Genomic DNA, 57671 nt, shown 5'->3' on the forward strand with positions numbered 1-57671 from the left:
CGCCGAGGAAGGCGGGCTTCGCCGCCAGGGCGTCGTCGAACAGCAGCGGGGCGCCGTTGGCGCTGCGCCAGCTGCGGCCGTCCGTGAGGCCCCAGACCGTCACGGAGAACAGGTCCTCGGCGTGCTCGCGGAAGACCCGGAACACGTCGCGGTAGTAGTAGCCCTGCTCGACGAGCAGCGCCCGTGTCACCGGCGTGCCCGTCGTGACGTCGAGCTCGCTGACGACCTGCGTCACGGGCAGGTCCTGGAAGGCGACGATCGCGTCCTCCAGCGCGGAGACCGGCATCGCCAGGCTGACGTGGAACTGGTGCCCGACGGCGTCCACGGGCACGCCGCGCGCCAGCAGGCGCTCGACGAGGTCGTGCAGGCGGCCCTGCTTGCCCACCTGCTCGGTGTTGTAGTCGTTGATGGTCAGCGTCACGGGGCGGTCGGCGCCGGGGGCGGCGTACGTCCCGTTGAACGCCTCGTCGGCGTAGCGGAAGGCGAGGTCGATGAACTCCTCGCCCAGGACCCGGTACCACTCGGAGCGGCGCAGCCCGTCGGCCTCCCCGCGGCCGTCGGAGACGACCTCGTTGACGACGTCGAAGGCGACGACGGGGTTCTCCGGCGAGCCGAACAGGCCGTACCCGCCGCCGGTGCTGAGGGCCTCGGCGACGGACGTGATGTGCGTGCGCATGCGCTCGCGCAGCAGCGCCTTGTCGGCCTCGCCCGTGGTGAGCGGGGTGCCGTCCTCGTGCTGGAAGAACCACGCCGGCGTCTGGCTGTGCCACACGAGGGTGTGGCCGTAGACGCGCAGGTCCTCCTCCTGGGCGAAGGCCATGAGGGCCTGCGCCTCGGGGTGCGTGCGGAACGCGCGCTCCTCGTCGTACCAGGCCTCGGGCTTCATGTGGTTCTCGCCCGTGATCTGGTCGACGTGCCGCAGCAGCAGCTCGGAGGCCGCCCCGTTCGTCTCGCGCGAGTCGATGGCCACGCCGACGGGGAAGTCGACGGTGCTCTTCAGGGGGGTGCGCTCCTCGACGACCGGGGCACCCTGCGGCGCGATGGTGACGTCGTCGACGAGGAAGGGGTCGGACCCGCCGCCGTTGTACGACGTCTCGAGGTAGAGGAACGCGCTCTCGACGCCTTCCGGCACGGTGTACGTGGCGGTGAGCTCGGACCAGGCCCCGGCGGTCACGTCGGGCAGCTGGGCCACCGTGTCGTAGGACGTGGTGCCGCCCGCCGTGCGCGCCAGGCTCAGCCAGACGTCGTCCGCGGCGGACCCGTCGGCCATCCGCACCCAGGCGCTGATCTCGTAGGTCGTGCCCGCGGACACCAGGCCCGTGAGGTCGACGCCGATGCCGTCGCCCTGCGTGGTGCGGCCGGACACGAGCGCCGACTGCGCCCCGCCGTGCGCCTGCGTGGTGGTCACGGCCACGACCGGGTCGCCGTCGGCGTCGCCGCGGGGCACCCAGGGGCCGAGGCCGTCCTCGAAGTCGCTGACGAGCACCGGGCCCGTGGTGGTGGTGACGCCGCCCGCCGGCAGGCCGAAGGTCCAGCCCTCCGCCAGGCGCTCACCGACGACGGTCTCCACCGCCGCGACGCTCGCGGTGCGGTCACCGCCGCCGTCGTGCACGAGGACGAGCTCCCCGGGCTTCAGCGCCGCGCGCAGGTTCGTCGTGAGGGTCGCCTCGTCCTGGGTCTCCCAGTCGTTGATGACGTTGACGACGCCGAGCGGCTGCATCCCCAGGGCGACCGCGACGCCGGGGGTCCTGCCCCAGCTGCCGTTCGGGGCGCGGAAGTACGGGACCGGGTAGGCCGGGTCGCCGAGCGCCTCGCGGATCACCGCCAGGTTGGCCTTGAGGTCGGCCTCGATCTCGGCCTCGCCCCAGGCGCCCATGTCCGCGTAGGACGTGGTGTGGTTGCACAGGGTGTGGCCCTCGTCGACCATCCGGCGCAGCAGCGCCGCACCGCCCTCGGCCTGGATGTTCTGGCCGATGACGCAGAAGGTCGCCGTGAGCTCGTTCGCCGCGAGGAAGTCCAGCAGGCGGTCGGTCTCGCCGGGGTTGGGGCCGTCGTCGAACGTGAGGGCCGCGACGTCGCCGGTCCCGCGCGCGGCGGTGACGGGCGTGGCGACCGGGTTCGTCGCCCCGCCGGGGACGAAGGACGGGTCAGGCGTGGGCGTCCAGGGGCCGTCGGTGGCGGTGCCCGTGATGGCGATGTCGTCGACGAGGTAGGAGTAGGCCTCCGGGCCGGTCGAGAGGGCGTCCGTGCCCAGGTAGACGCGGGCGGTGGCCGGGTCGGCGTCCGCCGGGACCGTGTAGGTGCCCGTGACCGTGGTCCAGGCGTCGGCGGTCATCGTGGTCGGGCCGATCCAGGTGTAGCTGGGCTCGGCGACGAACCGCACGCCCGCGCTGCCGGCCGTGCCCTCGGCGAGCCGGACGTCCATGGTGAACGTGTACTGCCCGCCGGGTGCGAGCAGCCCGGGGGGCGTCTTGATGCCGTCGTAGTCGGCGGCGCGCCCGGCGACGAGCAGGGCCGGGTCGCCCTCGACGTCGACGACCGACAGGGTCGCGTCCCCGTTCTGGGTCCAGGGGGCCCAGGTGCCGTCCGAGAAGTCCGTGGTCAGGACGGGGACGGGGTCGGCCGCCGGGGCGACGAGGCCCGTGGCGGGCACGGTGCCGGCCGCCAGGGCGAGCGCGACGACGCCCGCTCCCAGGGTCCGGCGTGGTGGTCGTGCAGAGGTCATCCGCTTCGCTCCCTCGCGAGCACCGCGCGTGGGGCGTCGCTGCCCCTGTGACCGTGCGGTGGACCCTCTGAGTGAAAACGATGTCGAAACCGTTGTCCAGCGAAAGTTGCAACCGACTTCTCGTCGGCTTCGGTGGGCAGCGCTTACCGCTCGAGGCGTGCTGACGCGGTAGCGGGGCGGCTCGTCGGCGCCCAGCGGGACGCACCGACAGGCCGGGTGGGCGACGACGTCAGAGCGGTCCGACCGCGACGACCTGCAGCCGGACCTCGCCGGCGGCATCGGTGGCCGCGAGGTCGACCACGGCGTCGATGCGCCAGTCGTGGTCGCCGGCGGGGTCGTCGAGCACCTGGCGGACCCGCCAGCGCACCTCGGCGCCGCCCGGACCCCGCTCGGGCGTCACCTGGAACAGGGCCGGGCCGCGGGCGGCGGGGCCGGTGAGGACCTCGTCGTGCTCGTCGTAGAAGGGGTCGAGGGCGGCCGCCCAGCGGTCGGCGTCCCACGGCGCGCCGTCCTCGTCGAGGTCGCCCAGGGCCGCCAGGGCCGCGTACCGCTCCTGCGCGAGGAGCTCCACGCGACGGAACAGGGCCCCGCGCACGAGCGCGCGCAGCACGCGGGGGTTCGCCGTCAGCGGCTCCGGCTCGTCGTCGTCCGTGCCGCCCGGGGCGTCCGCGCCCGGCTCGTCCAGGGGGTTGGCCAGGCGCTCCCACTCGTCGAGCAGGCTCGAGTCGGTGCGCCGGACGACGTCGCCCAGCCACTCCACCAGCTCGTGCAGGTCCTCGGTGCGGCGCTCGGCCGGGACGGTCTGGCGCAGCGCGCGCAGGGCGTCGGCCAGGTAGCGCAGCAGGACGCCCTCCGTGCGGTCCAGCGTGTAGGCCGACACGTACTCGGGGAACGTCATGGCCCGCTCGTGCATCTCGCGGACCACCGACTTGGGGGACAGCGCGAGGTCCGCCACCCACGGGTTCGTGCGGCGGTAGGTGGCGAAGGCCGTCTCGAGGAGCTCGGCCAGGGGCTTGGGCCAGGTGACGCCCTCGAGCAGGGCCATGCGCTCCTCGTACTCGATGCCCTCGGCCTTCATGGCGGCCACCGCCTCGCCGCGGGCCCGGTTCTCCTGCGCCATGAGCACCTGGCGCGGGTCGTCGAGCGTGGCCTCGATGACGGAGACCACGTCGTGCGCGTAGCCGGGGTCCTCGGGGTCCAGCAGGTCCAGCGCCGCGTAGGCGAACGGCGACAGGGCCTGGTTCAGCGCGAAGGTCGCCGGCACCTCCCGGGTCAGCCGCACCGTCCTGCGGCGGCCCTTCGGCGCGTCCGGGTCCTCGACCCAGACGCGCTCGACGACGCCCGCCGCGCGGAGGGACCGGTAGACGTCGACGGCCCGCCGCACGTGCCGCATGCGCGCCGACGGCGGCTCGTGGTTGTCCAGCAGGAGGTGGGCCATGGCGGCCACCGGGTCGCCCGGGCGCGAGAGCACGTTGAGCACCATCGCGTGGGTGACGTGGAAGCTGGAGGTGAGGGGCTCGGGCGGCGCGTCGCGCAGGCGCTCGAACGTCTTGTCGGTCCAGTTGACGTGGCCCTCGGGGGCCTTCTTGCGGACGATCTTCTTGAGCTTCTTCGGCTCGTCGCCCGCCTTGGCCAGGAGCTTGCGGTTCTCGATGACGTGGTCCGGCGCCATGACCACCACCTCGCCCAGCACGTCGTAGCCCGCCCGGCCGGCGCGGCCCGCGATCTGGTGGAACTCCCGCGCGGACAGGTGCCGCATGCGCACGCCGTCGTACTTGACGAGGGAGGTCAGCACGACCGTCCGGATCGGCACGTTGATGCCGACGCCCAGGGTGTCCGTGCCGCAGACGACCGGCAGCAGGCCGCGCTGCGTCAGCCGCTCGACGACGCGGCGGTAGCGCGGCAGCATCCCGGCGTGGTGCACGCCGACGCCGTGGCGGAGCAGCTTGGACAGCGTCCGCCCGAACCCGGGCCCGAACCGGAAGCTGCCCAGCTCGTCGGCGATGCGGTCGCGCTGCTCGCGTGACGCCAGCGGGGTCGACAGCAGCGCCTGCGCGCGCTCCACCGCCTCCTTCTGGGTGAAGTGCACGACGTAGGCGGGGGAGCGGTGGGTGGTGACGAGCTCGTCGAGCAGCTCGGTCAGCGGCTCGACGGCGTAGGCGAACGACAGGGGGACCGGGCGCTCGGCGTCGGCGACCACCGCGACGTCGCGCCCGGTGCGCGCCCGCAGGTCGTCGACGAAGAACGACACGTCCCCGAGCGTGGCCGAGAGCAGGACGTGCTGGGTGCGCGTCAGCTCGACGAGCGGGACCTGCCAGGCCCAGCCGCGCTGCGGGTCGGCGTAGAAGTGGAACTCGTCCATGACGACCTGCCCGACGCTGCTGGCGGCCCCCTCGCGCAGCGCGACGTTGGCGAGGATCTCGGCCGTGCAGCACAGGATGGGGGCGTCGGCGTTGACGGCGGAGTCGCCCGTCATCATCCCGACGTTCGCGGCGCCGAAGGCGTGCACGAGGTCGAAGAACTTCTCGGAGACGAGGGCCTTGAGCGGGGCGGTGTAGACCGTGCGCCGGCCCTGCGCGAAGGCCGTGAAGTGCGCGGCCGCGGCGATGAGGGACTTGCCCGAGCCCGTGGGCGTGCTGACGACGACGTGCGCGCCCGTGACCAGCGCCAGGAGCGCCTCCTCCTGGTGCGGGTACAGGGTCAGGCCGCGGTCCAGCGCCCAGCCCGTGAACGCCTCGTACAGGGCGTCGGGGTCGTGCGGGTCGGCGGGGACGCGGTCGGCCAGCGTGCGGGTGGCGGCGGCGGGGCGCGGCGCGGCGGCGTCGAGGGCGGTCACGGGGCCAGTCTCCCAGGCGGCACCGACACGGCGGCGCGGGCCGGCGGCGAGGCCGACGGAGGAGCGTGCGCAGGTGCCGGCGCTGTGCCGGTGCTGAGACGGCCCGTCGAGGGCGTCGCCGGGACCCGCGCCCCCGGCGAGGATGTCCCCGATGAGCACCGACACGAGGTGGCCGAGCCCCGCCGAGCTGCGCCGGCGCGCCGGCACGGCCCTCTTCGTGCGCGTCGCCGGCCCGGACGGGGCGGAGAACCGGCACCGCATCCACGCGACCCCGGGACCGCGCTGGTTCGAGCCGGGCTCGCCGATCCAGCGCGTGCACGGCGACGCGTCGATGTTCGTCGGGGGGCTGCGCGCGCTGCTGCTGCAGTCGCTGCACCCGGCCGCCATGGCGGCCGTCGCCGACCACTCGGGCTACCGCGGCGACCCCTGGGGACGGCTGGCGCGCACGAGCACCTTCCTGGCCGTCACGACCTTCGGCACCGCGGACGACGCGCAGGCGGCGGTGGACCAGGTGCGGCGCATCCACACCCGCATCGCCGGCCGCACGCCCGACGGCACGCGCTACCGCGCCGACGACCCCGACCTCCTGCGCTGGGTCCACGTGGCCGAGGTGGACAGCTTCCTGCGCACCCACCAGCAGTACGGCGTCGCCCCGCTCGACGACGACGAGGCCGACGCCTACGTCTTCCAGGCGGCGCGCGTCGCCCGCGCGCTCGGGGCCTCGCGCGTGCCGGAGACGGTGGCGGGCGTGGCGGAGGCGATCGCGGCGTTCCGGCCCGTGCTGGGGCCGTCCGTCGCGGCCCGGGAGGCGGCGCAGTTCATGCTGCACGAGCCACCGATCCCGCGGGTCGTGCGGCCCGGCTACGGCCTGCTCGTGCGGGCCGCGCTCGGCTCGCTGCCGGCGTGGGCGCTCGCGGACCTGGACGTCGCGGCGCCGGGTCGCCTCTCCACGACCGCCGCGACGGCCGCGGGGCACGTCGGCACGCGGGCGATCCGCTGGCTGCTGGCCGCGCAGGGGGACGTGCCGGGCGAGCTCGTCGCCGAGCGCGAGCGGCGGGCCGCGGCCGCCTGACGGCTGGGTGCACCTAGAGCGCGGCGCACACGTCCAGCAGCCGCCGCCGCAGCTCGGCCGACCGCTGCGCGAACCCGCGCTGGCGCCGCACGTACTCGACCTTGCCCTCGGGCGTCTCGATCGCGACGGGCGGGAGCCCGAGGCCGCTGACGTCGTAGGGCGAGGCCTGCATGTCGAGCACCCGGATCTCCCGCGCGAGGTCGAACGCGTCCAGGAGCAGCTCCCCGGGCACGGCCGGGCCGAGCTTCGTCGCCCAGCGGTAGACGTCCATGCCCGCGTGCAGGCAGCCCGGCTGCTCGAGGGCGACCTGGCGCTCGCGGGTCGGCTGCAGCTCGTTGCGCGGGACCGCCGCCGGCGTGAAGAAGCGGAAGGCGTCGGCGTGCGAGCAGCGGACCCGGTGGCCCTCGACCACCGCGTCCGTGCCCGCCGGGCCGAGCCGCAGCGGCAGCGGGTGCCGGGTGCGGCCGCCGTCGCGGTACACCATCGCCCACTCGTGCAGGCCGAAGCACCCCGTGAAGGCCGGCCGCGCGGCCGTGGCGGCGAGCAGTCCGGCGACGAAGCGCACGCCCTCGCCGCGGTCGGCGAGGAACGCCGCGCGGTCGAGCCGGACGGACCCGTCGGCGTCCGTCGTGTACCAGCGCCAGGCGCCCTGCGGTGCCGGGCCGTCGGCGCCCGGGGCGAGGGCGGTCCCGGTGCCGGGGTGCCAGCGTCGTAGCTGGGCCGGGCGCGTCGGGTAGTACTCGTAGAGGAAGTCCTCGACCGGGTGCCGCTCCCCGCCGGCGGCGCGACGGGCGCGGTGGCCGGCGGTCGCGGCGTCGGCCCGGGTCGCGTGCGCGTCGGTCCGCGCCGCCCACTCCTCGGGGGCCAGCACGACCTCCGTCCGGACGGGTGCGGCGCTCACCGCCCCAGGGTAGGCGGCCGTGCGGGGGCCTCGGACCGGGGGCGCACGTCTGCGGCACGCACCGACACCCGGTGCAGGACGGTCTCGAGCGGGCCGCGCCCCAGGGTCGCCCACCATGCCCAGCACGCGGCGACCACCCCGAGGGACAGGGCGAGCCAGGTGCCCGTCGTCGGCTCCCAGACCGCGTCCGGACCGAGCGCCGCGATGACGACGAGGTGCCCGCTGTAGGCGGTGAGCGACAGCGCCCCGGTGGCGACCACGGGGGCGACGAGCCGCGGCGCCCGTGCGGCGACCACGAGGCAGCCCGCCAGCACGAGCAGGGCCGCGCCGGTGTTCCCGACGACCTCCGCGGTCGTCGAGGAGTGCGGCTCGGTCGTCACCAGCGCCGTCGGCAGACCGAGCACCCGCTCCGCGACCCAGGACCCGCCGTGCCCGACGACGACGAGCACCAGCCCGGCCACGGCGAGCCGCCGCCGCGCTCCCGGCGCGCGCAGGTCCGTCCGACCCAGCGCGAGCCCGACGAGCAGGTACGCCGCCCACGTCACCGCCGGGTAGTAGGGGCCGACGAGGACGTCCCACAGCGTGGCCGGCGACGCGCCGCCGGTCGACAGGGGGGAGAACGCCTCGCGCAGCAGGGGTCCCACGAGCGCGGTCCCCGCGGCCGCGGCGAGCAGGGCGGGCGGCGGCAGCCGGAGCGCGGCGGCCCCGAGGACGAACAGCGCCCCGTACGTGCCGAGGATGACGACGACGGGCGTGCCGAGCAGCACCAGGAGCTGCCCGAGGCCGACGAGGAGCACCGCCCGCACGAGGACCCGGACCCGGGCCCGGACCAGGTCGACGCCGTCGGGCAGCCGGTCGCCGCCGGACAGCAGCGCCAGCCCCAGGCCGGCGAGCACCACGAACAGGGCGGCGGACCGGCCGTCGGCGAGCTGCAGGAGGTCCCCCCACGGCAGCAGGCCGTCGCCGTCGGGACCGACGTGCGCGGTCACCATGCCGAGCACGGCCACGCCGCGGGCGAGGTCGACGCCCACGAGGCGGGGACGGGACGGGGGCGCGGTGGGCACGTCGCACTGTAGGCACCGGCGGCTGTGCGTCGTGGTGGTCGGTCACCGCCGTCGTCGGCAGCCGTCGGCGGAACCGGGTCAGCTCGGTTCCGGTCCCGGCATGCGGGATGCCATGTCCCGATTCTTGAAACGTCCCCCCTGCCCGCGCCTACCCTGCCGCGTGACCACCGTCGTGCCGAGCCCCGTGCCGAGCCCCTCGTCGACCCCCGTGCCGTCCCACGCACCCCTGCCCTCGCGCTCGGACGTGTACACGCACGGGCACCACGAGAGCGTGCTGCGCTCGCACCGCTGGCGGACGGCCGAGAACTCCGCGGCGTACCTCCTGCCCTCGCTCTCCCCGGGGCTCCGCCTCCTCGACGTCGGCTGCGGGCCGGGCTCGGTGAGCATCGACCTGGCCGGGCGGGTCGCGGAGGTCGTGGGGGTGGACGCGGCCGAGGCCGTCGTCGCCGCCGCGCGCGAGGCCGCCCGGGACGCGGGGCGCGAGAACGTCCGCTTCGAGGTCGCCGACGCCTACGCCCTGCCGTTCCCGGACGCGTCCTTCGACGTCGTCCACGCCCACCAGCTGCTGCAGCACCTCACGGACCCCGTCGCGGCTCTGCGCGAGATGCGCCGGGTCGCCCGGCCCGGCGGCCTCGTCGCCGTTCGGGACGCGGACTACGCGGGCATGACGTGGTACCCGCCGTCGCCCGGGCTCGACGAGTGGATGGCGCTGTACCACGAGGTCACGGAGGCCAACAAGGCCGACGCCGACGCCGGCCGCAAGCTCCTGTCCTGGGTGCTCGACGCGGGCTTCGACCCGGCCGGCGTGCTGCCCAGCGCCGGCGTCTGGTGCTACGCGACGCCGCAGGAACGCGCCTGGTGGGCCGACCTGTGGGCGGACCGCTGCGTGGCGTCCGACTTCGCGGCGCAGGCCCTGGAGTACCGCCTCGCCGACGAGGTGGGCCTGGAGCTGCTCGCCGACGGGTGGCGGCAGTGGGGGCAGGAGCGCGACGGCTGGTTCGCGGTGCTGCACGGCGAGGTGCTGGCGCGCGTCTGAGGCGGCGCCGCGCCGTGCGGGCCGCCGCGGGTGCGTGTCGGTGGGGCTCGTTAGCCTGCGTCCCATGCCGCTCATCGGTGCCCACGTCCGTGACGACGACCCCGTCTCCGCCGCCGCGGAGGTCGGGGCCGCCGCCGTCCAGGTCTTCCTCGCCGACCCGCAGGGCTGGAAGAAGCCCGTGCCGCGGCCGGGCGACGACGCCCTGCGGGCCTCGGGCCTCGGCGTGTACGCGCACGCCCCGTACCTGGTCAACGTCGCCTCGACGAACAACCGCGTCCGGATCCCCAGCCGGACGATGATCGCGCAGCACGCCGCCGTGGCGGCCGCCCTCGGCGCGCGCGGGCTCGTCGTGCACGGCGGGCACGTGGGGGAGGGCGACGACATCGCCGTCGGCGTCGACAACTGGCGCAAGACCGTCGAGCGGGGGGTGGCGTCGTGGGGCGTGCCCGTGCTGGTGGAGAACACCGCGGGCGGGGAGAACGCGTGCGCGCGGGGCCTCGACCGGCTCGCCATGCTCTGGGACGCGATCGGCGGCTCCGGCGTGGGGTTCTGCCTCGACACGTGCCACGCGTGGGCGGCGGGGGAGGACCTGGAGACGCTCGTCGAGCGGGTCGTGGCCATCACCGGGCGCATCGACCTCGTGCACGCCAACAGCTCGCGCGACCCGCACGGGTCCAGCCGGGACCGGCACGCCAACTTCGCCACGGGGACCATCCCGGCCGAGCTCATCGCCCACGTCGCCCGCGAGGCCGGGTGCGACGTCGTCGTCGAGACGCCGGCCGAGCGGCAGGCGGAGGACATCGCGTTCCTCACCGCGGCGCTCGCGGCGTGAGCGCCTGCGGGCAGGGACGCACCGCGGACGTCCTAGGCTGACGGCCGTGCGCATCGCCAGGTTCACCACCGGGGGGGACCCCCGCTACGCGGTCGTCGACGGGGACGTGGAGGCCGGCACGGCCGACCTCGTCGTGCTGTCGGGCGACCCCATCTACACGCCGATCCAGGAGACCGGGGAGCGGGTGCGGCTGGACGACGACGCCGTCCGCCTGCTGGCCCCGGTGATCCCGCGCTCGAAGATCGTCGCGGTCGGCCGCAACTACGCCGACCACGCCCGCGAGATGGGCAACGAGGTGCCGACGACGCCGATGCTGTTCTTCAAGCCGAACACCTCCGTGGTCGGCCCCGACGACCCCGTCGTCCTGCCGCCGTGGAGCCGGGAGGTCTCCTACGAGGCCGAGCTCGCGGTCGTCATCGGCAAGGTCACCAAGGACGTCAGCCCCGAGCGTGCGCTCGACCACGTCTTCGGCTTCACCGTCGCCAACGACGTGACGGCCCGCGACGTGCAGAAGGCCGAGTCGCAGTGGTCCCGCGCCAAGGGGTTCGACTCCGCGTGCCCGCTGGGTCCCTGGGTCGTGCCCGGTCTCGACGTCGAGGACCTCGCCGTGCGCAGCCGCGTCAACGGGGAGACGCGCCAGGACGGCCGCACCTCGGACATGGTGTTCGACACGGCGTTCCTCATCTCGTACATCTCGGAGGCGTTCACGCTCCTGCCGGGTGACGTCGTCCTCACCGGCACCCCGGCCGGCGTGGGGGAGATCGTCGATCGCGACGTCGTCGAGTGCGAGGTCGAGGGCATCGGCGTCCTGCGCAACCCGGTGCTGCGGCGTGACTGAGGCACCCGGCGCCCGCGCGCCCGAGGTGGCGGTGGCCGCCACCGGCGTCGTCGCGCCCGACGCGGCCGTCGTGGAGATGTGGACCGACGGTGCCTGCAAGGGCAACCCCGGCGTGGGCGGGTGGGGCGCGCTGCTGCGGTCCGGCGGCCACGAGCGCGAGCTGTACGGCGGTGAGGCGGTCACGACGAACAACCGCATGGAGCTCACCGCGGTCATCGAGGGCCTGCGGGCCCTGACGCGGCCCTGCGCGGTGACGCTGCACGTGGACTCCACCTACGTCATGAACGGCGTGCAGAAGTGGATGCCGGGCTGGAAGCGCAACTCCTGGCGCACCGCCGACAAGAAGCCGGTGAAGAACCAGGACCTGTGGCAGGCGCTCGACGCGGAGACGGCGCGGCACCGCATCACGTGGCGCTGGGTGAAGGGCCACGCGGGTGACCCGGGCAACGAGGCGGCGGACGCCCTGGCCAACCGCGGCGTCGACGAGGTGCGCGCGAAGCCCGCACTACGCTGACGCGGGTGTCCAGCACCTCTCCCGCACCCGCCGCACCCGTGCGTGTCCGCTTCTGCCCCTCGCCCACGGGGACGCCGCACGTCGGCCTCATCCGCACGGCGCTGTTCAACTGGGCCTTCGCCCGGCACGTCGGCGGCACCTTCGTCTTCCGCGTGGAGGACACCGACGCCGCGCGCGACTCGGAGGAGAGCTACCACCAGCTCCTCGACGCGCTGCGGTGGCTCGGCCTGGACTGGGACGAGGGCGTGGAGGTGGGCGGCCCGCACGAGCCGTACCGCCAGTCGCAGCGCATGGACCTGTACGCCGACGTCGCGCGGCGCCTGCTCGAGGGCGGCTACGCCTACGAGTCCTGGTCCACGCCGGAGGAGATCGAGGCCCGTCACCGGGCCGCCGGCCGCGACCCGAAGCTGGGCTACGACGGCTACGACCGCACCCTGACCGAGGACCAGGTCGCAGCCTTCCGCGCCGAGGGGCGCGCCCCGGTGCTGCGCCTGCGGATGCCCGACGCCGACGTGAGCTTCACCGACGTCGTCCGCGGCGAGATCACCTTCAAGGCGGGGTCGGTCCCCGACTACGTCATCGTCCGGGCCGGCGGTCAGCCGCTGTACACATTGGTCAACCCCGTCGACGACGCGCTCATGGGCATCACGCACGTGCTGCGCGGCGAGGACCTGCTGTCCTCCACGCCACGCCAGGTCGCGCTGTACCGGGCGCTGCTGGACCTCGGCATCGCCGAGGTGATGCCGGTGTTCGGGCACCTGCCCTACGTCATGGGCGAGGGCAACCGGAAGCTGTCCAAGCGCGACCCCGAGTCGAACCTCTTCCTGCACCGGGAGCGGGGCTTCACCCCCGAGGGCCTGCTCAACTACCTGGCGCTGCTCGGGTGGTCCATCGGCCCCGACCGCGACGTGTTCTCCTTGGAGGAGATGGTCGCGGCCTTCGACGTGGCGGACGTCAACCCCAACCCGGCCCGGTTCGACCTCAAGAAGGCCGAGGCGATCAACGCCGCGCACGTGCGGCTGCTGCCGGCGGAGACGTTCCGCGACCGGCTGGTGCCGTACCTGCACGCGGCGGGCCTGGTACCGGCTGCGTCGTTCGCGGACCTGGCCGCCGAGCACCGCGACCTGCTGACCGCGGCGGCGCCGCTGGTCCAGGAGCGCATGACCCTGCTCGGCGAGGCCGTGGGCATGCTGGGCTTCCTCTTCGTGGCCGACGACGCCGTGGAGGTGGCCGAGGACGCGCGCGGCGCCCTGCGCGACGAGGCGCCGCAGGTGCTCGACGCCGCGCTGTCCGCCCTGCGCGCCCTGCCCGAGGACGGGTTCACGACGGCCGCCACCCAGGAGGCGCTGCAGGCCGCGCTCGTCGACGGGCTCGGGGTGAAGCCGCGGTTCGCGTACACGCCGCTGCGGGTCGCCGTCACCGGGCGCCGCGTCTCCCCGCCGCTGTTCGAGTCGATGGAGCTGCTCGGCCGCGCCTCGACGCTCGCGCGCCTGGAGCGCCTGCGCGCGACGTTGTGACGGCTGCGGGCACGGGCAGGGGCACGGGCGCGGGCGCGGGCGTGCCGGCCGGCGCCCTCGTCGGGCAGGTGGACGGGGTGCTGCTCGACGTCGACGACACGCTCGTCGACACACGGTCGGCCTTCGCCGCCGCCGTCGACGCGGTCTGCCGGCAATGGCTGCCGCACCTGGACGCCGACGGGCGGGCCGCCGCGCTCGCCCTGTGGCGCGCCGACCCCGAGGGGCACTACCGGGCGTACACGCGCGGCGAGACCGACGCCGACACCCAGCGGCGGCGTCGCGCCGAGGGCCTGCAGGCCGCGTTCGGGGGAGCGCGACTCGGGGACACCGGGTACGCCGCCTGGGTGGAGGTCTTCTGGTCCACCTTCGAGGACGCGTGGTCGGCGCACGCCGACGCCGTGCCGCTGCTGGCGACCCTCCGGGCGGCGGGTCTGCCCTCCGGCGCCGTCACCAACGCGGACGCCGCGCTGCAGACCCGCAAGCTCGCGCGGTGCGGCCTGGGGGAGGTGGACGTCCTCGTCACGCTGGACACCCTCGGCGTCGGCAAGCCGGACCCGCGCGTCTTCCACGAGGGGTGCCGACGCCTGGGCACGGCGCCCGCGCGCACGCTCTACGTGGGCGACGAGGCGGACGTCGACGCGCTGGCCGCGGTGGCGGCCGGCCTCGTCGGGGTGTGGCTCGACCGGCCCGGCGAGCGGCGGGGCGGGCCCGCGCACGAGGACCCCGACGCCGTGCGGGAGCAGGGCGCGCACGTGGTCCGGTCGCTGACGGAGCTGGGCGCGCTGCTGGGCGGTGGGTGACGCGGGCCGGTCCCTGCGCGTCCGCTGCCGCGCCCTGGGGTGGCTCCCATGGCGGCGCGAGGCACGGGGTCGAGCACGGGGTTGGGCACGGGGTCGGGCACGGGGTTGGGCACGGGGTCGGGCACGGGGTCGGGCACGGCGAGAGGCACGGGCGGGCACGGTTTGGAGCACCCCTGCTGCTCCGGTAATGTTCTCGGCCGGCGCGCCAGCCGGTGCGGCCAGCAGGGGGAGACCCCAGGTGGTCGGACCAGGGCTTGACGTTCCTTGGGGTATGGTGTAATTGGCAGCACGAGTGATTCTGGTTCACTTAGTCTAGGTTCGAGTCCTGGTACCCCAGCTGCCGACGGGTCCGCCCGTCGGTGCCGGCGCGAGTACGGCCGGCCGGTTCGGAGCACTGCTCCGGATCGGGTACAGTTCTCACTCGGCAACGCGGTCCGGAGACGGACAGCAACGCCTAGGCCCCCGTTGTGTAGCGGCCTAGCACGCCGCCCTCTCACGGCGGTAGCGCCGGTTCGAATCCGGTCGGGGGTACGTCAGAGGCCCGGTCACCACAGGTGACCGGGCCTCTTGCGTATGTCTCCGGGCAGCACCCACGGCCCCGACAGCCGGGTTGGAGCAGCCGGCGGCGGCGCCCTGGCCGCCGCCCGCACCTCCCCCGCCGAGATGCCGCTTCGAGACGCCCGTGACGAGGCCTGCGCGTCCGGAACGGGCCCCTCGGCGAAGGGGCGGGGGTGGCCGGTCGGCCCCGAGCCGTGGCACGCAAGGTGCAGGCCCGGCGAGGGGCGGCGTCCCGGCGGGGCGGCGGCGGCTCGGGTCAGTCGCCCGAGCGGCGGAGGACCTCCGTGAGGCGGTTGGCGGCCGAGACGACGGCCGCCGCGTGGAGGCGACCCGGCTGGCGGGACAGGCGCTCCAGCGGGCCCGAGACCGAGACGGCGGCGACGACGCGCCCGGACGGGCCGCGGACCGGCGCCGAGACCGACGCCACCCCGACCTCGCGCTCGGACACCGACTGCGCCCACCCGCGGCGGCGCACCCCGGACAGGATCGTCGCCGTGAACTTCGCGCCCTGCAGGCCGCGGTGGAGCCGGTCCGGCTCCTCCCAGGCCAGGAGGATCTGGGCCGCGGAGCCGGCGTGCATCGTCAGCGTCGCGCCCACCGGGATGGAGTCGCGCAGCCCGACGGGACGCTCGGCGGCCGCGACGCAGATGCGCAGGTCGCCCTGGCGGCGGTAGAGCTGGGCGCTCTCGCCGGTGTGGTCGCGCAGCGCCGTCAGCACCGGACCCGCGGCGGCCAGGAGCCGGTCCTCGCCGGCGGCCGTCGCGAGCTCCGAGAGCCGGGGCCCGAGGACGAAGCGGCCCTGCATGTCGCGGGCGACGAGGCGGTGGTGCTCCAGCGCGACGGCGAGCCGGTGGGCGGTGGGACGTGCCAGATGGGTGGCCGTCACGAGCTGTGCCAGGGTGGCCGGGCCGGCCTCGAGGGCGCTGAGGACGGACGCGGCCTTGTCCAGCACGCCGACTCCGCTAGAGTTGTCCATAGGGCGATATTGGCGTCTCGGATGACGAGACGCAAGTTCCGGCCCCGGAGGAGTGAGCGCGACGCCGTCGCAGGTGGCGCGCCCAACGACGATCGTCGAGAGAACAGGACGCAGCACATGGGCCGCACGCTCGCGGAGAAGGTCTGGGACGCGCACGTCGTGCGCCGTGGCACCGACGGGGCCCCCGACCTCCTCTACATCGACCTGCACCTGGTGCACGAGGTGACCAGCCCGCAGGCGTTCGAGGGCCTGCGCCTGGCCGGCCGGCCGGTCCGCCGTCCCGACCTCACGATCGCGACGGAGGACCACAACACCCCGACGCTCGACATCGACCGGCCCATCGCGGACGCCACCAGCCGGACCCAGATCGAGACGCTGCGCGCCAACGCGCGCGAGTTCGGCGTGCGCATCCACTCCCTCGGCGACGCCGACCAGGGCATCGTCCACCAGGTGGGTCCGCAGCTGGGCCTCACCATGCCCGGCCTGACGGTCGTGTGCGGCGACTCCCACACCTCCACGCACGGCGCCTTCGGGGCGCTCGCGTTCGGCATCGGCACGTCCGAGGTGGAGCACGTGCTCGCCACGCAGACGCTCCCGCTGGCGCCGTTCAAGACCATGGCGATCACCGTCGACGGCGCCCTGCCCCCGGGCACCACGAGCAAGGACATCATCCTGGCGATCATCGCCAAGATCGGGACCGGCGGCGGCCAGGGCTACGTCCTGGAGTACCGCGGCGAGGCCATCCGCGCGCTGTCCATGGAGGCGCGCATGACGATCTGCAACATGTCGATCGAGGCCGGTGCCCGCGCCGGGATGATCGCGCCGGACCGGACGACCTTCGACTACCTCCAGGGCCGCCCGCACGCCCCCGAGGGCGCCGACTGGGACGCCGCGGTGGAGTACTGGCAGACGCTGCACACGGACGAGGACGCGGTCTTCGACGCCGAGGTCGTGCTCCGAGCCTCCGACCTCGAGCCCTTCGTCACCTGGGGCACGAACCCCGGCCAGGGCCTGCCGCTGTCCGGCGCCGTTCCCGTCCCCGAGGAGATCGCCGACGAGAACGAGCGGGTCGCCGCCGAGCGGGCCATCGAGTACATGGGCCTGACGCCCGGCCAGCCGCTGCGCGAGATCGGCGTCGACACCGTCTTCATCGGCTCGTGCACGAACGGCCGCATCGAGGACCTGCGCTCCGTGGCCAAGGTGCTGCGGGGCCGCGAGAAGGCCGAGGGCGTGCGGGTGCTCGTCGTGCCCGCGTCCGCCCGGGTGCGGCTCCAGGCCGAGGCCGAGGGCCTGGACGTCGTGTTCAAGGAGTTCGGGGCGGAGTGGCGCAACGCCGGCTGCTCCATGTGCCTGGGCATGAACCCGGACCAGCTCACGCCGGGGGAGCGGGCGGCCTCGACGTCCAACCGCAACTTCGAGGGCCGGCAGGGCAAGGGCGGACGCACGCACCTCGTCTCGCCGCTCGTGGCGGCCGCGACCGCCATCCGCGGGACGCTGTCGTCGGTGGCGGACCTCGGCCTGGCCGACGCGGACCCCGCCGACTACGACGGCTCCCCGCTGCGCCCGCTCGACCCCGCCGTCCCGGTCCAGGTCTGAGCGCCGGCCGCGCCCGGCAGACCCCCTCGTCGCCCCCCTCGTCGTCCAGGAGCACCGTCATGGAGAAGTTCACCACCCACACCGGGGTCGGCGTCCCGCTGCGCCGCAGCAACGTCGACACCGACCAGATCATCCCGGCCGTCTACCTCAAGCGGGTGACGCGCACCGGGTTCGAGGACGCGCTGTTCTCGGCGTGGCGGTCCGACCCGGCCTTCGTCCTCAACCAGCCGGCCTACACGGCCGGGTCGGTGCTCGTCGCCGGGCCCGACTTCGGCACGGGCTCCTCCCGCGAGCACGCCGTGTGGGCGCTCAAGGACTACGGCTTCCGCGTCGTCCTGTCCTCCCGCTTCGCCGACATCTTCCGCGGCAACTCCGGCAAGCAGGGCCTGCTCGCCGGCCAGGTCGCGCAGGAGGACGTCGAGCTGCTGTGGAAGGTGCTCGAGGCGAACCCGGGCACCGAGGTGACCGTCGACCTCGCGGCCAAGCAGGTGCACTGCGACGACGTCACGGTCCCGTTCGGCGTCGACGACTACACGCGCTGGCGCCTGATGGAGGGCCTGGACGACATCGGCCTGACCCTCCAGCACGAGGCGGAGATCACCGCGTTCGAGGCGACCCGCGAGGCGTGGCGGCCGCTGACGCTGCCCGCCAAGCACCTGCCGAAGGTCGAGATCGAGGCGGCGCGCCCCGTCGTCGTCGGCCTGGGCGCCACGCGCACCCTCTGACTCGCGGCCGCGCTCGTCCCGGGCGGACGGGCGTTCCGCAGCATCTCCTCGCACCCCGTGCACGCCCCGGTCGGACCGGGCCGTGCGCGGGGTGTGAAGGTTCTGGGCGGGCGCGACGCGCCGGAGGGGCGGACGGCGGTCGCGACCGCTCCGGTGGGGGACCATGGGTGCCATGACCGACCTGCTGTACGTCGCCGGGGGCAACCCGCTGTCGGGCGAGATCACCGTCCGCGGCGCGAAGAACTTCGTCTCGAAGGCCATGGTCGCGGCGCTGCTGGGCGAGACGCCCAGCGTGTTGCGCAACGTCCCGCAGATCCGCGACGTCGCGGTCGTCACCGGGCTCCTGCAGCTGCACGGCGTGCGGGTGGAGGCCGACGAGGCCGCCGGCACCCTGCACCTCGACCCCACGGACGTGGAGTCCGCGCACGTCGCGGACATCGACGCGCACGCGGGCTCCAGCCGCATTCCCATCCTCTTCTGCGGACCGCTGCTGCACCGCCTGGGGGAGGCGTTCATCCCCGACCTGGGCGGCTGCCGGATCGGCGACCGGCCGATCAACTACCACCTGGACATCCTGCGGCAGTTCGGCGCGGTGGTGGACAAGCGGGAGAACGGCATCCGCATCACGGCCCCGCAGCGCCTGCAGGGCACGAAGATCGCCCTGCCCTACCCGAGCGTCGGCGCCACGGAGCAGCTCCTGCTGACGGCCGTCCGCGCCGAGGGCATCACCGAGCTGTCCAACGCGGCCATCGAGCCCGAGATCATGGACCTCATCAACGTCCTGCAGAAGATGGGCGCGATCATCTCGGTCGCGACCGACCGGGTCATCCGGATCGAGGGCGTCGACCGCCTCGTCGGGTACCAGCACACGTCGCTGTCCGACCGGATCGAGGCCGCGTCGTGGGCCTCGGCCGCGCTCGCCACGGGCGGTGACATCTACGTCCGCGGCGCCACCCAGCCGGAGATGACGACGTTCCTCAACACCTTCCGCAAGGTGGGCGGGGAGTTCGCCATCGACGACGAGGGCATCCGCTTCTACCACCCGGGCGGGGACCTGCGGTCGATCACGCTGGAGACCGACGTCCACCCGGGATTCATGACGGACTGGCAGCAGCCGCTCGTGGTGGCGCTCACGCAGGCGACCGGCCTGTCCATCGTCCACGAGACGGTGTACGAGAACCGGTTCGGCTTCGTCGACGCGCTGCGCGGGATGGGCGCGACGATCCAGGTCTACAAGGAGTGCCTGGGCGGGCGGCCGTGCCGGTTCGGGCAGCGGAACTTCTACCACTCCGCCGTCATCTCGGGGCCGACGCCGCTGGCCGCCGCCGACATCGAGGTGCCCGACCTGCGCGGCGGGTTCAGCCACCTCATCGCGGCGCTGGCGGCCAAGGGTACGTCGGCCGTGCGCGGCATCAGCCTCATCGACCGGGGCTACGAGCACTTCGGCGACAAGCTGCTGGCGCTCGGCGCGGACATCAGCCGCGACTGACGCGCGGCTAGGATCGTCGACCGTGCCGTCGCCGACGCGTTCCACGCCCGCCTACCGCGCCGTCGCCCGGGTCGTGCGCCCCGCCATGCGCGCGATGACCCGGACCGACTGGCGCGGTGCCGAGCACCTGCCGGCGTCCGGGGGCTTCATCGCCGCCGCGAACCACGTCACGAACATCGACCCGCTGACCTTCGCGCACTACCTGTGGGACCACGGGTACGCGCCGAAGATCCTGGCCAAGGCCTCGCTGTTCGACGTGCCCGTGCTCGGCGGCGTGCTGCGGGCGACCGGGCAGATCCCCGTCGCGCGCGGAACCGCCGCGGCGGGGGACTCCCTCGCGGCGGCCGAGCGGGCCGTGGCCGCCGGCGACTGCGTCGCGGTGTTCCCCGAGGGCACCCTCACGCGCGACCCGGACCTGTGGCCGATGCTGGCGAAGACCGGGGTCGCGCGGCTGGCGCTGGCGACCGGTGCGCCGGTGGTCCCCGTGGCGCAGTGGGGCGCGCAGGAGCTGCTCGGCTGGTACTCCAAGCGGCTGCGGCCCGTGCCGCGCAAGCTCGTGACGGTCGTCGCGGGGCCGCCGGTCGACCTGGCGGACCTCGAGGGGCGCCCGGCCGACACCGCCGCCCTGCGCGAGGCGACCGCGCGGATCATGCGCGCCATCACGGTGCAGCTCGAGGGCATCCGGGGCGCGACCGCCCCCGCCGAGCCCTTCGACATGCGGCGGCGCGGCGCGGCGGGCGCAGGGACCGACGCCGGCACGGGCCCGGGGGCGTGAGCGCCGCGCCGGTCCGCGCGGCCGTCCTCGGGGCGGGGAGCTGGGGGACGACCTTCGCGGCCGTGCTCGCGGACGCCGGGTGCGAGGTCACGCTCTGGGGTCGTGACGCGTCCGTCGTCGGGCAGGTCGCGGACGAGCACCGCAACGAGCGCTACCTGCCGGGCGTGCGGCTGCCCGACGCCGTCGGCGCGACGGGCGACCTGCGGGCGGCGGTCGAGGGGGCGGAGGTCGTCGCCGTCGCGGTGCCCTCGCAGTCGGCCGCGGCGATCCTCGCGCCGCTGGCCGGGTCGCTGGGCGACGACGCCGTCGCCGTGTCGCTCATGAAGGGCGTCGAGCTGTCCACGGACCGCCGGATGAGCGAGCTCCTGGCGCAGACCCTCGGGCTGCCCGACGAGCGCGTGGCCGTGGTCTCGGGCCCCAACCTGGCGCACGAGATCGCCGCGCGGCAGCCGACGGCCACCGTCGTGGCGTCCGTCGACGAGGGCACCGCGCTGCGCGTCCAGGCGGCCTGCGCGACGGGCTACTTCCGGCCGTACACGAACACCGACGTCGTCGGGGTCGAGCTCTGCGGGGCGGCGAAGAACGTCGTCGCCCTCGCCGTCGGGGTGGCGCAGGGCCGGGGCTACGGGCACAACACGCGCGCGACGCTCGTCACGCGGGGGCTGGCGGAGATCACCCGCCTGGGGCTCGCCCTCGGGGCGGACCCGGCGACCTTCGCCGGGCTGGCGGGCATGGGCGACCTCGTCGCCACCTGCGGGTCACCGGACTCGCGCAACCACGTCCTCGGGGTGCACATCGGTGAGGGCATGACGCTCGACGAGGCCCTCGCGCACACGAACGGCACGGCCGAGGGCGCCAAGTCCTCGCGCTCGCTGCTGGAGCTGGCGCAGGGCCTGGACGTCGACGTGCCGATCACGCAGGGCGTCGTGCGCGTGCTGTACGAGGGTCAGGACGTCGACGAGATGGCCGCGGAGCTGCTGGGCCGGCCGCACCGTCCCGACGGCGTCTGACGCTCGGCCCGATCGGCTCAGCCCTCGTCGCCGCCGGGCCCCTCGTCGTCCAGCGGCAGCTCGCCCGCGGCGGCGCGCAGCGCCCGGTCCAGGTCGGCCCAGAGGTCCTCGACGTCCTCGATGCCCACGGACAGCCGCAGCAGGTCCTCCGGCACGGTGACGGACTCCGTGGCGAAACGTCGCCGCCGCTCGACGAGCGACTCCACGCCGCCGAGGCTCGTCCCCGGCACCCACAGCCGCAGCGCCGCCACGACGGCGTCCGCACCCGCCGCGCCGCCCACGGGCCGCAGGCCCAGGACCGCGCCGTACCCGTCCATCAGCCGGGTCGCCCGCTCGTGCCCGGGGTCGTCGGGCAGGCTGGGGTGCCGCACCTGCACGACCGCGGGGTGCGCCGCCAGCCGCCGGGCCAGCTCCGCCGCCGAGGCGGTCTGCTGCCGGACCCGCAGCGCCAGCGTGCGCACGCCGCGCAGCGCCAGCCACACCTCCATCGGCCCGGCCACGGACCCGTGCAGCGTCCGGTACGCCAGCAGGCGCGCGTGCAGGGCCGGGTCGTCGGCGAGGGTCGCGCCGAGCACGACGTCGCTGTGCCCGCCGAGGTACTTCGTCACGGAGTGCACGACGACGTCGGCGCCCAGGGCGAGCGGGCGCTGGCCCAGCGGCGTGGCGAAGGTGTTGTCCACGACGACGAGCGCGCCGACCGCGTGCGCCGCGTCGGCGAGCACGGGCAGGTCCGCGACCTCGAGCATCGGGTTCGTGGGCGACTCGACCCAGAGCATCGCGGCGGGGTCGTCGGCGCCGGCGTCGCCCGCGCCCTCGCCGGTGCCCTCGCCCCTGTTCGCACCACGCACGGCCGCCACGACGGCGTCGGTGTCGTCGATCGGCACGCGCGTGAGGCGGATCGCGCCGCGGTCGACGAGGTCCGCGGCGTAGGCGAGCGCGATCTGGTAGGCGTGCGTCGGCACGACGACGCGCCCCCCGTGCGGGACGAGCGAGAAGGCCGCCGCGATGGCCGCCATCCCCGACGCGAACACCAGGGCCGGCGCCGCGGACCCCTCCAGCCGCCCGAGCACCTCCTCGAACGGCTGCCACGTCTCCGTGCCCCCGCGCGCGTACAGGAGCACACCGGGGGCCGGGACGCCCTGCGACACGTAGGTGGAGGACAGGACGACCGGCGGATTGACCGGTGCGCCCTGCACGCGCGCCGGCCGGCCGGCCGCGACCGCCAGGGTCGCGGGGGACACGGCCGCCAGGGCGTCGTCGTGCTCGTCGTGCGGGTCGTGCGTCAGGTCGGGACCGGGGGAGGGCATGGGCGCCAGGGTAGGACCCGACCGGGCGCGGGGCCCCGGCTGCCCGCGGCGGACGCGCGGGCCCCGCGCTGCCCGTCCGACCGGGGGCGCCGCAGTAGGGTCGGCGCGATGACCGACGACCTCGCCCCCGCCGTCCCCGACGCGTCCGCCCGGCCCGGGAGGCCGCGCGTCATGGTGCTGTTCGGCGGGCGCTCCGGCGAGCACGCGATCAGCTGCGTGACCGCCGGCGGCGTGCTGCGTGCCCTCGACCGGGAGCGGTACGACGTCCTGGCCGTCGGGATCACCCGCGACGGGCGCTGGGTCCTCGCCGACGACGACCCCGACCGCTGGGCGATCGACGGCGACCGGCTGCCCGAGGTGGAGGACACGGCGCGTCGGGTCCTGCTGCCGCAGGCGGTGGGGGACCGCAGCGTCCAGCTCCTCGAGGACCGGGCGGCCCCGCAGGACCTGGGCGCCGTGGACGTCGTGCTGCCGCTGCTGCACGGGCCGTTCGGGGAGGACGGGACGCTGCAGGGCCTGCTCGAGCTGGCGGACGTGCGGTACGTGGGGGCCGGCGTGCTGGCCTCGGCCGTCGGCATGGACAAGCACATGATGAAGCTCGTGCTCGCCGGGCACGGCCTGCCCGTCGGGCCGTTCCGCGTGCTGCTGCCCGGCGTGCTGGCCCGCGACCCGCAGGCCGCGCTGACGGCGGTGAAGGAGCTCGGGCTGCCGGTGTTCGTCAAGCCCGCACGGGCCGGCTCGAGCCTCGGCATCTCCCGGGTCGACGCCCTGGAGGACCTGCATGCGGCGGTCGCGGAGGCGCAGCGCCACGACCCGAAGGTCGTCGTCGAGGCGGCGGTCGTCGGGCGGGAGGTCGAGTGCGGGGTGCTGGGCGGCCGTGCGGGCGCGGCGCCGCGGACGTCGCTGCCGGGGGAGATCGTCGTCACCGGCGGCGGCCACGCCTTCTACGACTTCTCGGCCAAGTACCTGGACGAGGGCAATGTGCGGCTCGAGTGCCCGGCGGACCTGCCGGCCCACGTCGTCGAGCGGGTGCGGCAGGTGGCGGCGGAGGCGTTCGAGGCCGTGGGCTGCGAGGGTCTGGCGCGGGTGGACGTCTTCGTCACGCCGGACGACGACGTGGTCGTCAACGAGATCAACACGATGCCCGGCTTCACGCCGTTCTCCATGTACCCGCGCATGTGGGCCGCCAGCGGGCTGGACTACCCCGCGCTCGTCGACGAGCTGCTGGCGCTCGCGCTCGAGCGGCCCACCGGGCTGCGCTGAGCGCTCAGACGCAGGAGCGCTCCACCTGCGTCCGGCTGACCGCGGGCCCGAGGTCGACGACGAAGGACGTCGAGCGATCCCCGGCGACGGCCGCCGGGACCTGGACCTCGACCGCCGGCGCACGCCCGTACGTCGTGAACGTCCAGGACCCGTCGTCGTCCTCGACGACGACCCAGTCGACGCTGCCGCCGTCGGGGGTCTCCAGGGTGACGCAGCGGTCCGTGGTCGGGCCGAGCGGTTCGACCCCGCACCGCAGGACGACCGCCGCCCGCGGGTCGCCCCACGCCGTGGTGGCCTGCGCGTCGGTGCGCTGCTGGACCAGGCCGTCGCCCAGGTCCTCCGGCAGCGCGAGGACGACCTCGGCGCAGACCGGGTCCGTCGCCTCGGGGCCTGCGGTCGTCGGGACGGTGGCCGCGCACCCGGCCAGGACGAGCACGAGGAGGCCGGCGCCCGCGGCGGCCCGGCGACGACGGGTCGGGGGGAGGGGCACGGGTCCACGGTAGCCGCGCCGGTAGCGTGGTCGGCGTGAGGACCCTGTGAGCGGCCCGGCGACGACCCCTGACGCCGACCCCGGAACCCGCGTGCGGGACCTCGACGAGGAGGCGCTGCTGGCGGCGTTCGTGCCGCTGCTGCCCGTGGGCGACGCGACGCTCGTGCCGCCCGGGGACGACGCGGCGGTGGTGGCGGCCCCGGACGGGCGGTTCGTCGTGACGACCGACGTGCTGGTCGAGGACCGGCACTTCCGCCGTCGGTGGTCGACCGGGCGGGACGTGGGCCGGCGTGCGGCGGTGCAGAACCTCGCGGACGTCGCGGCGATGGGCGCCCGGCCCACGGCGGTCGTCGTGGCGCTCGCCGTGCCGTCGGACCTGCCGGTGGCGTGGGTCGTCGGCCTGGCGCAGGGGCTGGCCGACGTGTGCGCCCCGCTGGGTGTCGGGGTCGTCGGGGGCGACCTGTCGGGCGGCGACGCCGTCGTCGTGTCGGTCGCGGCGCACGGGGACCTGGAGGGGCGCCCGCCGGTGCGCCGCTCGGGTGCCCGGCCCGGTGACGTCGTCGCCCACGCCGGCCGGTGCGGCCGCTCGGCGGCGGGGCTCGCGCTGCTCACCGCCCACGACGCCGGGTGGTCGGGCCCGGGCTCCGCGGCGGGCCCGGGCGCGGACGACGAGCTCGTCGCCGCGTTCCTGCGGCCGGAGGCGCCCCTCGGGGCCGGGGCGGCGGCGGCCAGGGCCGGGGCGACGGCGATGCTCGACGTCTCCGACGGGCTGCTGCGCGACGCGGGGCGGCTCGCGCGGGCGTCGGGGGTGCTCGTCGACCTCGACGCGCCCGCCGTCGCCTTCGCCGCGGAGCGGGCGCGGCTCGCGCCGGTGGCGGCCGCGCTGGGCGTCGACGTCGACGCCTGGCTGCTCACCGGCGGCGAGGACCACGGCCTGCTCGCGACCTTCCCGTCGGGCGTCGCGCTGCCCGAGCCGTTCCGCGCGGTGGGCCGGGTGCGACCCATGGCCGACGCGTCCGCCGACGCGTCCGCCGGCACGGCGACCGGCGCGCGCGTCCTCGTCGCCGGGAGCCCTCCCCACGTCACGGGCACCGGCTGGGACCACTTCGCACGGGGCGTGCCCGCGGCCGGTCCCTCGTCGGGCGGGGCCGGTCAGCCGCGGCGGTAGCGGACCTCGAGGAGGTCGGAGCCGCCGATCTCCTCGTAGCGCTCGACGCCGTCGGGGTGGAAGCCGTGCCGGCGGTAGAACTTCTGCGCGCGCTCGTTCTGCTGGAGCACCCACAGGCTCATCGGGACGTCCCCGGCGGAGCCGACGACCGCCCGCATGAGGTCGCGCGCGATGCCGTGGCCCCAGCGGCCCGGGTCGAGGTACATGGAGTAGATCTCGCGCTCGTGGCGACGCGCGTCCTCGTCGCGGCTCGGGCCGACGCTGGCGAAGCCGGCGACCTCGCCGCCCACCTCCGCGACCCAGTGCTCGACGTCGTCCGCCGCGGCCCGCTCGAGGTAGACGGTCCAGGTCCGGGCCTTGTCCACCGGGTCGAGCGCGGACAGGAACGCCGCGGGCACGATGTGCCCGTACGCCTCCTGCCAGGAGCGCACGTGGACGGCGGCGATGGCGGCCGCGTCCGAGCGCACGGCCGGGCGGACGGTGACCTCGTCGAGCTCCTCCTCGGGCATGGCCACACCATGCCACACCCGCCGCCGCGGGTCAGGTGCGTCCGCAGGTCACCGCGCCGGACGGCCGGAAGAGGACGCGCACCCGCGGCCACGTCGCCGTCGAGCGCGCCGGGCACGGCCGGGGGACGACGAGAGCCCGTGGGTCAGGACCCACGGGCTCTCGACGGAGGGGTGCCGGACGGTACCGGCCGGGCGGCGTCAGACCGCGCGCTGGACCTTGCCGGCCTTGAGGCAGGAGGTGCACACGTTGAGGCGCTTCGGCGTGCCGGCCACGACCGCGCGGACGCGCTGGATGTTCGGGTTCCAGCGCCGCTTCGTGCGCACGTGCGAGTGCGAGATGCTGTGCCCGAAGCTCGGGCCCTTGGCGCAGACGTCGCAGTTGGCAGCCACGGTTCTCTCCTGGATGTGCTGGTCGAGCAGCCGGTGGCTGCCGGGTCGGGGTCGGCGCGGGGCTCCCGGCGGCGCCCAGACGAGGGGCCGGCGCGGGTGCCCGCAGGCACCGCTGGGTGCCCGGGTGGCCGGGCAACCGGTACAGACTAGCCCATGGCCCGGACGGCGGGGAAACCGCGCGTGTCGGTGGCCGGTGCGACGATACGGCGGCGGCCGGACGCGCCGTCGCCCAGGTGGTGCGGGACGGTCGGGAGGAGGGCGCGGGTGCCGGGGTTGATCGTGGTGCACCAGCCGGACCGCCTGTCGATGTCCCTGACCCAGGCGGCCGGCAAGGCGCTGGTGCCGAGGCTCGAGCGGCTGGGGCTGGGCACGGTCGGGGACCTGCTGCGGCACTACCCGCGGCGGTACCTCGAGCCCAGCACGCTGACCGACATCGGCGCCCTCGCGACCGGCGAGCGCGTGACCATCGTCGCGGACGTCGAGCGCGTGCAGGGCCCGCGCCGCACGCGGACCGGGCTGTTCGTGCTGACGGCCTCGGTCACCGACGGCCGCGACCGGCTCGCCCTCACCTTCTTCGCCAAGCGCGAGGGGCCGCTGGCGTACCACGCGGCCCAGCTCGTGCCCGGCCGCCGGGGCACCTTCAGCGGCCAGGTGAGCACGTGGCAGGACGGCCGCCAGCTCACGCACCCGACGTACGAGATGCTCGACGACGAGCAGGCCGAGGGCCGGGCCCGCGAGCGCGCGGGCTGGCCGGTCCCGCTGTACCCGCTCACGGCCAAGCTCGAGCAGCGCCACGTGCGCGACCTCGTCCACCAGGAGCTCACCGGGCTGGGGCCGTCCCACTTCCCGGACCTCCTGCCCGACGAGGTGCGGGCGCGGCGCGGGCTGCTCACGTGGGCCGAGACCGTCCACAAGGTGCACGAGCCGCACGAGGAGGCCGACTGGCGCGCGGCCCACCGGCGGCTGCGGTACCAGGAGGCGTTCGTGCTGCAGGCCGAGCTCGCGCGCCGGCGTGCCCGCGCGGCGGCCGAGGAGGCCGTCGCCCGTCCGCCGCGCGCCGGCGGGCTCCTCGAGGCCTTCGACGCCCGGCTGCCGTTCACCCTCACCGCCGGGCAGCGGGAGGTCGGCGCGGAGATCGCCGCCGAGCTGGCGCGGCCGGTGCCGATGCAGCGGCTCCTGCAGGGCGAGGTCGGGTCGGGCAAGACCGTGGTCGCCCTGCGGGCGATGCTGCAGGTGGTCGACGCGGGCGGGCAGGCGGCGCTGCTGGCGCCGACGGAGGTGCTGGCCGCGCAGCACGCGCGCTCCCTGCGGGCGATGCTGGGGGACCTGGCCGAGGGCGGCCTGCTGGGCGGCGCCGAGACGGCCACCCGCGTGGCGCTCCTCACCGGGTCGGCGTCCTCGGCGGCGCGGCGGGCGGCGCTGCTGGAGGCCGCGTCGGGCCAGGCGGGCATCGTCGTGGGGACGCACGCGCTGCTGTCCGACGTCGTGCAGTTCGCGGAGCTGGGCCTCGTCGTGGTCGACGAGCAGCACCGGTTCGGCGTCGAGCAGCGCGACCGGCTGCGGGCCAAGGCCGGCGGGCACCCGCACCTGCTCGTCATGACGGCGACGCCCATCCCGCGCACGGTGGCCATGACGGTGTTCGGCGACCTGGAGACGTCCGTGCTGCGGGAGGTGCCGGCCGGGCGCAGCGGGGTGCAGACCCACGTCGTGCCCGCCGGCCGGCCGACCTGGCTCGAGCGGACCTGGCGGCGGGTGCGCGAGGAGGTCGACGGCGGTGGTCGGGCGTACGTCGTGTGCGCGCGGATCGACCCGGACTCCGAGGCGGACCGGGACGCGGACCTCGTCGTCGACCGGGCGGCACCCGGCGACGACGCCGGCGACGACGCCCTGCTCGACGACGACGGGGGTGCGCCCGCGGAGGCTCCCGCCCGCCCGCCGCTGCGGGCGGTCCTCGAGGTCGTCGAGGAGCTGCGGGCCCTCCCCGTCCTGGCCGGCGTGCCGGTCGGGACCCTGCACGGGCGGATGGCGCCGGAGGACAAGGAGCGGGCGCTCGCCGACTTCGCCTCCGGCCGGGTCCCGGTCCTCGTCTCCACGACGGTGGTCGAGGTCGGCGTCGACGTCCCGGAGGCGACCGTCATGGTCGTCCTCGACGCGGACCGCTTCGGGGTGTCCCAGCTCCACCAGCTCCGCGGGCGCATCGGCCGCGGGTCGGCGCCGGGCGTGTGCCTGCTCGTCGCGCAGGTCGAGCCGGGCAGCCCGGCGGCCACCCGGCTGGAGACCCTCGAACGCACGACGGACGGCTTCGAGCTGGCCACGGTCGACCTCGGGCTGCGGCGGGAGGGCGACGTGCTCGGCGCGGCCCAGTCCGGCGCCTCGTCGTCGCTGCGGTTCCTGCGGGTCACCCGCGACGCCGAGGTCATCGAGCAGGCCCGCCAGGACGCGCGGGAGGTCGTCGCCGAGGACCCCGAGCTGGAGCGCCACCCGCTCCTGCGCGAGGCGATCGAGGCCGAGCTGCGCGGGGACCGGGACGAGTTCCTCGACCGCACGTAGGTCCGCCGGCGTCCGGTCGTGGAGGGGCCGTGCGGCGGACGGACCGCACCGAACCCGCGGCTACCCTCGCTGCGTGGCCGCCCCCGTCGTCAGCGCGCAGGACCTGCTCGTCGGGTACGGCGGGGCACCCGTGTGCGCGCCGGTGACGTTCGCGCTGCACCCGGGCCGGGCGGTCGCCCTGGTCGGCGCGAACGGCTCGGGCAAGTCCACGGTGCTGCGCGCGGTCGTCGGCCTGCTCACGCCGGCGGGCGGCACGCTGCGGGTGCTCGGCGCCCCCGTCGACGAGCGGTCCGTCGAGACCCGGCGGCAGGTGTCCGCCGTCCTCGACGACGACGCGTGGTTCCCCGCGCTGACCGTCGCCGAGCACCTGTTCCTCACCGCGCGCGGTCACGGCGTGCGCGGGGCGCAGGACCTCGTGGCGGAGCTGCTCGCGGAGTTCGGCCTCACCGAGCACGCGGCCGCGCTGCCCGTGGCCCTCTCGTCCGGGCAGCGGCGCCGCCTCCTCCTGGCCGCCGGGCTCGTGCGGCCGCGCTCGCTGCTCGTGCTCGACGAGCCCGAGCAGCGCCTCGACGTGCGGATGCGCACGCGCCTGGCCGAGCGGCTCGTCGCGGAGAAGCGGGCCGGTGGCGCCGTGCTGCTCGCCACCCACGACCCCGTGCTGCTGCGCGCCGTTGCGGACCGTGCCGTGCTCGTCGCCGACGACGAGACCCGCGTCCTGCCGCCGGCCGCCGCGGCGGACCTCATCGCCCGGGCGGACGTGTGAGCGCCGGGCCGGTGGTGCACCCCGGGCCGCCGGGCGCGGTGCCCACGGCGCGGGACGTGCGGCGCTACACGACGCGCGCCGGCAACGCCCGTGGCGGTGCGTCCTTCGGGGAGCTGCTGGGGGACGTGTACTATGCCGTGGTGCTCACGGCGATCGCCGTCGGCATGGCGCTCGGCGTGGCCGGTGCCCTGCGGACGGGCCTGCCCCCGGTCACGGCGGCGCCGGTGGCGGGCCTGAGCCTGCCGGCGCTCGTGGTCGCGGTGGTCGTCGCCCTGGGCGGGGCGCTGGTGCAGCTCGCCGGGCGGCTCGGGCCCGTGGGCGTGGGTGGTGCGGAGGCCGCCTGGTGGCTGCCGCTGCCCGTCGACCGCCGTGGGCTGCTGCGGCCCGCCGCGCGCCGCCCACCGGTGCTGGCCGCGCTCGTGGGCGGCGTGGTCGTGGGCGTGCTCGACGCGGGCCTGGCGTCCGCCTCGAGGGACCGGCTCCTGCGGACGGTGCCCGCGGCGGCGCTGGCGGCGGCCGCGCTCGTCCTCGCCGCGGCGCTCGCGCAGACGGCCGGGGCGTCCCGGCGCCTCATCGCTCGGACCGGCGAGGTCGTGGTCGCGGCGGTGCCGGTCGCGGCGCTCGTCGCCGCGCTCGCGGGTGCGCGCGTGGCGGCGGTCCCGACACCGCCGTGGGCGGCCGTCGGGGCGCTGGGCGCGCTCGTCGTCGTCCTGGCGCTCGTCGTCGACGGCCGCCTGGACCGGGTGCCGGGCCGCGCCCTGCGCGAGAGCGGCTCGCTGACCACGCAGGCGGTCGGCGCGCTCGTGTCCCTGGACTCGCGGGAGCTGGGCCGCGTGCTGACGGAGGGCGCGGCGCGGCCCCGGCGGCGGCGCTGGGTGCCCTTCGCCACGGTCCGCGGGCCGGCCTCGGCGCTCGTGACCGCCGACCTCGTGGTGCTGCGGCGCTCCCCGCGGCACCTCGTGCAGCTCGCGGTGAGCGCCTGCGTGCCGTTCCTCGTCACGCTGGTGCCCGGGCTGGCGGGTCCGGCGGCCGTCCTGCTCGCGCTATTCGGCGCGGGCCTCGTGGCGACGAGCGCGACCGCCGAGGGGGCGCGCCGCGCCGAGATGGTGCCGGTCCTCGACCGGCTCCTCCCGCTGCCCGCGACGACGGTGCGGCGGCTGCGGATGGTCGTGCCCGCCGTGGCGATGCTTCCCTGGACCCTCGTCGCCTTCGCCGCGGTCGGCCGGTGGACGGGCGAGCCCGTCGGCTGGCTGGCGCTGGCCGTGGCGGCGACGCCCGTCTGGGCGGCCGCCGCCGTGCGGGGCGCGTACCGCCCGAGCCCCGACTGGGGCGCGCCGCTCGTCTCGACGCCCGCCGGAGCGGTGCCCACCGGGGTCGCGGCGGTCGTCGCGCGCGGCCCGGACGTCGTCGTCCTCGGCCTGCTGCCCGTCGCGGTGACGCTGCTCGTCGGCGAGGTGCACACGCTCGCGCTCACCGCGCAGGCGACGGCGGCGGTCGTCGCGGTCGCAGTGGCGTCGAGCACCGACACGCGCACCCTGCTCGAGCGGCTCTCCGACGCGGCCGAGCCGGCGGGCGGCGGGTCGGGCCCGGCCGGCTCCCCGGGTGCTGCTCCGGGCGGCCCGGCGCTCACCGGGCGGGTCCGGTGACCCGCCTCGTCGCCGGGACCGCCGGCGGCCGGACGCTGCGCGTGCCCGCGCGCGGCACCCGCCCGACGAGCGAACGCGTGCGCGAGGCGCTCTTCTCCCGGCTGGAGCATCTCGACGTCGTCGCCGGCGCACGCGTGCTCGACCTGTACGCGGGGTCGGGCGCCCTGGGGCTGGAGGCCGCGAGCCGCGGCGCCGCGCACGTCGTCCTCGTCGAGGCCGCGCGGGCGGCCGCGGAGGTGTGCCGGGCGAACGCGGCCTCCACCGGCCTCGCGGACCGGGTGCGGGTCGTCGCCGACCGGGCCGAGCGCGTCGTCGCCCATCCGCCCGCGCAGCCGTGGGACCTCGTCCTCGTCGACCCGCCCTACGAGCTGGGGGAGGAGGACCTCGGGCGCGTGCTGGACGCCGTGGCCCCGGCCCTCGCGCCGGGCGCCGTCGTCCTCGTCGAGCGATCCACCCGCACGCCGGAGCCGACGTGGGGCCCGGACCTGGTGCGCTTCGACGAGCGCGCCTACGGCGAGACGCGCGTGTGGTTCGCGGAGCCCGCCGGCGGGGACGACTAGGGTCGTCGCCGTGCGCACCGCCGTCTGCCCCGGGTCCTTCGACCCGATCACCCGGGGTCACGTCGACGTCGTGCGCCGGGCCCGGTCGATGTTCGACGAGGTCGTCGTCGCGGTCGCGCGCAACTCCGCCAAGACGCCGCTGCTGGACGTCGAGGAGCGCCTCCGCCTCGCCGCCGCCGCGGTGGCGGACCTGGACGGGGTCCGCGTCGAGGCGGTCGACGGGCTGCTCGCGGCGTACGTGCGCCGCACGGGCGCGGTCGCGGTCGTCAAGGGCCTGCGCAGCGGCGCCGACCTGGACGCGGAGCTGCCGATGGCGCTGATGAACCGGCACCTGATCGGCGTGGAGACGGTGTTCGTCGTGGGCGACGGGGCCCTGGCGCACGTCGCGTCGTCGCTGGTCAAGGACGTGGCCCGGCACGGCGGCGAGATCGACGACCTCGTCCCGCCGGGCGTGGGCGAGGCGGTGCGGGCGGCGCTGCGGGCGGCGCAGCAGGTCCGTGCGGACGAGAGGGGGAGCACACGATGACGCAGGCCGACGGAGGCGCGGTCGACCACCGGCCGGAGGGCCTGACGGGCGTCCTCGACGCCCTGGCCACGGCGGTGCGCTCGGCACGGGCCATGCCCATGTCCTCGAGCGTGCTGGTCAACCGCGCCGAGCTGCTCGACCTGGTGGAGCAGGCGCTGGAGATCCTGCCGGCGCAGCTCAGCCAGGCCGACGCCGTCCTCGCCCGCGCGGACGCCGCGCGCGACGAGGCCCGGGCCGAGGCGGACGCCCTGCTGGCCCGCGCCCGCGAGCAGGCGGCCGAGCTCGTGTCCGAGGAGCGGGTCGTGCTCGAGGCCCGTGCGGAGGCGGCGCGCATCGTCGCGGCGGCCGAGGCGACCGCCGAGGGCCTGCGGCGCGACGCCGACGACTGGTGCGACCGGCGTCTGGCGGACTTCGAGATCGACCTGGGCCGGGTGCTGTCCCAGGTGCAGGCCGGCCGGACGAAGCTCGCGGACCGCCTCGCGGCGCCGGCGGAGGACTGACGGCGGAGACTGCCGGCGGAGGCTGACGGTGGAAGCTGCCGGCGGTCACCCGCGACGGTGATTCGCGCAGCCGTGCCCGCGTGACGTAGACTCCTGCGCTGGTCCTGCCGCATCGGCGTGGACCGAGATCGACGAGGGAGACCGGACGTGCAGCGCCCTGCCCACCTCGATCCCCGCTCGCCCCTCGTGCTCGACACCCTCGAGCTCGGGAGACGTCCGGGATCGACGCGGACCGTGGCGCTCACCGTGGCCGCCCCCGCCGACCTCGGCACCGCGGTGATCGGCATCCCCGAAGGATCGGACCTCGCGCTGGACCTCCGGCTCGAGGCGGTCATGGAGGGGGTCCTCGTCTCCGGTCACGTCCGCGGTCGCGCGGTCGGGGAGTGCGTGCGCTGCCTCACGGAGGTCGTCGACGACGTCGACGCCCCCCTGCAGGAGCTGTACGTCTACCCGGAGCGCGCGTCGGCAGCCGCCGACGCGGGGGACGACGACGAGGACGTGCGGGAGCTCGAGGGCGACCTGCTCGACCTCGAGCCCGCGCTGCGGGACGCGGTCGTCACCGTGCTGCCGTTCCAACCCGTGTGCTCCCCGGACTGCCCGGGGCTGTGCTCGGAGTGCGGGGCGCGGCTGGCGGACGACCCGGACCACGCGCACGAGACGACCGACCCCCGGTGGGCCTCCCTGCAGGGGCTCCTGGGACACACCGACATGAAAGAGAGCTGATCGTGGCTGTTCCGAAGCGCAAGATGTCGCGCAGCAACACCCGTGCGCGTCGGTCGCAGTGGAAGACCACTGCCACGACGCTCCAGGCCTGCCCGGTCTGCCGTGCGCACAAGATGCCGCACACGGCGTGCCCCTCGTGCGGGTCGTACAACGGCCGCCGCTACGCGGAGGCCGTGCGCAGCTCGCACGAGAGCTGATCCGCACCCCCTGACGTGGCACGCGCACGACGCGGCGCGGAACCGGCGCAGCCGCCGTCCGCCGATGCCGCGGCACGACTCCTCGAGCAGCTCGGGGTCCACCTGGACCCCGAGCTGCTCGTGCTGTCCCTGACGCACCGGTCCTTCGCCCACGAGGCGGGCGGCATCCCGACGAACGAGCGGCTGGAGTTCCTCGGGGACACGGTGCTGGGCCTCGTTGTCACGGAGGCCCTGTACCGCGACCACCCCGACGAGCCCGAGGGTGCGCTGGCGAAGATGCGGGCGGCGACCGTCTCGCAGCGGGCGCTCGCGTCCGTGGCCCGGGGGCTCGGTCTGGGCGGCTACCTGCTGCTCGGCAAGGGCGAGAGCGCCACGGGCGGCGGCGACAAGGACTCGATCCTGTCCGACACGCTCGAGGCCCTCTTCGGCGCGGTGTACCTCTCCCACGGGCTGGAGACCGCGCGCCGGGTGGTGCTGCGCCTCGTCGGGCCGACGCTGACGGCGGCCGCGGGGCTCGGCGCCGGCCTCGACTGGAAGACGTCGCTGCAGGAGCTGTCCGCCTCGCTCGACCTCGGCGCCCCCGTCTACGAGGTGGTCTCGTCGGGACCCGACCACGCCCGCGTCTTCGAGGCCCGGGCGCTCGTCGCGGGCGTCGTGCGCGGGGAGGGCAGCGGCCCCGCGAAGAAGGTCGCCGAGCAGGAGGCCGCCGCCACCGCCCATCGGGCGCTCGTGGCCCTCGCCGCGGCAGGGGTCGGCGGCGACCCGGCGGGGGTGGGCACCGCCGGCGCCGTCGGCGTCGTCGGCGCCGCCGCACCCGTCGACGCCTGACGTGCCGGAGCTGCCCGAGGTCGAGACGGTCCGTGCCGGGCTCGCCGAGCACGTCCTCGGCCGGACGGTCACCCGTGTCGAGGTGCGCCGGGAGTACAGCGTCCGCCGGCACCTCGCGGGTCCCGCGGACCTGGCGGGGCGGCTGACGGGACGACGGCTGACGGCCGCCGTCCGGCGCGGCAAGTTCTGCTGGCTGCTGCTCGACTTCGGCGACGGAACGGGCGGCAGGATGGGCGACGGGGCGGCAGGTGACCCGCCCGACGAAGCCCTGCTCGCCCATCTCGGCATGAGCGGCCAGCTCCTCGTGCGCACCGGCGCGGACGAGGCGGCGGCCGGCGCGGAGCACCCGCACCTGCGCGTGCGCCTGCACCTCGACGACGAGGGCGCCCTGGACTTCGTCGACCAGCGGACCTTCGGGCACCTCGGCGTCCCCGACCTCGTGCCGACGCCCGACGGCGGTCCCGGTGGCCTCGGCGCGCCGGACCCCCTCCTGCCCGAGCCCGTGGCGCACATCGCCCGGGACGTCCTGGACCCGGCGCTGGACCGGGACGCGTTCGTCGCGCGGCTGCGTGCCCGCCGGACGGGCCTGAAGCGGGCGCTGCTGGACCAGACGCTCGTGTCCGGCATCGGCAACATCTACGCCGACGAGGCGCTGTGGCGCGCCCGGCTGCACTACGCCCGCGCGACGGACACCCTGCGCCGGGCCGACGTGCTGCACGCCCTGGACGCCGCGCACGAGGTCATGGGGGAGGCGCTCGCGCAGGGCGGCACGTCCTTCGACGCGCTGTACGTGAATGTCAACGGGCGCTCGGGCTACTTCGACCGGTCGTTGGCCGTGTACGGCCAGGAGGGCCGGCCGTGCCCGCGGTGCGGCACGCCCGTCCGGCGGGACGAGTTCATGAACCGCTCGTCGTTCACGTGCCCCCGCTGCCAGCCACGGCCGCGCTCGGGACGCTGGTGACCGGGCGCTCCTGACGACGCCGCGCGCCGCCACGGCGGGGCCGCACGGCCTGGCTACGATCGGCCCGTGCCACCGACCAGCGCCGCCCCCCGTCCCGAGCGCCCCGGACCCGTCTCGGTGATGATCGTCGACGACCACGAGGTCGTCCGCCGCGGCATCGCCGAGGTGGTGGACCGCTCCGAGGGCCTCACCGTCGTCGCCGAGGCCGCCTCCGTCGCCGACGGGGTGCGGCGGGCGCTCCTCGTCCGGCCGCAGGTGCTCCTGCTGGACCTGCAGCTGCCCGACGGCACGGGCATCGACCTGCTCACGGCGGTCCGCGAGCAGCACCCGGACGTCCGTGCGGTGGTGCTCACCTCCTTCGACGACGACGACGCCGTCGCCGCCGCGCTCGCCGCCGGGGCCGCGGCCTACGTCCTCAAGAGCGTGCGCGGGGCGGAGATCACCGACGTCGTCAAGGCCGTCGCGGCGGGGCGCACCCTGCTCGACGAGCGGACCGTCGCGCGCCGCCGCGCCGGCCACGAGGACCCGACGGAGAACCTCACGCCGAGCGAGCTGCGCGTGCTCGACCTCATCGGCGAGGGCCTGTCCAACCGGGAGATCGCCGAGCGCCTCGGCGTCGCCGAGAAGACGGTGAAGAACCACATCACGTCGCTGCTGGCGAAGATGGGCCTGCAGCGGCGCACGCAGGTCGCCGCGTGGGTCGCCTCCCGCAAGCACTCCGGCTGGCGCGCCGAGCCCGGGCACTGAGCCTGAGCACTGGGCCGCCGAGCCGGGCACAGGCCCTTTGGGGCGCCGCCCGGGCCCCGGCCCCGGACCTGTCCCTAGGCGAGCGGCGCCTGCCAGGTCAGCAGCGCGCCCCGGCCGGTCGGCGCCGACCCGAGCGTGAACGTCCCGCCGTGCTGGCGCGCCCGCGCCGCCAGGTTGCCCGTGCCCGAGCGCCGGTCGCGGTGCTCCGGCAGCCCGGCGCCGTCGTCCTGGACCTCGACGAGCACCGACCCCGTCGGGCCCGTGCCGGTGACGCGGACACGGACCGCCACGGAGGAGGCCTGGGCGTGCCGGGCGGCGTTCGCCAGCCCCTCGCGCACGACCGCCACGACGTCGTCGGTGAGGGCCGGGCCGACGCGCTCGTCGAGCTGGTCGGCCTCGATGTCGTCGAGCGACGCGAGCGTCGTGCCATCCAGGCACAGCACCATGGACGGCGCGAAGCCCAGGCCCGTGCGGGCCAGGGACGCCTCCCGGCGCAGCCGCTCGCTGAGCCCCGTGGCGGCGTCGGGGTCGCGCAGCGCGTGGACGATCTGCCGGATCTCGCGCACCGACCCGTCGACGTTGTCCAGGGCGTCCTCGACGATCGACAGCAGCTCGCCCGGGTCCACGCCGCGGGCGGCCCGGCGGCGCACGGTCTCGAGCTGCATGCCCGTGGCGAAGAGCTGCTGGATGGCCAGGTCGTGCAGGTCGCGGGCGATGCGCTCGCGCTCGTCGAGCAGGGCCGCGACGTCCTGCGCGTGCCGGGCCTCCGCCAGCACGTAGGCGAGCGCGGCCTGCGAGGCGAAGGACTCGGCCGTCGTGAGGTCGCCCTCCTCGAAGGGCTCGCGGCCGACGCGGCGCAGCAGCACGAGCACCCCGACGCCGCGCCCGGTGGTCTGCAGCGGCGCGAACATCGCGGGCCCGAACGTGCGCAGGGCGGGGGTGCCGACGGTGCGCGACTGCGACAGCGACGGCGTGAGCAGGCCTCTGCCCTCCGTCATGACGGTCCACGCGCGCCCACCGCGCGGCATGACGCTCCCGACGACGCCGTCCGCGTCGTACCCGTCCGCGAGCTCGACGACGAGGTCGCCGCCGACGCCCGGCAGCGCGAGCGCGGAGGTGTCCGCGTCGGCGACCTGGCGCGCGCGCCGGGCGATCTCGACGAGGGCGTCCTCCTCGTCGAGCCCCTCGAGGAGCATCGTCGTGATCTCCTGGCCGGCGCGCACCCACTCCTCGCGCCGCTCGACCTCGGCGTACAGCCGCGCGTTGGCGACGGCGACACCGGCGGCGGCGGCCAGGGCGACGACGACGTCCTCGTCGGCGGCGGTGAACGGCCCACCCTGCTTCTCCGACAGGTAGAGCTGGCCGAAGACGCGGTCGCCGAGGCGCACGGACGCCCCGAGGAAGGAGCCCATCGGCGGGTGCCCGGCCGGGAAGCCGCGGAAGGCCGGGTGCTGCGTGAGGTCGTCGAGGCGCAGGACGCCCTGGGCCGGGATCTCCCCGAGCACGCCGCGCGCGTGCGGGGCGGAGCCGAGCATCCGCGCGACGGCGGTCGGCATGCCGGTGTAGGCGAACATCGTCGAGGCGCCGTGCGGGTCCAGGACGTTGAGGGCGCCGTACGTCGCCCCGGTCATCGCGGCGCTGACCTGCACCAGCCGGCTGAGGACGGACGGCAGGTCGAGCTCCGCGGCGATCGACAGGATGGCCTGCATGAGGTCCGCCAGGGGGTCGCCGGTGACCTTCAGCGGCGCGACGTCGATGGGGAAGAACGACTCCCGCACCACCCCGGCGTCGCTCGCGCCGCCCCCGCCGCGCGGACCCGTCGTCGTCGTCACCCTGCGTCCCCCTCGCCCTCGCGCCTGCGCGCCTCACGGTAGTCCGCCCGGCGGGCCAGGAGCTCCGCGTGCGTCCCCCGGTCGACGACACCGCCGTCGCCCAGGAGCACGACCTCGTCCGCCGCGGCCAGCGGGGTCAGGCGGTGCGTCACGACGAGCACGCCCCGGCCGCCGTTCGGACCGTCCCCCGCACCGTCCGCCGCACCGTCCGCCGCACCGTCCGCCGCACCGTCCGCCGCACCGTTCGCCGCACCACGGAGAAGGTCGGTGACGAGTGCGTCGGCGAGCGCCGGGTCGAGGTGCTCGGCGGGCTCGTCGACGAGGAGCAGGGGCGCGTGGGTGAGCAGGGCACGCGCGAGGAGCAGCCGCCGGCGCTCCCCGCCCGAGACCGTGCGGGCGTCCGGGCCGAGCCGGGTGGCCAGCCCGTCGGGGAGGGCGGCGAGCCACGGGCCGAGGCCGACGCGGCGCAGGGCGGCGGCGGCCTCCGCCTCGGTGACGTCGCCGCGCGCGACGCGGAGGTTCTCCAGCACCGTCGTGCCGAAGACGTGGGCGTCCTCGAGCGTCGCGACGACGTGGTGGGGGAGGTCGGCGGCGGGCCACGCGCCGACGGGGCGGCCGTCGAGGGCGACGAGCCCGCCCGTCGGCGGCAGGAGGCCGGCGAGGGTGAGCAGCAGCGTCGTCTTGCCCGTGCCGGACGGGCCGACCACCGCGACGGACCGTCCGGGGACGAGGTCGAGGTCGAGCCCGGCGACGACCGGTGGACGGCCCGGCCAGCCGCACGCGAGGCCTCGGGCGTGCAGGCCGGCACCGGCGGGCACGGGGGCAGCACCAGGGGCGGGGGCGGCGCCCGACGTGGCAGCGGGTGCCGGGGTGGGGTGGGGCGTCGTCGCGTCGAGCAGCGCCAGCACGCGCGCGGCCGCGGCCCGTGAGCGGTGCAGCTGCGTGGCCGCGGCGGGCAGGAGCGCGGTGGCCTCGAAGGCCGCGAGCGGCGTGAGCACGACGACCGCGAGGTCGGTGGCGGCCAGGTCACCGCGGCGCACGGCCGGGATGCCCGTGACGAGCGCGGCGAGCACGGCCAGGCCCTGCGCCAGGGGGCCGAGCGCGGCGGCGAGGGCGGAGGACGGCGCCCCGGCGTCGACGGCGGCGGCCACGTCGGCGTCGGCGTCCCGCAGCGCCCGCAGCCGCTCGTCGGCCAGGCCGGCCACGGCCAGGGGACCGGCGTCGTCCACGAGCGCGAGCGCGGCGGCGCTCCGACGGGCGCGGCCCGCGGCGGCCCGTCGTTCCGTCAGCCGCGCCGTGCGCGCGGTGACCGCGGGTGCCACGACCCCGGCGAGCAGCAGCGCGAGGGCCAGCGCGGCCCCGGCGGGCGGCCAGAGGACCGTCATGGCGGCCACGGTCCCGACGCCGAGCAGGGCCGCGACCGCGGCGGGCAGCAGCCCGCGCACGACCACGTCGCCGACCGCGTCGACGTCCTCACCCACGCGCGCCAGGAGATCCCCCCGGCGCAGCGGGACCAGCGCGGCGGGCGACCCGGCCGCCAGCCGCTCGTACAGCGTGGTCCGCAGCTGCGTCATGCCGCGCAGCGCCACGTCGTGCGACACGAGCCGCTCGACGTAGCGGAGCACTCCGCGACCGACGCCGAAGGCCCGCACGCCGACCGTCGCGACGGACAGGACGAGCACGGGCGGCATCTGCGACGCGCGGGCGATGAGCCAGGCGGCCACGGCGGCGAGCGCGACGGCGCAGCCGAGCGCGAGCGTGCCGAGGACGACGGCGAGGAGCACGCGCCGCCGGTCGACGTCCAGCAGGGCGACGGCGCGCCGCAGCGTGCCGCGCGGGGGATCGGCGTCGACCGTCGCGCGGGCGTCGCCCGATACCGCGGAGGTGGTCGCGGCGCTCACCGGACGACCTCCGGGACCGGTGCGTCGGACCGACCCGCGGCCACGGTCGCGGCACGCGGGGTCCCGGCGGGTGCGGGTGCGGCCGGCCGGTCCGCCTCCATCTCCGTCGCCGCAGCGGCGCGCACGACGACCACGTCGTCGGCGACCGCGGCGAGGCTTGCGCGGTGGGCGACGAGCACGACGGCGCGGCCGGACGCCCGCAGCGTCTCGACCGTCCGGAGCACGACCTCCTCCCCGTGCGCGTCGAGGTGCGCCGTCGGCTCGTCGAGCACGACGAGAGGCGCGGGGGACACGAGCGCCCGGGTGAGCGCCACGCGCTGGCGCTGGCCCACGCTGAGGCCCGTGCCGCCGGCGCCGACCCGGTGCCCCCACCCGTCCGGCAGGGCGGCGACGACGGCGTCGAGGCCCGTGAGCGCGGCCGCACGCTCGCGCACGGGCGCGTCCCCGCCGACGAGTGCCGCCACGGTGCCGGGTTCGAGCACCGGCCGCTGCGGGAGCCAGGAGACCTGCGACCACAGCGTGGCGGGGTCGACGTCGGCGAGGTCGAGCGCCGGTCCCGTGCCGTCGACCGCGACGAGCCGCGCCGCGCCGGCGTCCGGGCGCAGGAGCCCCAGCAGGACCTCGACGGCCGTCGTCTTGCCGGACCCGCTCGTCCCGACGAGGGCCACCACGCGGCCCGGCCGGACCTCGAGGTCCAGGCCCTCCGGCGCGAGCGCCCCCGTGGGCTGGCGCACGGCGACGCCGTGCAGCCGCAGCGCGGTGCGGGCGAGGTCGGGTGCGGGGTGCGTGCCCCGCGGCGGCAGGGGGGTCTCGAGCACCGCGAAAGCGGCCTCGGCGGCCGCCACACCGTCGGTCGACGCGTGGAACTGCGCCCCGACCTGCCGCAGCGGCGCGTAGACCTCGGGCGCGAGGACCAGCACCGCCAGCCCGGTGACCAGGGGCAGGTGGCCGCCGACGAGCCGCAGCCCGATGCCGACCGCGACGAGCGCGACGGACAGCGTCGTCAGCAGCTCGAGCACCATGCCGGACAGGAAGGCGATCCGCAGGGTCCCCATGGTCGCGCGGCGGTGCGCGTCGCCGAGCTCGCGGACGCGTGCGGCCGGGCCGCGCTCGCGGCCCAGCGCGCGCAGCGTGGGCAGCCCCGCGAGCAGGTCCAGCGTCTGCGCGGCGAGGGTCTGCATGCCCCGCAGCCCCCTCGCCGAGCGCCCCTCGGTCAGCCGCCCGACGAGCACCATGAACACCGGCACGAGCGGCAGCGTCCCGACGACGACCGCCGCCGACACCCGGTCCAGCCCGAGCACCACCAGCAGGGCCGCCGGCGTCACCGTCGCCGCGAGCACGAGCTGGGGCAGGTAGCGGACGAAGTAGGGCTCGAGCGCGTCGAGCCCGCGCGTGGCGAGCGTGACCAGCTCCGGCCCCCGTCCGGCGGCGAGCCAGCGCGGGCCGAGGGCCACCGCCCGCTCGACGACCCCGGCCCGGAGCTCGGCCACCGCGCGGGTGGCGGCGCGGTGCGCGAACCGCTCCTGCACCCCGACGACGAGCACCCGCGCCAGCACGACGGCCGCGAGGGCGACGACCTCGTCGCCGACGGCCGCGAGGTCGAGGCCGTCCTGCACGGCGCCGCCGAGCGCCCGGGCCAGCAGCAGGGCCTGGGCGACCACGAGGCCCGCGGTCAGCACCCCGGTGGCCACCGTGAGCGCGAGGTAGGCGCGCGCGGCCCGTGCGTGCCGCAGCAGGCGCGGGTCGAGCGGCTTCACCGGGCGCCCCCCGCCGGCGCGACGACCGGCCCGCCGACCTGTGCGCCGACCTGCCCGCCGACCGGCGTCACGGTCACGGCGCGTCGGCGTCCCGACGCGCGTTGGCGAAGGTGACGGTGGTGGGGGTGGGGATGTGCTCGACGGAGACGCGCTTGCGGAACACCCAGTACGTCCAGGCCTGGTAGACGAGCACGACGGGCGTGAGCAGGACCGCGACCCACGTCATGACGCCGAGCGTGTAGGCGCTCGACGAGGCGTTGTGGATCGTCAGGGAGTACGCCGGGTCGACGGACGAGGGCATGACGTCGGGGAACAGCGAGCCGAAGATGAGCACGACCGCCGCGACGATCCCCACCGCCGAGGCCACGAACGCGCGGCCCTCCTGGCGGGTGCGCGTGAAGAGGACCCCGGCCGCCAGCGCGGCCGCGGCCACCACGAGCGGTACCCAGGTCCAGGCCTTGCCCGAGTACTCGAGCTGCAGCCAGATCGCCCACACGGCCCCGACGCCGAGCGTGAGCACGGACAGCCGCCCGGACAGCTCGCCCGCGCGCCGACGGACCACCCCGTCGGACTTCAGCGCGAGGAAGACGGAGCCGTGGGTGAGGAAGATGCAGGCCGTCACGACCCCGGTCAGCAGCGCGAACCCGTGGCCGTTGGTCAGCAGGTCGAGGAACGAGCCCGTGTACTGCAGCGTGTTGCGGGTGGTCTCGCCCTCGACGTTGCTCGTCGAGGTCACGACGGGTTCGATCCGCATGCCCGCCACGAGGTTGCCGAACGCGACGCCCCAGAGGACCGCCGGGACCCAGGAGCCGACGACCAGCGCCCACGTGTGCGTGGCCTGCCACCAGCCGGAGGCGATCTTGCCGCGCCACTCGAAGGCGACGACGCGCACGATGAGCGCGAGCAGGACCAGGACGAGCGCGAGGTAGGCCCCCGAGAACAGCGTGGCGTACCACTCGGGGAAGGCGGCGAAGGTCGCGCCGCCGGCGGTGAGCAGCCAGACCTCGTTGCCGTCCCAGACGGGGCCGATCGTGTTGATCATGACGCGACGCTCGCGCTCGTCGCGCCCGACGAACGGCAGGAGCATCCCCACGCCGAAGTCGAAGCCCTCGAGGACGAGGTAGCCGGTCCACAGGACCGCGATGAGGACGAACCAGGTGATCTGCAGCGCCTCGTGGCTCATGGTGGGTCTCCTGCCCGGGTCGGTGGTGCGTCGGGCGTCAGTAGGCGAAGGACAGGGGTCGGTCGGCGTCGTCGTCGACGTCGGCGCGACGGGCGTCGGGGCTCGGGTCGACCGGGTCGGCCTCCACGCCCTCGACCGCGTAGCGGTGCATGAGCCGGTACCAGAACACGGCCAGCACGCCGTACAGCAGCGTGAACAGCACCATCGAGGTGAGGATCGCGCTCGCGGGCACCTGCGTGGACACGCCCCGCTCGACGAGGAGCCAGATGTCGTCGATGCCGGTCGGGTTGGGCGCCACCACCCAGGGCTGGCGGCCCATCTCGGTGAAGATCCAGCCGAACGACGAGGCGAGGAAGATCGTCGGCAGGGCGGCGATCGCGCTCCAGCGGAACCAGCGGGCGGTGGGCACCCGCCCGCCGCGCGTCAGCCACAGCGCCGCGACGGCGAGCAGGCCGGCGAAGGCGGCCATGCCGATCATGAGCCGGAAGGACCAGTAGGTGACCGCGAGGTCGGGCCGGTAGTCGATGCCGGCGCCGTACCGGGCCTCGTACTCCGCCTGCAGCTCGTCGACACCCTGGAGCTCGGCGGAGAACGAGTTGTCGGCGAGGAACGACGTCATGCCGGGGATCTGCAGCAGGTGCGTGACGTCCTCGCAGTCGTTCGACAGGTCGCCGACGGCCAGCAGGGAGAAGGGCACGCCGCTCTCCGTCGCGCACAGGCCCTCCGCCGACGCCATCTTCATGGGCTGCTGCTCGAACATGAGCTGGCCCTGCCAGTGCCCGGACGCGCCGACGACGACGGCCGCGCCGATCATGACGCCGACGCCGAGGCGTAGCCCGCTGCGGTAGACGCCGGTGGTCGCCACGCCGTCGCCGCGCCGGTGCGAGCGCACCAGCCACAGGCTGCAGATGGCGGCGACGAACGTGGCGGCCGTGAGCAGGGACGCCGAGATCGTGTGGGGGAACGCGGCGAGGACGGTCGGGTTGGTGAGGACCGCCAGGATGCTCGTCATCTGCGCGCGGCCCGTCTCGGGGTCGAGCTCGGCGCCGACGGGGTGCTGCATCCAGCTGTTCGCCGCGAGGATGAAGAACGCCGACAGGTTCGTCGCCAGCGCCACGGCCCAGATCGTCGCCAGGTGCACCCGCCTGGGCAGCCGGTCCCAGCCGAAGATCCACAGGCCGAGGAACGTCGACTCGACGAAGAAGGCCGCCAGCGCCTCCATGGCCAGCGGCGCGCCGAACACGTCCCCGACGAAGCGCGAGTACTCCGACCAGTTCAGCCCGAACTGGAACTCCTGCACGATGCCGGTGGCGACCCCGATCGCGAAGTTGATGAGCAGGAGCTTGCCGAAGAACTTCGTCAGCTTCAGCCAGCGCACGTCCCCGGTCCGCACCCAGGCGGTCTGCATGACGGCGACGAGGGGCGACAGGCCGATGGTGAGCGGCACGAAGACGAAGTGGTAGACGGTCGTGACACCGAACTGCCAGCGGGCCAGGGTGAGGGCGTCCACGCGGGTCTCCGTGGGGTGCGAGGGCGGGCGTACGGGGTGTCGGGGTGCGCGTCCGGCGGGTGTGCACGGCGGGCACGGGGTGCGTGCGCGGCGTGCGTCCGTGCCGGGCGAGCGGGGTCTGCGTGCGGGTCCGCCGGCGTCGTCGCCGCCGGTCCCGACAGGTGCGAACGTAGGGCGCGACCCCTGCCCGGCCGGTGGGACCTTCGTCCCCGGTGCTGACGCCGTGTCGTGACGTGGAGCACGCGCCTCCGGGGCGTCGGAGGACGCCTGTGCGATACTGACGGCGGCGAAGGGCGCGCCCACACCGCGCCCGAGCCCTTGAGCTCGTCGGTGTCAACCGCCGCGCGCACCAGCCGCCGCTGGTCCGCCGCCCCCGCAGGTCCTCCGGGACAGCGCGAGGGGCGCCGGTCCGAGCAGGCGACGGTGCCGGCGGGGCGCCGCGGCCACGACCGTCGACTTTCCGTCGCCGCCCAGCGCGCGACGACCGACCGCCGGGTGCGCGGGTGTGGCCGCGACCCGGCCTCAGGAGCACCCCGCGTGAGCCCCACCAGCACCCCCGACGACGCCACGACGACCGCGGGCGGGGGTGGCGCCGAGGACGCGTCGCCGACGACCGCGCCCGCCGCGCCGCGTCGCCGCCGCGCGACCCGGACCGCCGCCTCCCCGACGGCGACGACGGCCGGCACCGACGACGGCACCACCACCGCCGACGGCAGCACTCCCGACACCGCTCGTGCGGGCGCGTCGGACGGCACGGACGGCGCCGTCGCCACGGCGTCCGGCGACGCGACGCTCGACGTCGCCGCCGAGCCGGCCCCGAAGGTGGCGCGAGCGCGCCGCAGCCGTCGTGCGACGAGCGCCACGGCTGCCCCCGCGGCCGCCGCGCCCGGCACCGAGGTCCCGGCCGGGACGGACCCCGCGGCCGCAACCGGAGCCACCTCATCGATCGACGAAGTGGCTCCGCCGACCCAGGAGGCGACGCTCGAGATGGCCGTCGACACGCCGGTCGACGCGCCCGTCGCCGCGCCCGTCGCCGAGTCCGTCGACCCGACCGTCGCCGTCGAGGCGCCCGCCGCGCCGACGCGGCGCCGGCGCGCCGCGACGCGTCCGGCGGCGGCGCCCGACGCGGTGCTGCCCCCGGTGGCCGAGCCCGTCGTCGAGCCGGTCGCGGAGCCCGTCGCGGAGCCCGTCGCGGAGCCCGTCACGGCGGACGCCGAGGTCGTCGTCCCGGCTCCTGACGACGCGGCGGTCGTCGAGGAAGTCGTCGAGGAGGTCGCGGAGACCTCCGCGGTCGCGCCCGTCGCCGATGCCGCCCCCGAGGGCGTGGGCCCGACCGGCACCCTGGACGTCCTCGCCGAGCTGGCGGCGCGCGGCACGACGGCCGAGGACGCGCCGGCCCCGCGGACCCGCGCGCGCCGGGCGACCCGCGGCGCCTCCCGGGCGGCCGGCGCGGCAGCGCCCGTGGCCACCCCCGGGACGACCCCTGAGACCACCCCTCAGACCACCGCTGCGACCAGCCCTGCGACCAGCGCGGCCCCCGCCACGGGCACGGCCGAGCCGGCCCCCGCCGACCCGCCCGTCGGCGCCCGGGCCCGCACGTCCGACGAGACCCCCCGCGCGGACGCCGGCACGGACCCGGGTGCCGCCACCTCCGGCCGGACGACGGGGGCCCGCCGGGGCTCCGGGTCGGGCGGGTCGGCCGACGCGCCGGCCGCCGCGCCGCGACTGGCGACCACCGCGCTGCTCTTCCAGGCCCCTGACGCCGGGGCCCGTCCCCGTCGCCGTCGGGTGCTCGCGGAGGCCGGCTCGCCGGAGGCGATCTCCGGTGCCGCCCGCGCCGCGGAGGCAGCCTCCGCGGCCGCCGCCACGACCGGACCGGAGGAGGCGGCGCCGCAGGCCGACCGCACCGCGGCCGAGGAGACCACCGGCCGTCGCGGCGGCCGCCGTCGGGGCGGCCGGCGTGGCCGCGGCGGCGCGGACACCGCGACCGGTACGCCGGAGGACGCGACCAGCACGGCCGGGACCGACGAGGACGCGCCCCTCGCGAACGACGCCCTGCCCGTCGACGAGCACGCCGCCCTCACGGCCCCCGCCACGACCGGGCAGGCGCTCGACGGCGACGACCTGGACGCCGTCGACGAGGACACCGCCGACGACGAGGGCGAGGGCACGGACGAGGGCACGGACGAGGGCACGGACGAGGGCACGGACGGGTCCGATGGCGGTCCGCGCCGCCGGCGCCGCCGCGGCGGGCGCGGACGTCGCAGCCGCGGGGACGCCCCCGTCGCGGGCGACGACGTGCGCGCCGACGACGAGGACGCCGACGCCGGCCTCCCGTCGCCCGCCGACCCCGACGCGTCGACGGGCGCCGGGTCCAGCGCCGAGCCCGACGACGAGGACGCCGACGACGAGGGCGGCGAGGACGTGGGCGACGACGAGGCCGGCGGCTCGAGCCGTCGGCGCCGCCGTCGTCGTCGCGGCGCGCGCGGCACCGGTGAGGAGCCCGAGGGCGGTCGCACCCGGACGCGCTCGGAGGAGCCGACCGCGCTGCGGGGCTCCACGCGCCTGGAGGCGAAGCGCCAGCGCCGGCGGGAGGGCCGCGACCAGGGCCGCCGCCGCCAGATCCTCACCGAGGCCGAGTTCCTCGCCCGCCGTGAGTCCGTGGACCGCACGATGCTCGTGCGCGAGCGCGACGGCCGCACCCAGATCGCGGTGCTCGAGGACGGCGTGCTCGTCGAGCACTACGTCTCGAACCAGGCGCAGGCCTCCATGGTCGGCAACGTGTACCTCGGCCGCGTGCAGAACGTGCTGCCCAGCATGGAGGCGGCCTTCGTCGACGTGGGCAAGGGCCGCAACGCCGTGCTCTACGCGGGCGAGGTCAACTGGGACGCCGCGGGCCTCGAGGGGCAGCCGCGCCGCATCGAGACGGCGCTCAAGAGCGGTGACCCCATGCTCGTCCAGGTCACGAAGGACCCCATCGGGCACAAGGGCGCGCGCCTGACGGCCCAGGTGACGCTGGCCGGGCGGTACCTCGTCTACGTGCCGGGCGGCGGCATGACCGGCATCAGCCGCAAGCTGCCCGACGTCGAGCGCAACCGCCTGAAGAAGCTGCTGCGCGAGCTGGTGCCCGACTCCGCCGGCGTCATCGTGCGCACGGCCGCGGAGGGGGCCAGCGAGGAGGAGCTGCGCGCCGACGTGGCCCGCCTGCAGGCGCAGTGGGAGGCCATCGAGAAGAAGCAGCGCACGGCCTCGGCGCCGGCCCTGCTGCAGGGCGAGCCGGACATGGCCATCCGCGTCGTGCGCGACATCTTCAACGACGACTTCTCCGCGCTCGTCGTGGAGGGGGACGCGGCGTGGTCGACGATCTCCGGGTACATCGGGGACCTCGCGCCGGACCTCGCGCAGAAGGTGCAGAGGTGGACCGGCACGGGTGACGTGTTCGCGCACCACCGCATCGACGAGCAGCTCGCCAAGGGCATGGACCGGAAGGTCTGGCTGCCGTCGGGCGGGTCGCTGGTCATCGACCGCACCGAGGCCATGACGGTCGTCGACGTCAACACCGGTCGCTTCACCGGCGCCGGCGGGACGCTCGAGGAGACGGTCACGCGCAACAACCTCGAGGCGGCGGAGGAGATCGTCCGCCAGCTCCGGCTGCGCGACATCGGCGGGATCATCGTCGTCGACTTCATCGACATGGTGCTCGAGTCGAACCGCGACCTCGTGCTGCGGCGGCTGGTCGAGTGCCTCGGCCGGGACCGCACGAAGCACCAGGTGGCCGAGGTGACGTCGCTCGGGCTCGTGCAGATGACCCGCAAGCGCGTGGGCCAGGGCCTCGTCGAGGCGTTCAGCGAGACCTGCGAGCACTGCCACGGGCGCGGCTTCGTCGTGCACGCCGAGCCCGTCGAGCGCGGCGCCGGCGGCGGGCGGTCCGAGGGCGCGCCTGCGGCGGAGTCCGCGGAGGGGGAGGGGCGTCGTGGCGCCCGTCGTCGCCGCGGCAAGGACACGGGGCCGGACGCGGGCACGGCCGAGCGGTCGGTGCCCGTGCTGCCGGCGGCCCGCGAGGCGGTCAAGGCGACGCTCGCGACGATCGCCGCCGCGGCGGCGCACGCGCACGAGGCGCACCCGCACGAGGCGGCGCAGCCGTCCGGCGGCAGGACGGACGGCGGCGTGCCGGCCGGTGCGTCGCCGGTGCCGGCGCAGGTGCTGGAGGGCGAGGAGCTGGCCGACGTCGTGGCCGAGCTGGGTGACGCGGCGGGCGGTGCGGCCGACGCCGAGCAGGTCGTCGTCGTGGCGTCGGTGCCGGGCACGGCCGACGCGGCTGCCGACGAGGCTGCCGACGAGGCAGCCGCCGCAGGCGCCGCGGAGGGCGTCCAGGGCGCTGCCGAGGGCCGGCCGGCGGGCGGGTCCGCCGGTGGGCGCACCGGCACGCTCGACGTCCTGGCCGCCTTCGCCGGTCGCGTCCGCACGGGCACCCCGGGGGCGACGGCCGGCGACGAGCACGGCGGCCGGCCCGACGAGCAGCGGTGGGAGCTGGCGGCCGTCGACCCCGACGTCTTCGCCCTCGAGCTGCCGAGCCGGGACCAGCGCGCGGACGGGGCGACGGACGAGCCCGCCGACGACCCGAACGCCCGCTCGGCCGAGGGCCTCTGACGGGACGGGCCGGGCGCGGCGGGTTTGACCCTGCCCCGCCCGGTCCGTACCCTAGGACGTCGGCGCGTGCTGAGCGTGCCGTCCCGCACGCCCCCGGCCCGCCAGCCTGGCGCCGACGCGAACCCCTCCGCCCCGCGCGCAGGTGGAGCGCGGGCGCCCCGGCACGTGGGGCGTCGGTCCGGGCCGTGGCCCGGCGTGCAGTGCAACGAGCAGTCCCGACCAGCAGAGATGAGCAGCAACGTGGTGTACGCGATCGTGAAGGCCGGCGGCCGTCAGGAGAAGGTCGCCGTCGGCGACGTCGTCGTCGTGGACCGCCTGGCCGCTGCGACGGGTGAGACCGTCCAGCTCCCGGCGCTGCTGCTCGTCGACGGCGCGACGGTGACGTCCGACGCCGACGCGCTGGCCAAGGTCACCGTGACGGCCGAGGTCGTCCGGGACGAGCGGGGTCCGAAGATCCGGATCCTCAAGTACAAGAACAAGACCGGCTACCGCAAGCGTCAGGGCCACCGCCAGGCGCTCACCCGCCTGAAGGTCACCGGCATCGCGTGACCCGTCCGACGGGCCCCCGGCCCGTCGTCGGTGACGCACCCCCATCGAGCTCTGAGCAGGAAGCAGGTCCCCCATGGCACACAAGAAGGGCGCGAGCTCCTCGCGCAACGGTCGTGACTCCAACGCGCAGCGCCTCGGCGTCAAGCGCTTCGGCGGCGAGGCCGTGAAGGCCGGCGAGATCATCGTCCGCCAGCGCGGCACGCACTTCCACCCCGGCGTCAACGTCGGCCGTGGCGGCGACGACACGCTGTTCGCCCTCGCGCCCGGCGCGGTCACCTTCGGTCAGCGCCGCGGCCGCAAGGTCATCGACGTGGTGGCGGCCGTCGAGGCCTGAGCCACCCGGTCCAGCACGAGAGGGGCGCACCGTCACGGTGCGCCCCTCTCGTCGTCAGCAGCACGCACGACCGGCACCCACGACCGGCCCACGCACCCAGCACACGCACCCAGCACACGCACCCAGCACGCACCCCGCCCCCGGCGACCCCGGGGGCCCCACAGGGAGGAGCAGCACGTGGCGACCTTCGTCGACCGTGTGGTCCTGCACGCCACGGGCGGGGACGGCGGGCACGGCTGCGCCTCCATCCACCGCGAGAAGTTCAAGCCGCTCGCCGGCCCCGACGGGGGCAACGGCGGCAACGGCGGCTCCGTCGTCCTCGAGGTCGACCCGCAGGTGACGACGCTGCTGGAGTTCCACCACCTGCCGCACCGGCACGCGCCGAGCGGGACGCAGGGCATGGGGGACCACCGGTCCGGCTCGCTCGGCGCCGACCTCGTGCTGGGCGTCCCGGACGGGACCGTCGTCAAGAGCCCGACGGGCGAGGTGCTCGCGGACCTCGTCGGCCCCGGCGCGCGCTACGTCGTCGCGGCCGGGGGGCGCGGCGGTCTCGGCAACGCGGCGCTGGCCTCGCCGCGCCGCAAGGCGCCGGGCTTCGCGCTCCTGGGCGAGCCGGGCGACTCCGCGGACGTCGTGCTGGAGCTGAAGACGATCGCGGACGTCGCGCTGGTCGGCTACCCGAGCGCGGGCAAGTCCAGTCTCGTCGCGGCCATGTCCGCCGCGCGTCCGAAGATCGCCGACTACCCGTTCACCACGCTGGTGCCGAACCTCGGGGTGGTGCAGGCCGGCTCGTCGCGCTACACGGTGGCCGACGTGCCCGGCCTCATCCCCGGCGCGTCGGAGGGCAAGGGCCTCGGGCTGGAGTTCCTGCGCCACGTCGAGCGCTGCGCGGTGCTCGTGCACGTGCTCGACTGCGCGACGCTCGAGCCCGACCGCGACCCGCTGACGGACCTCGCGGTCATCGAGGCCGAGCTCGCGGCGTACTCGGGCGACCTCGGCATCGAGGGCGGGCGCATCCCGCTGGGGGAGCGGCCGCGCGTCGTCGTGCTCAACAAGGTCGACGTGCCGGAGGCTCGCGACCTGGCCGAGCTCGTGCGCCCGGACCTCGAGGCCCGCGGCCTGCAGGTCTTCGAGGTGTCCACCGCGAGCCACGAGGGGCTGCGCGCGCTGTCCTTCGCGCTAGCCGGCATCGTCGAGCAGGCGCGGCGCGACGCGCCCGCCCCCGCGCCCACGCGCGTCGTGCTGCGTCCGCGGGCCGTCGACGAGGCGGGCTTCACCGTGACGCGCCGCGAGGGCGGCGGCTCGGTGTGGTTCGAGGTCCGCGGCGAGAAGCCCGAGCGCTGGGTGCGCCAGACCGACTTCTCCAACGACGAGGCCGTGGGGTACCTCGCGGACCGCCTCGCGCGGCTGGGCGTGGAGGAGCTCCTCTTCAAGCGCGGCGCCGTCGCGGGCGACGAGGTGCGCATCGGCAGCGACCAGAACGCCGTCGTCTTCGACTGGGAGCCCACCCTCCAGGCGGGCGCCGAGCTGCTCGGCCAGCGCGGCACGGACCTGCGCCTCGAGGACCGGTCCCGGCCCACGCGCGGCGAGAAGCGCGCGGAGTTCAAGGAGCGCATGGACGCCAAGGCGGCCGCCCGTGCCGAGCTGTGGACGGAGCGGGAGTCCGGCGTCTGGACGGACCCGGAGTGAGCACGGCGACCGGCATGGGCCCGGCGGCCGGCGGGAGCACGGCGACCGGTGCGAGCACGGCGGCCGGCGCGCCGGGCCCCGCCGACCGCGCCGCGCTGCCGTCGGCCGCACGCGTCGTGGTCAAGGTCGGCTCCTCGTCGCTGACGGACGCGCGCGGGCACCTCGACCGGGAGCGGCTGACCGCCCTCGTCGACGTGCTGGCCGCACGCCGGGCCGCCGGCGGGCAGGTCGTGCTGGTGTCGTCCGGGGCCATCGCCTCGGCGCTGGGTCCGTTGGGGCTGCCGGGCCGGCCCCGGGACCTGGCGACCCAGCAGGCGGCGGCGTCCGTCGGGCAGGGGCTGCTCGTCGCCGACTACGCGCGGGCCTTCGCCGCGCACGGGCTGCGCGTGGGGCAGGTGCTGCTCACCGCGGACGACACCGTGCGCCGCACGCACCACCGCAACGCCAGTCGCGCGCTGGAGCGGCTGCTGGCGCTGGGCGTCGTCCCCGTCATCAACGAGAACGACGCCGTCGCGACGCAGGAGATCCGGTTCGGCGACAACGACCGGCTGGCCGCGCTGGTCTCGCACCTCGTGCGGGCCGACGCGCTCGTGCTGCTCACGGACGTGGACGGCCTGCACACGGGCCCGCCCGGGCGGCCCGGGTCCGTGCGGATCCCGCTCGTGCGCGGACTGGAGGACGTCGCGGGCGTGGACGTCAGCGCGCGCGGCTCGGCGGTGGGGACGGGCGGCATGGTGACGAAGCTCGACTCCGTCGCGATCGCGACCGCGTCGGGCGTGCCCGTGGTGCTGACGGCGGCGGCCAACGCCGCCGGCGCGCTGGCCGGCGACGACGTCGGGACGTTCTTCGCGGCCACCGGGCGGCGGACCTCCGTGCGCCTGCTCTGGCTCGCGCACGCGGCACGGACGCGGGGGCGGCTGCTGCTCGACGAGGGGGCCGCGCGCGCGGTGCGCGACCGCGGCACGTCGCTGCTGCCGGCGGGGGTGACGCGCGTCGAGGGCGACTTCGACGCGGGCGACCCCGTCGAGATCGTCGGGCCGGACGGGGTGGTGCTGGCGCGCGGGCTCGTCGCCTACGACGTGGCCGAGGTGCCGCCGCTGCTGGGCCGGTCGACGTCCGACCTGCGGGCCGAGCTCGGCCCGGGGTACGACCGCGAGCTCGTGCACCGCGACGACCTCGTGCTCGTCGGGCGGACTACCCTGCTGCCATGACGACGCTGGACCACCCCGGGCTCGCCCTCCCGCACGGCACCGGCTCCCTGCCAGCGCCCGGGGACGCGGACGCGCCGGTCGCCGGTACGGACGTCGACGCCGCCGTGCGGGACGTCGCGCGACGGGCGCAGGTCGCGTCACGGGCCCTGGCCACCGCCACCCGCGCCCGCAAGGACGCCGCGCTGCACGCCCTGGCCGACGCGCTCGTCGCCGGGGCCGACCGGGTGCTGGCCGCCAACGCGGAGGACGTCGCGCGCGGCCGGGAGGCCGGGACGTCCGCCGGCCTGCTCGACCGGCTGGCGCTCACGCCGGAGCGGATCGCGGGCATCGCCGACGCGCTGCGCGAGCTCGCGGCCCTGCCCGACCCCGTGGGGGAGGTGGTCCGCGGCCAGACGCTGCCGAACGGCCTGCGGCTGCGCCAGCTCCGGGTGCCCATGGGCGTCGTCGGGATGATCTACGAGGCGCGGCCGAACGTGACGGTGGACGCCGTCGGGCTGGCGCTCAAGAGCGGCAACGCCGTCGTCCTGCGGGGCGGCAGCGCGGCCGCGCGCTCGAACGAGACCATCGTGGCGGTGCTGTCCGAGGCGCTGGTGGCGCAGGGTCTGCCCGCCGACCTCGTGCAGTCGGTGGACGCATGGGGACGCGCCGGGGGCGTGGCGCTCATGCGGGCGCGCGGCCTCGTCGACGTCCTCGTGCCCCGGGGCGGCGCGGACCTCATCCGGACCGTCGTCGCGGAGTCGGTCGTGCCCGTCATCGAGACGGGGACGGGCAACTGCCACGTCTACGTCGACGCCTCCGCGGACGTCGCCCAGGCGCTGCCGGTCCTGCTCAACGCCAAGACGCAGCGGATCGGCACGTGCAACACCGCCGAGACGCTGCTCGTGCACCGGGACGCCGCGGAGGGGTTCCTCCCGGCCGCGCTCGCCGCGCTGCACGACGCGGGCGTCACCGTGCACGGCGACGCGCGCACGCTGGCGCTCGCGCCCGCCGGGGTCCGCGCCGTGCCGGCCACCGACGAGGACTGGGCGACGGAGTACCTGTCCCTCGACCTGGCCGTGCGCGTCGTCGACTCCCTCGACGAGGCGATCGAGCACATCCGGACCTGGAGCTCGGGCCACACGGAGGCGATCCTCACGCGCGACCTCGCCTCCTCGGAGCGCTTCGTCGCCGAGGTGGACTCCGCCGCCGTCATGGTCAACGCCTCGACGCGGTTCACGGACGGCGGCCAGCTCGGCCTCGGTGCCGAGATCGGCATCTCGACGCAGAAGCTGCACGCGCGCGGCCCCATGGGGCTCGCGGAGCTGACGACCACGAAGTGGGTCGTGCACGGCGACGGCCACGTGCGTCCCTGACCCCCGCGCACGCCGACCCGTGCGCACGCGGTCCGCCCGGGTCGCACGACCACGGGCCGCGCCCGTGCCAGACTTGCCCGACCACCGCACCACCACCTGGAGGACGTTGTGCACGCTGCCCTGCTCGCCGCCGTCGAGGAGACCGCTGAGCACGTGAACGAGCTGCCCGTCCCGCCGATCGTCTTCGGCCTCGGCGCGTTCGCGGGCCTCATCGGGCTCCTGCTCTTCACGTTCGCGTTCCGGAGCATCGGCTCGCGCCACTGAGCGCGACGTCGACGCCGGGCCGGACGGTCGTGAGCGGGGCCCCGGTCGCCACCCCCGACGGGACGCCGCAGCGGCGCCGGGTCGGGGTGATGGGCGGCACGTTCGACCCGATCCACCACGGCCACCTCGTCGCGGCCAGCGAGGTCGCGGCGCGGTACGGCCTCGACGAGGTCGTGTTCGTCCCGACGGGCCGGCCACGGCTCAAGACCCACGTGGTCGTGACCGCGCCCGAGCACCGCTACCTCATGACGGTCATCGCGACCGCGTCGAACCCGCAGTTCACCGTCAGCCGCGTCGACCTCGAGCGGGCGGGGGACACGTACACGGTCGACACCCTGCGCGACCTGCACGCCGAGCGGCCCGACGCCGACCTGTACTTCATCACCGGCGCCGACGCGATCGCCCAGATCCTGTCCTGGAAGGACGCGGACGAGCTGTTCGCGCTCGCGCGGTTCGTCGCCGTGACCCGGCCCGGCCACGCGCTGTCGGTCGCGGGGCTGCCGGCCGACCGGGTCAGCGTCCTCGAGATCCCCGCGCTGTCCATCTCCTCCACCGACGTCCGTCAGCGGGTCAGCAGCGGCCTGCCCGCCTGGTACCTGGTGCCCGACGGCGTCGTCCAGCACATCGCGAAGTACCGTCTGTATCGAGGTAGTGATGAGTGACACCGGAGCCCCACCCCGCCGGCGCGACCTCCGCGCGGTCGCAGGCCCGGCCGCGCCGACCACGTCGCGCCCCGACGACCGGCCCGACGACCGGCCCGACGAGCGTCACGCCGACCGGCCCGACGAGCGCCCCGCGCAGCGCGGCGCCGGGCGCACGGCGTCCGCCGTGGGGTCCGCCACCGGCGTCCACGCGCGCGTCCCCGTCGCAGGGTCCCGTCGCGCCCTCCGGACCGCGGCGGTCCCGGTGGTGACCGAGGGGTCGTCCGGTGCTGCCGTGCGGCCCCGGACGGGGTCGACGGGCGTCGCCCGCACCGCCACGGCCGCGGAGCCCCCGGCGCTGACCGGCGGCATCGTCGTCGTCCCCGCCTCGCCGACCGAGCCCGTGCCCTCGCGCCGGGTCCTGCGCGCGCTGGCGGAGGCCGAGGCGGCGACCGGCGCGCAGCCCGTGGTCCCGGGCCCGGGGACACCCGCGCGGTCCCCGGGCGGCCCTGCTGCCGCCGAGGCGCCACGCCGGGTGCCGCAGCAGGGCGGGCGCGTCGGCGCACGGCGCGCGGTCGCGGCGGCGGAGGGAGGCCCGGCGCGCGTCAGCGCCCGCGTCCCGCCGACTGGGGCGACCCGGGCCGTGCCCGTGCGTCGCAGCACCCGCTCCGAGGCGGAGCCGCGCGACGAGCTCGTGCCCGCGTGGCCGGTCGACCCCTCCGACGGCGTCCTGCCCGGCGCGCCCGGGCAGGACGAGGCTATGCGGCCGGCCTGGGCGCCGATCACGGGCCAGGTGCCCGTCGTCGACCCGGCGCGGTCCCTGCTGCCGCTCGACGTGCCCGTGCCCGCGTGGCCGGCGCTGCGGCCGCCCGCCGACGAGGCCGCGGACCCTCGCGGAGGCGCGGAGGGCGGCGACCCCGGGCGCGCCGCGGACGACGGGGCACCCGCCGTGCCGGCCGCCGGGACCGGCGCCGACCGCGACACGGTCGGCGAGGCCTCGCGGGGCACCGGCCGCCCCCGTCGTCGGGGCCTGCCGTCGACGTGGGCGCAGGTGCTCGCCTGGTCCCTCGTCGCCGTCGTGCTCGGCGTGCTCGTCGGCGTGCTCGTCGACCGTGCCCGCGACGGCGGTGCCGACGGCGCCGCCTCCCCCCAGCCCCCGACCACGACGACCGTGACCACCGCGACCGTGACCACCGCGACCGTGACCACCACGACCGTGACCACCACGACCGTGACCACGACGACCGCCGCCCCGGCACCGTCGTCGCCGTTCCTCCGAGGAGCCCTGTGACCGCCACCGCCCGTTCCGTCGAGCTCGCCGTCGCCGCCGCCCGTGCCGCGGCCGACCGCAAGGCCCACGAGATCATCGCCCTGGACGTGAGCGAGCAGCTCGTCCTGACCGACGTCTTCCTCATCGCCTCGGGCACCAACGAGCGGCAGGTCGGCGCCATCGTCGACGCCGTCGAGGAGGCACTGCACGGGCTCGGCGCCAAGCCGGTCCGCCGGGAGGGCAAGACGCAGGGGCGGTGGGTGCTCATCGACTTCGGCGACGTGGTCGTCCACGTGCAGCACGCGGAGGACCGCGTCTTCTACGCGCTCGAGCGCCTGTGGAAGGACTGCCCCCTCATCGAGCTGCCCGACGACGTCCACGGCACCAGCGAGGACGAGGAGGAGGGCCCCGCCGCGCCCGCGGCCCCGCAGTGGTGACGGCCGCCGCTGCCACCGGCGCAGCCCCGCGGCACCGGGCGACGGCGTGAGCGCGCGCCGGGTCGTCCTGTGGCGCCACGGGCGCACCGCGTACAACGCGACCGCGCGGATGCAGGGGCAGGTCGACATCCCGCTCGACGAGGTGGGCCACTGGCAGGCCGCCACCGCCGCGCGGGCCCTGCTCGCACGGCGCACGCCCGACGCCATCGTCACGTCCGACCTCGTCCGCGCGCAGGAGACCGCCGCGTACCTCGGCTCGCTCAGCGGTGTCGAGGTCCGCACCGACGAGCGGCTGCGCGAGCGCTCGTTCGGCCGGTGGGAGGGGCTCACCGGCGAGGAGATCGAGGACGGGTGGCCCGAGGAGTTCGCGCTGTGGCGGGCGGGCGGCGACCCGTCGGGGGTCGACGCCGAGACCCGTGCGCAGGTCGGCGGCCGGGTGGCGGCGGCCGTCGTCGAGCACGCCGCGGCGCTCGACGAGCGCGCCACGCTCGTGTGCGTCGCCCACGGCGCCGCGATCAGCACGGGCCTGGCCGTCCTGCTCGGCAGGCCGGCGGAGTGGCGCGGGCTGACGGGCATGGAGAACGCCCACTGGGTGGAGCTCGTCTCGGACGCCCCGCGCACCGACCCCGCGTGGCGGCTGACGGGCTACAACCTCGGCCCCCTCGACCCCGACACGGACTGGGACCGCGGCCCCGAGCC

The 57671-nt window shown here is 76.3% G+C and carries 50 protein-coding genes and 2 tRNA genes (2 of these 52 cut by a window edge); 38 read left to right on the forward strand and 14 right to left on the reverse strand.

All coding sequences use genetic code 11. The features are described 5' to 3' along the window. Positions 1-2725, reverse strand: the 5' portion of a protein-coding gene (locus BM048_RS09970) for an endo-1,4-beta-xylanase (RefSeq protein WP_175499472.1). Its footprint begins 1364 nt before the window's first position; only the first 2725 of its 4089 coding nucleotides appear in the window; its start codon is at positions 2723-2725; its stop codon lies beyond the left edge, outside the window. 229 nt (positions 2726-2954) lie between these two features. After that, on the reverse strand, positions 2955-5561 hold the full coding sequence (locus BM048_RS09975; protein ID WP_090032970.1) for a DEAD/DEAH box helicase: 2607 nt from the start codon (positions 5559-5561) through the stop codon (positions 2955-2957). 151 nt (positions 5562-5712) lie between these two features. Here BM048_RS09975 and BM048_RS09980 point away from each other — a divergent pair, with 151 nt between their 5' ends. Continuing rightward, entirely contained in the window at positions 5713-6633 is a 921-nt protein-coding gene (locus BM048_RS09980) for an oxygenase MpaB family protein (RefSeq protein WP_090032836.1), read from the forward strand. A gap of 13 nt (positions 6634-6646) precedes the next feature. Here the strand turns inward: BM048_RS09980 and BM048_RS09985 are convergent, their stop codons facing one another. Both BM048_RS09985 and BM048_RS09990 read right to left on the reverse strand, forming a co-directional pair. After that, on the reverse strand, positions 6647-7534 hold the full coding sequence (locus BM048_RS09985) for a 3-methyladenine DNA glycosylase (RefSeq protein WP_373308380.1): 888 nt from the start codon (positions 7532-7534) through the stop codon (positions 6647-6649). Next, positions 7531-8598 (reverse strand): heparan-alpha-glucosaminide N-acetyltransferase domain-containing protein, encoded by a 1068-nt coding sequence (locus BM048_RS09990; RefSeq protein WP_239078585.1) that lies wholly within the window; start codon positions 8596-8598, stop codon positions 7531-7533. The genes BM048_RS09985 and BM048_RS09990 overlap by 4 nt, the downstream gene beginning before the upstream one ends. A 226-nt stretch (positions 8599-8824) precedes the next feature. Between BM048_RS09990 and BM048_RS09995 the strand changes: the two genes are divergently transcribed. From BM048_RS09995 to BM048_RS10035, 8 genes are all read left to right on the forward strand, one after another. Next, positions 8825-9634 (forward strand): methyltransferase domain-containing protein, encoded by an 810-nt coding sequence (locus BM048_RS09995; RefSeq protein WP_239078595.1) that lies wholly within the window; start codon positions 8825-8827, stop codon positions 9632-9634. 64 nt (positions 9635-9698) lie between these two features. Then, positions 9699-10466 carry a deoxyribonuclease IV gene (locus tag BM048_RS10000; RefSeq protein WP_090032838.1) on the forward strand — a complete coding sequence of 256 codons (768 nt, stop codon included), beginning with the start codon at positions 9699-9701 and terminating at the stop codon, positions 10464-10466. A 46-nt stretch (positions 10467-10512) separates the two neighbouring features. After that, on the forward strand, positions 10513-11304 hold the full coding sequence (locus BM048_RS10005) for a fumarylacetoacetate hydrolase family protein (RefSeq protein ID WP_090032840.1): 792 nt from the start codon (positions 10513-10515) through the stop codon (positions 11302-11304). A 76-nt stretch (positions 11305-11380) separates the two neighbouring features. Further along, positions 11381-11818, forward strand: coding sequence for a ribonuclease HI (gene rnhA / locus BM048_RS10010; protein ID WP_090032976.1), 438 nt, complete (start codon positions 11381-11383; stop codon positions 11816-11818). Then, on the forward strand, positions 11815-13335 hold the full coding sequence (gltX, locus tag BM048_RS10015) for a glutamate--tRNA ligase (RefSeq protein WP_090032841.1): 1521 nt from the start codon (positions 11815-11817) through the stop codon (positions 13333-13335). Before rnhA ends, gltX begins: the two co-directional genes overlap by 4 nt. Beyond that, positions 13332-14135, forward strand: a complete 804-nt coding sequence (locus tag BM048_RS10020; protein WP_239078584.1) for an HAD family hydrolase — start codon at positions 13332-13334, stop codon at positions 14133-14135. The genes gltX and BM048_RS10020 overlap by 4 nt, the downstream gene beginning before the upstream one ends. A 265-nt stretch (positions 14136-14400) precedes the next feature. Beyond that, positions 14401-14472: transfer RNA gene (locus tag BM048_RS10030), tRNA-Gln, on the forward strand. Positions 14473-14593: 121 nt separating this feature from the next. Then, a tRNA-Glu gene (locus BM048_RS10035) sits at positions 14594-14666 on the forward strand. Between the two features lie 283 nt (positions 14667-14949). On the opposite strand, the gene BM048_RS10040 is transcribed toward BM048_RS10035, so the two are convergent. Continuing rightward, positions 14950-15669, reverse strand: coding sequence for an IclR family transcriptional regulator (locus BM048_RS10040; protein ID WP_090032844.1), 720 nt, complete (start codon positions 15667-15669; stop codon positions 14950-14952). A 117-nt stretch (positions 15670-15786) separates the two neighbouring features. On the opposite strand from BM048_RS10040, the gene leuC reads away from it, so the two are divergent. From leuC to BM048_RS10065, 5 genes are all read left to right on the forward strand, one after another. After that, positions 15787-17265, forward strand: a complete 1479-nt coding sequence (gene leuC, locus BM048_RS10045; protein ID WP_090032845.1) for a 3-isopropylmalate dehydratase large subunit — start codon at positions 15787-15789, stop codon at positions 17263-17265. A gap of 59 nt (positions 17266-17324) precedes the next feature. After that, entirely contained in the window at positions 17325-17990 is a 666-nt protein-coding gene (leuD, locus tag BM048_RS10050; protein ID WP_090032846.1) for a 3-isopropylmalate dehydratase small subunit, read from the forward strand. 172 nt (positions 17991-18162) lie between these two features. Further along, positions 18163-19479 carry a UDP-N-acetylglucosamine 1-carboxyvinyltransferase gene (murA, locus tag BM048_RS10055; RefSeq protein ID WP_090032848.1) on the forward strand — a complete coding sequence of 439 codons (1317 nt, stop codon included), beginning with the start codon at positions 18163-18165 and terminating at the stop codon, positions 19477-19479. 22 nt (positions 19480-19501) lie between these two features. Beyond that, positions 19502-20254 (forward strand): lysophospholipid acyltransferase family protein, encoded by a 753-nt coding sequence (locus BM048_RS10060; protein WP_090032850.1) that lies wholly within the window; start codon positions 19502-19504, stop codon positions 20252-20254. Beyond that, entirely contained in the window at positions 20251-21264 is a 1014-nt protein-coding gene (locus BM048_RS10065) for an NAD(P)H-dependent glycerol-3-phosphate dehydrogenase (RefSeq protein ID WP_090032852.1), read from the forward strand. Before BM048_RS10060 ends, BM048_RS10065 begins: the two co-directional genes overlap by 4 nt. A 17-nt stretch (positions 21265-21281) precedes the next feature. Here BM048_RS10065 and BM048_RS10070 read toward each other — a convergent pair whose 3' ends face one another. Continuing rightward, positions 21282-22571, reverse strand: coding sequence for a trans-sulfuration enzyme family protein (locus tag BM048_RS10070; RefSeq protein ID WP_090032853.1), 1290 nt, complete (start codon positions 22569-22571; stop codon positions 21282-21284). Between the two features lie 108 nt (positions 22572-22679). Between BM048_RS10070 and BM048_RS10075 the strand changes: the two genes are divergently transcribed. Beyond that, positions 22680-23834 carry a D-alanine--D-alanine ligase family protein gene (locus tag BM048_RS10075; RefSeq protein WP_239078583.1) on the forward strand — a complete coding sequence of 385 codons (1155 nt, stop codon included), beginning with the start codon at positions 22680-22682 and terminating at the stop codon, positions 23832-23834. 4 nt (positions 23835-23838) lie between these two features. Here BM048_RS10075 and BM048_RS10080 read toward each other — a convergent pair whose 3' ends face one another. Beyond that, positions 23839-24324 carry a DUF3515 family protein gene (locus BM048_RS10080; RefSeq protein ID WP_090032855.1) on the reverse strand — a complete coding sequence of 162 codons (486 nt, stop codon included), beginning with the start codon at positions 24322-24324 and terminating at the stop codon, positions 23839-23841. A 46-nt stretch (positions 24325-24370) separates the two neighbouring features. Here BM048_RS10080 and BM048_RS10085 point away from each other — a divergent pair, with 46 nt between their 5' ends. Further along, complete coding sequence (locus BM048_RS10085; RefSeq protein ID WP_090032856.1) at positions 24371-25492, forward strand: thiamine-phosphate kinase; 1122 nt, start codon at positions 24371-24373, stop codon at positions 25490-25492. On the opposite strand, the gene BM048_RS10090 is transcribed toward BM048_RS10085, so the two are convergent. Both BM048_RS10090 and rpmB read right to left on the reverse strand, forming a co-directional pair. Beyond that, positions 25477-26001, reverse strand: coding sequence for a GNAT family N-acetyltransferase (locus BM048_RS10090; RefSeq protein WP_090032980.1), 525 nt, complete (start codon positions 25999-26001; stop codon positions 25477-25479). The two genes, BM048_RS10085 and BM048_RS10090, sit on opposite strands and share 16 nt — an antisense overlap. A 198-nt stretch (positions 26002-26199) precedes the next feature. After that, a complete protein-coding gene (gene rpmB, locus BM048_RS10095; RefSeq protein WP_029289091.1) occupies positions 26200-26391 on the reverse strand; it encodes a 50S ribosomal protein L28 in 192 nt (63 codons plus the stop codon). A 306-nt stretch (positions 26392-26697) separates the two neighbouring features. Here rpmB and BM048_RS10100 point away from each other — a divergent pair, with 306 nt between their 5' ends. From BM048_RS10100 to BM048_RS10150, 11 genes are all read left to right on the forward strand, one after another. Further along, positions 26698-28941, forward strand: a complete 2244-nt coding sequence (locus BM048_RS10100; RefSeq protein ID WP_090032982.1) for an ATP-dependent DNA helicase RecG — start codon at positions 26698-26700, stop codon at positions 28939-28941. Positions 28942-29014: 73 nt separating this feature from the next. After that, positions 29015-29704, forward strand: coding sequence for an ABC transporter ATP-binding protein (locus BM048_RS10105; RefSeq protein ID WP_090032858.1), 690 nt, complete (start codon positions 29015-29017; stop codon positions 29702-29704). After that, a complete protein-coding gene (locus BM048_RS10110; RefSeq protein WP_175499476.1) occupies positions 29701-31350 on the forward strand; it encodes a DUF6297 family protein in 1650 nt (549 codons plus the stop codon). Before BM048_RS10105 ends, BM048_RS10110 begins: the two co-directional genes overlap by 4 nt. Then, positions 31347-31910, forward strand: a complete 564-nt coding sequence (locus BM048_RS10115; RefSeq protein WP_090032859.1) for an RsmD family RNA methyltransferase — start codon at positions 31347-31349, stop codon at positions 31908-31910. The genes BM048_RS10110 and BM048_RS10115 overlap by 4 nt, the downstream gene beginning before the upstream one ends. Positions 31911-31920: 10 nt before the next feature. Further along, complete coding sequence (gene coaD, locus BM048_RS10120; RefSeq protein ID WP_090032861.1) at positions 31921-32436, forward strand: pantetheine-phosphate adenylyltransferase; 516 nt, start codon at positions 31921-31923, stop codon at positions 32434-32436. Beyond that, positions 32433-32936 carry a hypothetical protein gene (locus BM048_RS10125; protein WP_090032862.1) on the forward strand — a complete coding sequence of 168 codons (504 nt, stop codon included), beginning with the start codon at positions 32433-32435 and terminating at the stop codon, positions 32934-32936. Before coaD ends, BM048_RS10125 begins: the two co-directional genes overlap by 4 nt. 147 nt (positions 32937-33083) lie before the next feature. Further along, positions 33084-33659: a YceD family protein gene (locus BM048_RS10130; protein WP_090032864.1), complete on the forward strand. Its 576-nt coding sequence runs from the start codon at positions 33084-33086 to the stop codon at positions 33657-33659. A 2-nt stretch (positions 33660-33661) separates the two neighbouring features. Further along, on the forward strand, positions 33662-33856 hold the full coding sequence (rpmF, locus tag BM048_RS10135) for a 50S ribosomal protein L32 (RefSeq protein WP_090032866.1): 195 nt from the start codon (positions 33662-33664) through the stop codon (positions 33854-33856). Between the two features lie 15 nt (positions 33857-33871). Continuing rightward, positions 33872-34684 carry a ribonuclease III gene (rnc, locus tag BM048_RS10140; protein ID WP_090032867.1) on the forward strand — a complete coding sequence of 271 codons (813 nt, stop codon included), beginning with the start codon at positions 33872-33874 and terminating at the stop codon, positions 34682-34684. A 1-nt stretch (position 34685) separates the two neighbouring features. Then, complete coding sequence (gene mutM, locus BM048_RS10145) at positions 34686-35645, forward strand: bifunctional DNA-formamidopyrimidine glycosylase/DNA-(apurinic or apyrimidinic site) lyase (RefSeq protein WP_090032869.1); 960 nt, start codon at positions 34686-34688, stop codon at positions 35643-35645. Positions 35646-35765: 120 nt separating this feature from the next. Then, a complete protein-coding gene (locus BM048_RS10150; protein WP_090032871.1) occupies positions 35766-36392 on the forward strand; it encodes a response regulator in 627 nt (208 codons plus the stop codon). Positions 36393-36466: 74 nt separating this feature from the next. Here the strand turns inward: BM048_RS10150 and BM048_RS10155 are convergent, their stop codons facing one another. The 5 genes from BM048_RS10155 to BM048_RS10175 form a co-directional block, all read right to left on the reverse strand. Beyond that, a complete protein-coding gene (locus BM048_RS10155; RefSeq protein ID WP_308439464.1) occupies positions 36467-38224 on the reverse strand; it encodes a sensor histidine kinase in 1758 nt (585 codons plus the stop codon). After that, entirely contained in the window at positions 38221-40125 is a 1905-nt protein-coding gene (cydC, locus tag BM048_RS10160; protein ID WP_090032872.1) for a thiol reductant ABC exporter subunit CydC, read from the reverse strand. Before cydC ends, BM048_RS10155 begins: the two co-directional genes overlap by 4 nt. Beyond that, complete coding sequence (gene cydD / locus BM048_RS10165; RefSeq protein ID WP_090032874.1) at positions 40122-41882, reverse strand: thiol reductant ABC exporter subunit CydD; 1761 nt, start codon at positions 41880-41882, stop codon at positions 40122-40124. Before cydD ends, cydC begins: the two co-directional genes overlap by 4 nt. Before the next feature lie 73 nt (positions 41883-41955). Next, the gene (gene cydB / locus BM048_RS10170) at positions 41956-43065 is read right to left on the reverse strand and encodes a cytochrome d ubiquinol oxidase subunit II (protein ID WP_090032875.1); all 1110 of its coding nucleotides are present in this window, start codon (positions 43063-43065) and stop codon (positions 41956-41958) included. 37 nt (positions 43066-43102) lie between these two features. Continuing rightward, positions 43103-44575 (reverse strand): cytochrome ubiquinol oxidase subunit I, encoded by a 1473-nt coding sequence (locus BM048_RS10175; RefSeq protein WP_090032877.1) that lies wholly within the window; start codon positions 44573-44575, stop codon positions 43103-43105. A 987-nt stretch (positions 44576-45562) separates the two neighbouring features. Between BM048_RS10175 and BM048_RS10180 the strand changes: the two genes are divergently transcribed. From BM048_RS10180 to BM048_RS10225, 11 genes are all read left to right on the forward strand, one after another. After that, positions 45563-49225, forward strand: a complete 3663-nt coding sequence (locus tag BM048_RS10180) for an Rne/Rng family ribonuclease (protein ID WP_090032985.1) — start codon at positions 45563-45565, stop codon at positions 49223-49225. Between the two features lie 228 nt (positions 49226-49453). Next, on the forward strand, positions 49454-49774 hold the full coding sequence (gene rplU / locus BM048_RS10185) for a 50S ribosomal protein L21 (protein ID WP_090032878.1): 321 nt from the start codon (positions 49454-49456) through the stop codon (positions 49772-49774). 73 nt (positions 49775-49847) lie between these two features. Then, positions 49848-50108, forward strand: coding sequence for a 50S ribosomal protein L27 (rpmA, locus tag BM048_RS10190; protein ID WP_090032879.1), 261 nt, complete (start codon positions 49848-49850; stop codon positions 50106-50108). A 177-nt stretch (positions 50109-50285) separates the two neighbouring features. Further along, positions 50286-51797, forward strand: a complete 1512-nt coding sequence (gene obgE, locus BM048_RS10195; RefSeq protein WP_090032881.1) for a GTPase ObgE — start codon at positions 50286-50288, stop codon at positions 51795-51797. 14 nt (positions 51798-51811) lie between these two features. Beyond that, positions 51812-53008 carry a glutamate 5-kinase gene (gene proB / locus BM048_RS10200; protein ID WP_090032986.1) on the forward strand — a complete coding sequence of 399 codons (1197 nt, stop codon included), beginning with the start codon at positions 51812-51814 and terminating at the stop codon, positions 53006-53008. Beyond that, positions 53005-54360 (forward strand): glutamate-5-semialdehyde dehydrogenase, encoded by a 1356-nt coding sequence (locus tag BM048_RS10205; protein WP_090032882.1) that lies wholly within the window; start codon positions 53005-53007, stop codon positions 54358-54360. Before proB ends, BM048_RS10205 begins: the two co-directional genes overlap by 4 nt. 108 nt (positions 54361-54468) lie before the next feature. Further along, positions 54469-54624, forward strand: coding sequence for a hypothetical protein (locus BM048_RS18185; protein ID WP_175499478.1), 156 nt, complete (start codon positions 54469-54471; stop codon positions 54622-54624). 89 nt (positions 54625-54713) lie between these two features. Beyond that, positions 54714-55286: a nicotinate-nucleotide adenylyltransferase gene (nadD, locus tag BM048_RS10210; RefSeq protein ID WP_203708681.1), complete on the forward strand. Its 573-nt coding sequence runs from the start codon at positions 54714-54716 to the stop codon at positions 55284-55286. Further along, positions 55279-56556: a hypothetical protein gene (locus tag BM048_RS10215; protein ID WP_090032886.1), complete on the forward strand. Its 1278-nt coding sequence runs from the start codon at positions 55279-55281 to the stop codon at positions 56554-56556. The genes nadD and BM048_RS10215 overlap by 8 nt, the downstream gene beginning before the upstream one ends. Continuing rightward, positions 56553-56972 (forward strand): ribosome silencing factor, encoded by a 420-nt coding sequence (rsfS, locus tag BM048_RS10220; RefSeq protein WP_090032888.1) that lies wholly within the window; start codon positions 56553-56555, stop codon positions 56970-56972. Before BM048_RS10215 ends, rsfS begins: the two co-directional genes overlap by 4 nt. Before the next feature lie 46 nt (positions 56973-57018). After that, positions 57019-57671, forward strand: the 5' portion of a protein-coding gene (locus BM048_RS10225) for a histidine phosphatase family protein (protein ID WP_090032889.1). Its footprint extends 43 nt past the window's final position; the window shows 653 of its 696 coding nt (coding positions 1-653); the start codon lies at positions 57019-57021; the stop codon falls past the right edge of the window.

It is taken from the genome of Cellulomonas marina (genome assembly GCF_900111925.1).
In the GTDB taxonomy this organism is placed as follows: Bacteria; Actinomycetota; Actinomycetes; order Actinomycetales; family Cellulomonadaceae; genus Cellulomonas; species Cellulomonas marina.

Bases quoted from the DNA above. Each gene is read 5' to 3' on its own strand.
- leuC (WP_090032845.1), top strand. From the start codon at position 15,787: ATGGGCCGCACGCTCGCGGAGAAGGTCTGGGACGCGCACGTCGTGCGC.
- proB (WP_090032986.1), top strand. From the start codon at position 51,812: ATGGGCCCGGCGGCCGGCGGGAGCACGGCGACCGGTGCGAGCACGGCG.
- rplU (WP_090032878.1), top strand. From the start codon at position 49,454: ATGAGCAGCAACGTGGTGTACGCGATCGTGAAGGCCGGCGGCCGTCAG.
- BM048_RS10180 (WP_090032985.1), top strand. From the start codon at position 45,563: ATGGCCGTCGACACGCCGGTCGACGCGCCCGTCGCCGCGCCCGTCGCC.
- BM048_RS10125 (WP_090032862.1), top strand. From the start codon at position 32,433: ATGACGCAGGCCGACGGAGGCGCGGTCGACCACCGGCCGGAGGGCCTG.
- BM048_RS10040 (WP_090032844.1), bottom strand. From the start codon at position 15,669: ATGGACAACTCTAGCGGAGTCGGCGTGCTGGACAAGGCCGCGTCCGTC.
- BM048_RS10070 (WP_090032853.1), bottom strand. From the start codon at position 22,571: ATGCCCTCCCCCGGTCCCGACCTGACGCACGACCCGCACGACGAGCAC.
- BM048_RS10075 (WP_239078583.1), top strand. From the start codon at position 22,680: ATGACCGACGACCTCGCCCCCGCCGTCCCCGACGCGTCCGCCCGGCCC.
- leuD (WP_090032846.1), top strand. From the start codon at position 17,325: ATGGAGAAGTTCACCACCCACACCGGGGTCGGCGTCCCGCTGCGCCGC.
- murA (WP_090032848.1), top strand. From the start codon at position 18,163: ATGACCGACCTGCTGTACGTCGCCGGGGGCAACCCGCTGTCGGGCGAG.
- nadD (WP_203708681.1), top strand. From the start codon at position 54,714: ATGGGCGGCACGTTCGACCCGATCCACCACGGCCACCTCGTCGCGGCC.
- rnhA (WP_090032976.1), top strand. From the start codon at position 11,381: ATGTGGACCGACGGTGCCTGCAAGGGCAACCCCGGCGTGGGCGGGTGG.
- BM048_RS10000 (WP_090032838.1), top strand. From the start codon at position 9,699: ATGCCGCTCATCGGTGCCCACGTCCGTGACGACGACCCCGTCTCCGCC.
- rpmA (WP_090032879.1), top strand. From the start codon at position 49,848: ATGGCACACAAGAAGGGCGCGAGCTCCTCGCGCAACGGTCGTGACTCC.
- BM048_RS10205 (WP_090032882.1), top strand. From the start codon at position 53,005: ATGACGACGCTGGACCACCCCGGGCTCGCCCTCCCGCACGGCACCGGC.
- BM048_RS10150 (WP_090032871.1), top strand. From the start codon at position 35,766: ATGATCGTCGACGACCACGAGGTCGTCCGCCGCGGCATCGCCGAGGTG.
- BM048_RS10100 (WP_090032982.1), top strand. From the start codon at position 26,698: ATGTCCCTGACCCAGGCGGCCGGCAAGGCGCTGGTGCCGAGGCTCGAG.
- BM048_RS09980 (WP_090032836.1), top strand. From the start codon at position 5,713: ATGAGCACCGACACGAGGTGGCCGAGCCCCGCCGAGCTGCGCCGGCGC.
- BM048_RS10090 (WP_090032980.1), bottom strand. From the start codon at position 26,001: ATGCCCGAGGAGGAGCTCGACGAGGTCACCGTCCGCCCGGCCGTGCGC.
- cydB (WP_090032875.1), bottom strand. From the start codon at position 43,065: ATGAGCCACGAGGCGCTGCAGATCACCTGGTTCGTCCTCATCGCGGTC.
- BM048_RS10215 (WP_090032886.1), top strand. From the start codon at position 55,279: ATGAGTGACACCGGAGCCCCACCCCGCCGGCGCGACCTCCGCGCGGTC.